The organism is Microcoleus sp. S13C4, from assembly GCF_036700865.1.
Taxonomy (GTDB): domain Bacteria; phylum Cyanobacteriota; class Cyanobacteriia; order Cyanobacteriales; family Microcoleaceae; genus Microcoleus.
Genome location: NZ_JAUBPS010000028.1, coordinates 1 through 57671, shown reverse-complemented (window position 1 = coordinate 57671; position 57671 = coordinate 1). Strand labels below are relative to the sequence as shown.

Annotated in this window: 50 protein-coding genes and 3 pseudogenes (1 of these 53 running past the window's edge); 25 read left to right on the top strand and 28 right to left on the bottom strand. The window is 45.1% G+C overall.

Features of this window, described 5'->3' with window-relative positions:
• Positions 1-527, bottom strand: partial view of an nSTAND3 domain-containing NTPase gene (locus QT996_RS14160; RefSeq protein ID WP_333047235.1) — the 5' portion only. The gene continues 3229 nt to the left of window position 1, outside the view; 527 of the gene's 3756 nt are visible here — the first part of the coding sequence; it begins with the start codon at positions 525-527; its stop codon lies beyond the left edge, outside the window.
• Positions 528-682: 155 nt separating this feature from the next.
• Here QT996_RS14160 and QT996_RS14155 point away from each other — a divergent pair, with 155 nt between their 5' ends.
• The 3 genes from QT996_RS14155 to QT996_RS14145 all read left to right on the top strand — a co-directional run bounded on the left by QT996_RS14155 (position 683) and on the right by QT996_RS14145 (position 2995).
• Positions 683-826, top strand: a complete 144-nt coding sequence (locus QT996_RS14155) for a hypothetical protein (protein ID WP_333047233.1) — start codon at positions 683-685, stop codon at positions 824-826.
• A 364-nt stretch (positions 827-1190) separates the two neighbouring features.
• Positions 1191-2069: a glycine--tRNA ligase subunit alpha gene (gene glyQ, locus QT996_RS14150; protein WP_190660228.1), complete on the top strand. Its 879-nt coding sequence runs from the start codon at positions 1191-1193 to the stop codon at positions 2067-2069.
• A gap of 158 nt (positions 2070-2227) precedes the next feature.
• Positions 2228-2995: an ATP-binding cassette domain-containing protein gene (locus tag QT996_RS14145; RefSeq protein ID WP_333047231.1), complete on the top strand. Its 768-nt coding sequence runs from the start codon at positions 2228-2230 to the stop codon at positions 2993-2995.
• Between the two features lie 105 nt (positions 2996-3100).
• Here QT996_RS14145 and QT996_RS14140 read toward each other — a convergent pair whose 3' ends face one another.
• From QT996_RS14140 to QT996_RS14130, 3 genes are all read right to left on the bottom strand, one after another.
• Complete coding sequence (locus QT996_RS14140) at positions 3101-4678, bottom strand: MDR family MFS transporter (protein ID WP_333047229.1); 1578 nt, start codon at positions 4676-4678, stop codon at positions 3101-3103.
• 172 nt (positions 4679-4850) lie between these two features.
• Entirely contained in the window at positions 4851-6122 is a 1272-nt protein-coding gene (locus QT996_RS14135; protein ID WP_333047227.1) for an MFS transporter, read from the bottom strand.
• Between the two features lie 440 nt (positions 6123-6562).
• Positions 6563-7075 carry a DUF2808 domain-containing protein gene (locus QT996_RS14130; RefSeq protein WP_333047225.1) on the bottom strand — a complete coding sequence of 171 codons (513 nt, stop codon included), beginning with the start codon at positions 7073-7075 and terminating at the stop codon, positions 6563-6565.
• 444 nt (positions 7076-7519) lie between these two features.
• Here QT996_RS14130 and QT996_RS14125 point away from each other — a divergent pair, with 444 nt between their 5' ends.
• The 3 genes from QT996_RS14125 to QT996_RS14115 all read left to right on the top strand — a co-directional run bounded on the left by QT996_RS14125 (position 7520) and on the right by QT996_RS14115 (position 10559).
• Complete coding sequence (locus QT996_RS14125) at positions 7520-8671, top strand: Re/Si-specific NAD(P)(+) transhydrogenase subunit alpha (protein ID WP_333047224.1); 1152 nt, start codon at positions 7520-7522, stop codon at positions 8669-8671.
• A 188-nt stretch (positions 8672-8859) separates the two neighbouring features.
• Positions 8860-9153, top strand: a complete 294-nt coding sequence (locus QT996_RS14120; protein WP_006633295.1) for an NAD(P) transhydrogenase subunit alpha — start codon at positions 8860-8862, stop codon at positions 9151-9153.
• On the top strand, positions 9150-10559 hold the full coding sequence (locus tag QT996_RS14115) for an NAD(P)(+) transhydrogenase (Re/Si-specific) subunit beta (RefSeq protein ID WP_333047222.1): 1410 nt from the start codon (positions 9150-9152) through the stop codon (positions 10557-10559). Before QT996_RS14120 ends, QT996_RS14115 begins: the two co-directional genes overlap by 4 nt.
• An 81-nt stretch (positions 10560-10640) precedes the next feature.
• On the opposite strand, the gene QT996_RS14110 is transcribed toward QT996_RS14115, so the two are convergent.
• Together QT996_RS14110 and QT996_RS14105 are read right to left on the bottom strand one after the other, a co-directional pair.
• Complete coding sequence (locus tag QT996_RS14110) at positions 10641-10871, bottom strand: type II toxin-antitoxin system HicA family toxin (protein WP_333047220.1); 231 nt, start codon at positions 10869-10871, stop codon at positions 10641-10643.
• On the bottom strand, positions 10861-11088 hold the full coding sequence (locus tag QT996_RS14105; protein WP_333047219.1) for a type II toxin-antitoxin system HicB family antitoxin: 228 nt from the start codon (positions 11086-11088) through the stop codon (positions 10861-10863). The genes QT996_RS14110 and QT996_RS14105 overlap by 11 nt, the downstream gene beginning before the upstream one ends.
• Before the next feature lie 261 nt (positions 11089-11349).
• Here QT996_RS14105 and QT996_RS14100 point away from each other — a divergent pair, with 261 nt between their 5' ends.
• From QT996_RS14100 to QT996_RS14060, 9 genes and pseudogenes are all read left to right on the top strand, one after another.
• Positions 11350-12045, top strand: coding sequence for a hypothetical protein (locus QT996_RS14100; protein WP_333047217.1), 696 nt, complete (start codon positions 11350-11352; stop codon positions 12043-12045).
• 913 nt (positions 12046-12958) lie between these two features.
• Positions 12959-13285: pseudogene (locus QT996_RS14095) on the top strand (DUF433 domain-containing protein).
• 147 nt (positions 13286-13432) lie between these two features.
• A complete protein-coding gene (locus QT996_RS14090) occupies positions 13433-13759 on the top strand; it encodes a DUF433 domain-containing protein (protein WP_333047216.1) in 327 nt (108 codons plus the stop codon).
• A 3-nt stretch (positions 13760-13762) separates the two neighbouring features.
• Entirely contained in the window at positions 13763-14104 is a 342-nt protein-coding gene (locus QT996_RS14085) for a DUF5615 family PIN-like protein (RefSeq protein ID WP_333047215.1), read from the top strand.
• Positions 14105-14206: 102 nt separating this feature from the next.
• On the top strand, positions 14207-16831 hold the full coding sequence (locus QT996_RS14080) for a protein-arginine deiminase family protein (protein WP_333047214.1): 2625 nt from the start codon (positions 14207-14209) through the stop codon (positions 16829-16831).
• 199 nt (positions 16832-17030) lie between these two features.
• Positions 17031-17954: a hypothetical protein gene (locus QT996_RS14075; protein WP_333047213.1), complete on the top strand. Its 924-nt coding sequence runs from the start codon at positions 17031-17033 to the stop codon at positions 17952-17954.
• 85 nt (positions 17955-18039) lie between these two features.
• The gene (gene pruA, locus QT996_RS14070) at positions 18040-21015 is read left to right on the top strand and encodes an L-glutamate gamma-semialdehyde dehydrogenase (RefSeq protein ID WP_333047212.1); all 2976 of its coding nucleotides are present in this window, start codon (positions 18040-18042) and stop codon (positions 21013-21015) included.
• 130 nt (positions 21016-21145) lie between these two features.
• Positions 21146-22819, top strand: a complete 1674-nt coding sequence (locus tag QT996_RS14065; RefSeq protein WP_333047211.1) for a glycosyltransferase family 39 protein — start codon at positions 21146-21148, stop codon at positions 22817-22819.
• Positions 22820-22996: 177 nt separating this feature from the next.
• A complete protein-coding gene (locus tag QT996_RS14060) occupies positions 22997-23476 on the top strand; it encodes a hypothetical protein (RefSeq protein WP_333047210.1) in 480 nt (159 codons plus the stop codon).
• 160 nt (positions 23477-23636) lie between these two features.
• Here QT996_RS14060 and QT996_RS14055 read toward each other — a convergent pair whose 3' ends face one another.
• Positions 23637-25688 (bottom strand): S8 family serine peptidase, encoded by a 2052-nt coding sequence (locus tag QT996_RS14055; protein WP_333047209.1) that lies wholly within the window; start codon positions 25686-25688, stop codon positions 23637-23639.
• Positions 25689-25942: 254 nt separating this feature from the next.
• Here QT996_RS14055 and QT996_RS14050 point away from each other — a divergent pair, with 254 nt between their 5' ends.
• Both QT996_RS14050 and QT996_RS14045 read left to right on the top strand, forming a co-directional pair.
• Complete coding sequence (locus QT996_RS14050; protein WP_333047208.1) at positions 25943-26992, top strand: UPF0104 family protein; 1050 nt, start codon at positions 25943-25945, stop codon at positions 26990-26992.
• Positions 26993-27453: 461 nt separating this feature from the next.
• Positions 27454-32283, top strand: coding sequence for a DUF4347 domain-containing protein (locus QT996_RS14045; RefSeq protein WP_333047206.1), 4830 nt, complete (start codon positions 27454-27456; stop codon positions 32281-32283).
• Between the two features lie 159 nt (positions 32284-32442).
• Here QT996_RS14045 and QT996_RS14040 read toward each other — a convergent pair whose 3' ends face one another.
• On the bottom strand, positions 32443-33192 hold the full coding sequence (locus tag QT996_RS14040; protein WP_333047204.1) for an amino acid ABC transporter ATP-binding protein: 750 nt from the start codon (positions 33190-33192) through the stop codon (positions 32443-32445).
• Positions 33158-34615 (bottom strand): ABC transporter substrate-binding protein/permease, encoded by a 1458-nt coding sequence (locus QT996_RS14035; protein WP_333047203.1) that lies wholly within the window; start codon positions 34613-34615, stop codon positions 33158-33160. Before QT996_RS14035 ends, QT996_RS14040 begins: the two co-directional genes overlap by 35 nt.
• A 330-nt stretch (positions 34616-34945) precedes the next feature.
• Between QT996_RS14035 and QT996_RS14030 the strand changes: the two genes are divergently transcribed.
• Positions 34946-35587 (top strand): TIGR03985 family CRISPR-associated protein, encoded by a 642-nt coding sequence (locus tag QT996_RS14030; RefSeq protein ID WP_333047201.1) that lies wholly within the window; start codon positions 34946-34948, stop codon positions 35585-35587.
• Between the two features lie 215 nt (positions 35588-35802).
• On the opposite strand, the gene QT996_RS14025 is transcribed toward QT996_RS14030, so the two are convergent.
• Positions 35803-36723 (bottom strand): cation diffusion facilitator family transporter, encoded by a 921-nt coding sequence (locus QT996_RS14025; protein ID WP_333047200.1) that lies wholly within the window; start codon positions 36721-36723, stop codon positions 35803-35805.
• Between the two features lie 241 nt (positions 36724-36964).
• Between QT996_RS14025 and QT996_RS14020 the strand changes: the two genes are divergently transcribed.
• Positions 36965-37312 carry a hypothetical protein gene (locus QT996_RS14020; protein WP_015174783.1) on the top strand — a complete coding sequence of 116 codons (348 nt, stop codon included), beginning with the start codon at positions 36965-36967 and terminating at the stop codon, positions 37310-37312.
• A gap of 117 nt (positions 37313-37429) precedes the next feature.
• Here QT996_RS14020 and QT996_RS14015 read toward each other — a convergent pair whose 3' ends face one another.
• From QT996_RS14015 to QT996_RS14000, 4 genes and pseudogenes are all read right to left on the bottom strand, one after another.
• Positions 37430-38287, bottom strand: a complete 858-nt coding sequence (locus tag QT996_RS14015; protein ID WP_333047199.1) for a rhodanese-like domain-containing protein — start codon at positions 38285-38287, stop codon at positions 37430-37432.
• Between the two features lie 3 nt (positions 38288-38290).
• Positions 38291-38779, bottom strand: a complete 489-nt coding sequence (locus QT996_RS14010; RefSeq protein WP_333047196.1) for a type IV pilin-like G/H family protein — start codon at positions 38777-38779, stop codon at positions 38291-38293.
• Positions 38780-38816: 37 nt separating this feature from the next.
• The gene (gene mtnA, locus QT996_RS14005) at positions 38817-39878 is read right to left on the bottom strand and encodes an S-methyl-5-thioribose-1-phosphate isomerase (protein WP_333047195.1); all 1062 of its coding nucleotides are present in this window, start codon (positions 39876-39878) and stop codon (positions 38817-38819) included.
• A 327-nt stretch (positions 39879-40205) separates the two neighbouring features.
• Positions 40206-41327, bottom strand: a pseudogene (locus tag QT996_RS14000) (IS630 family transposase).
• A 9-nt stretch (positions 41328-41336) separates the two neighbouring features.
• On the opposite strand from QT996_RS14000, the gene QT996_RS13995 reads away from it, so the two are divergent.
• Positions 41337-41879 (top strand): hypothetical protein, encoded by a 543-nt coding sequence (locus QT996_RS13995; protein ID WP_333047194.1) that lies wholly within the window; start codon positions 41337-41339, stop codon positions 41877-41879.
• 754 nt (positions 41880-42633) lie between these two features.
• Here the strand turns inward: QT996_RS13995 and QT996_RS13990 are convergent.
• From QT996_RS13990 to petB, 9 genes are all read right to left on the bottom strand, one after another.
• Positions 42634-43791: a matrixin family metalloprotease gene (locus tag QT996_RS13990; RefSeq protein ID WP_333047193.1), complete on the bottom strand. Its 1158-nt coding sequence runs from the start codon at positions 43789-43791 to the stop codon at positions 42634-42636.
• A gap of 612 nt (positions 43792-44403) precedes the next feature.
• Entirely contained in the window at positions 44404-44949 is a 546-nt protein-coding gene (locus QT996_RS13985) for a hypothetical protein (protein WP_333047192.1), read from the bottom strand.
• A 257-nt stretch (positions 44950-45206) separates the two neighbouring features.
• Positions 45207-46568, bottom strand: a complete 1362-nt coding sequence (locus QT996_RS13980) for a cytochrome 450 (RefSeq protein ID WP_333047190.1) — start codon at positions 46566-46568, stop codon at positions 45207-45209.
• Between the two features lie 325 nt (positions 46569-46893).
• On the bottom strand, positions 46894-47148 hold the full coding sequence (locus QT996_RS13975; protein ID WP_333047189.1) for a hypothetical protein: 255 nt from the start codon (positions 47146-47148) through the stop codon (positions 46894-46896).
• Positions 47149-47469, bottom strand: coding sequence for a type I restriction-modification system subunit M N-terminal domain-containing protein (locus QT996_RS13970; RefSeq protein ID WP_333047186.1), 321 nt, complete (start codon positions 47467-47469; stop codon positions 47149-47151).
• 56 nt (positions 47470-47525) lie between these two features.
• A complete protein-coding gene (locus QT996_RS13965; RefSeq protein ID WP_333047184.1) occupies positions 47526-48866 on the bottom strand; it encodes a PIN domain-containing protein in 1341 nt (446 codons plus the stop codon).
• Between the two features lie 23 nt (positions 48867-48889).
• The gene (locus QT996_RS13960; protein WP_333047182.1) at positions 48890-49021 is read right to left on the bottom strand and encodes a hypothetical protein; all 132 of its coding nucleotides are present in this window, start codon (positions 49019-49021) and stop codon (positions 48890-48892) included.
• Positions 49022-49174: 153 nt separating this feature from the next.
• Positions 49175-49657, bottom strand: a complete 483-nt coding sequence (gene petD / locus QT996_RS13955) for a cytochrome b6-f complex subunit IV (protein WP_333047181.1) — start codon at positions 49655-49657, stop codon at positions 49175-49177.
• Between the two features lie 183 nt (positions 49658-49840).
• Positions 49841-50509, bottom strand: a complete 669-nt coding sequence (petB, locus tag QT996_RS13950; RefSeq protein WP_015174799.1) for a cytochrome b6 — start codon at positions 50507-50509, stop codon at positions 49841-49843.
• A gap of 588 nt (positions 50510-51097) precedes the next feature.
• On the opposite strand from petB, the gene ctpA reads away from it, so the two are divergent.
• A complete protein-coding gene (gene ctpA, locus QT996_RS13945; protein WP_333047259.1) occupies positions 51098-52336 on the top strand; it encodes a carboxyl-terminal processing protease CtpA in 1239 nt (412 codons plus the stop codon).
• Positions 52337-52562: 226 nt separating this feature from the next.
• Here ctpA and QT996_RS13940 read toward each other — a convergent pair whose 3' ends face one another.
• Positions 52563-52982: a slr1601 family putative cell division protein gene (locus QT996_RS13940; protein ID WP_333047179.1), complete on the bottom strand. Its 420-nt coding sequence runs from the start codon at positions 52980-52982 to the stop codon at positions 52563-52565.
• A 284-nt stretch (positions 52983-53266) separates the two neighbouring features.
• Positions 53267-53362, bottom strand: coding sequence for a photosystem I reaction center subunit XII (psaM, locus tag QT996_RS13935; protein ID WP_190660159.1), 96 nt, complete (start codon positions 53360-53362; stop codon positions 53267-53269).
• Between the two features lie 472 nt (positions 53363-53834).
• Here psaM and QT996_RS13930 point away from each other — a divergent pair, with 472 nt between their 5' ends.
• Together QT996_RS13930 and QT996_RS13925 are read left to right on the top strand one after the other, a co-directional pair.
• The gene (locus tag QT996_RS13930; protein WP_333047178.1) at positions 53835-54605 is read left to right on the top strand and encodes a TerC family protein; all 771 of its coding nucleotides are present in this window, start codon (positions 53835-53837) and stop codon (positions 54603-54605) included.
• Between the two features lie 145 nt (positions 54606-54750).
• Positions 54751-54828 (top strand): annotated as a pseudogene (locus tag QT996_RS13925) (Uma2 family endonuclease); the annotation flags it as partial.
• A 266-nt stretch (positions 54829-55094) separates the two neighbouring features.
• Here QT996_RS13925 and QT996_RS13920 read toward each other — a convergent pair.
• Positions 55095-55829 (bottom strand): DCL family protein, encoded by a 735-nt coding sequence (locus QT996_RS13920; protein ID WP_333047176.1) that lies wholly within the window; start codon positions 55827-55829, stop codon positions 55095-55097.
• Positions 55830-55975: 146 nt separating this feature from the next.
• Between QT996_RS13920 and QT996_RS13915 the strand changes: the two genes are divergently transcribed.
• Together QT996_RS13915 and QT996_RS13910 are read left to right on the top strand one after the other, a co-directional pair.
• Positions 55976-56395 carry a XisH family protein gene (locus tag QT996_RS13915; protein WP_333047174.1) on the top strand — a complete coding sequence of 140 codons (420 nt, stop codon included), beginning with the start codon at positions 55976-55978 and terminating at the stop codon, positions 56393-56395.
• Complete coding sequence (locus QT996_RS13910; protein ID WP_333047173.1) at positions 56380-56715, top strand: element excision factor XisI family protein; 336 nt, start codon at positions 56380-56382, stop codon at positions 56713-56715. The genes QT996_RS13915 and QT996_RS13910 overlap by 16 nt, the downstream gene beginning before the upstream one ends.
• A gap of 191 nt (positions 56716-56906) precedes the next feature.
• Here the strand turns inward: QT996_RS13910 and QT996_RS13905 are convergent, their stop codons facing one another.
• Both QT996_RS13905 and QT996_RS13900 read right to left on the bottom strand, forming a co-directional pair.
• Positions 56907-57275 carry a transposase gene (locus tag QT996_RS13905; RefSeq protein ID WP_333047172.1) on the bottom strand — a complete coding sequence of 123 codons (369 nt, stop codon included), beginning with the start codon at positions 57273-57275 and terminating at the stop codon, positions 56907-56909.
• Positions 57275-57646: a transposase gene (locus QT996_RS13900; RefSeq protein WP_333047170.1), complete on the bottom strand. Its 372-nt coding sequence runs from the start codon at positions 57644-57646 to the stop codon at positions 57275-57277. Before QT996_RS13900 ends, QT996_RS13905 begins: the two co-directional genes overlap by 1 nt.
• Positions 57647-57671: the final 25 nt, after the last annotated feature.

Genomic DNA, 57671 nt, shown 5'->3' with positions numbered 1-57671 from the left:
GCATTTTTGTCGTATGCAGTAACAAAGTCATCAGGAGTAAGAATCTGCCTCGTGTCTACCTCAATGCCAAGAAAATCTCGTGCAATGCCTGGATATTTTTGATAGAGATCGTAAGAGAGTGTATCGATGCCGAAGATATTGAGGTTAACCCCAAGTTTCTGACACTGTTCCCTGAGTAAATCTAGCTCAGATGTTTTAAGGGTAGACGTATAGCAGATAACAACTTCGTCAATTTTTTCAACGGCTATACCTGTCTTTTCTTCATCAAAACACTTGTCGAGATCCTTCTTGAGCTTCTCATAAATTCCGCTTTGCTGTGTTGTGTATTCGGCAAAGACGTATTTACCATTTGGTAGTGGCATCAGCGTGTCAGGAGTTCCCTTTCGGACTTTATCTGCTCCAATCACAGACCCTAGCGAGTTGATCTGCTCATAACCTTTCTTGTGGAGGTAAGCGTCAGCTAGTTTCTGAAAAGCCCCACCGTCTAGTTCTGTTAACTTAGTTTGAATTTGGTTAATTTTCGACATATGAGAAGAATGGTAATTATCATTAATGTTCAGGATGACTTAAGCGCTATCTTCGATCGGATTGCCAACGGTAAGGAAACTGAGCGACACTCAAACTATCTATCAATCGCCCATTTGTTAAAATCGAACTAATTCCTATCCTCACATCGCCGCTAATGCAAATTATACTAGAAATCCCCGAGATCCTCGGCGAACAACTGCACGCATTGGGCGATCGCCTCCCAGAAGCCCTCGATCGGGCACTCCAGCAACTCACCCCCCCAGAGGCGCCAAATCGTCGAACTATTCGATCGCCATAAATCCAGCACTCTCTCCCAATCGCAAGCAGTCGAACTTGATCGATACTTGCTGCTAGAACCTTGGGTGCGCTTAGCCAAAGCTGATGCTTACAAACACTTACAGACAGCAGCATGAGTTATGTATCAGCCACTTTGCGTAGGTTAGTGACTCAACGCGCCCGATCGCAATGCGAGTATTTATCTAGAAAACATTGCTATTATCGATCGCAATAACTTGATCGATACAATATACCTGAAAAAATAACTTAAATATCCAGCGATACGTTCAGCATCTCTTATCTAACTTCGGCAGGGTTTATTTGAATAAACCGTGCCTTGAGTATGCTTAAATAAGCTTAGACACTTGCTAACCATATTTAAACCAGTGAATTTTCAATCAGTCATTGCCACCTTAAACAAATTCTGGAGCGATCGAGGCTGCCTGATCGCCCAATCCTACGACACAGAAAAAGGTGCAGGAACCATGAATCCCCACACCTTTCTCAGAGCAATCGGCCCCGAACCTTGGTCAGTCGCCTACATCGAACCCTGTCGCCGCCCCACCGACGGACGCTACGGTGAAAATCCCAACCGCTTCCAACATTACTATCAATATCAAGTTTTAATTAAACCCTCTCCTCCCAACATCCAAGACATCTATTTAGACTCCCTCAGAGCATTAGGAATTAGCCCCGAAGACCACGACATTCGTTTCGTAGAAGACAACTGGGAATCGCCCACCCTCGGAGCTTGGGGCGTGGGCTGGGAAGTCTGGCTCGACGGCATGGAAATCACCCAATTTACCTACTTTCAACAGTGCGGTAGCATTGACTGTCGCCCGGTATCCATTGAAATTACCTACGGACTAGAACGCCTAGCAATGTATCTCCAAGAAGTCGATGCGATGACCAAAATTCAGTGGAAAGATGGCATCACTTACGGCGACGTTCACTTGCAAGGAGAAATAGAACAGTGTACTTATAACTTTGAAGCTTCCAATCCCGAATTGCTGTTTACTCTATTTGGATTGTACGAACAAGAAGCCGAACAATTGACAAAAAAAGGATTGGTTTTGCCGAGTCTTGATTATGTGTTAAAATGTTCTCACACTTTCAATTTACTCGATGCTAGAGGTGTGATTTCGGTAACGGAAAGAACCCGCTACATTACCAAAATTCGCAATTTGGCGCGGAGAGTTGCTCAGCTTTATTTGGAACAGCGCGAAAAGCTGGGTTTTCCTTTAGAAAAAGCTGTAAAAGTTTGAGTTGGAGTTGGATTGTGGGGCGGGCATCTTGCCTGCCTTCAGAACGGGCAAGATGCCCGTTCCACAAAGAGTGAGTTGGATTGTGGGGCGGGCATCTTGTCTGCCTCAAGAACGGGCAAGATGCCCGTTCCACGAAGGTCATGTTTTTAATTAATTAAATGCCTAATTATTCGGAAAATAATACAGAAACAAATCCTCAACTGCGAATTGACGGTGTAAGCTTGAAAACACCGATCGCCTCAAGTTATTTGTTGGAAAATATATCGTTTCAGGTACACAAGGGATCTCGCGTGGCAATTGTGGGCCCTTCAGGTGCGGGGAAAACAACGCTGTTGCGGTTGCTAAATCGGCTCAGCAGTCCCACCAGCGGCTCGATTTATCTGGAAAATACAGAATATAGCCAAATACCTGCGATCGAACTCCGCAAACAAATCACCCTCATCCTGCAAGAATCCAAGCTTTTGGGAATGTCGGTGCGAGAAGCATTGGCTTATCCTTTGAAGCTGCGGGGGGTGGCTGCATCAAACATTGCAGAGAGAATTAGCGGGGCGATCGAACAACTGCACATACCCCAAGAATGGCTCGATCGCACCGAATTGCAGCTTTCCACAGGCCAAAAACAGCTCGTGGCGATCGCCCGCGGCATCATCCTACAACCAAAAATCTTGCTTTTAGACGAGCCCACATCCGCCCTAGACGCAGGAAAAGCCGCCCACCTTTTGCAAGTATTGACACAGCTAACAAACGGGCAAACCACAATTGTAATGGTCAACCACCAATTAGAATTATCCGAGCAATTTAGCACGCGAATTCTGCATTTACAGCGCGGAAAACTCATCGAAGACTCGCCCTCTCATCAAATAAATTGGGCGCAACTACGGCAAAATTTAATCCAAGCAGAAGCAGAAGCCCAACAAGAATGGTAAATAAGCTAAAAAACATTTAATTGGCATTTTGAAAACTCTTAAAATTCTTGTGGGCTGGGCATCCTGCCCGCCCCAAAGATGCAGCGCACTCCGCGCCCTACAGAATCAATGAGCTCCCCCACCACCCGCACCCGCTTTCACCTTTTTAAAACCCAAAACAGCAATCCCACTTAACAGCAAAGCAATTCCCACAAAATAAAAACAATCATTAAAAGCCATTACATAAGCTTCACGGCGGACAATATTATCAATTACCTTAATTGCCTGGTCTTTCGCCACGCTTAAATCTGCACCACGACTCACAAAATAATCAGTCATTTGATTAATTCGCTCCTGCGTTGCCGGATTGTACAAAGAAACAGATTCCCCCAATCGATTCGAGTGAAATTGCTCGCGTTGCGTGACCAAAGTTCCTAACGCCGCAATCCCCATCGAACCTCCCATATTTCGCATCATATTAAACAAACCCGAAGCCGAACCAGCCTCGTGTTTCTCCATACCAGCCGTGGCAATAGTTGACAGCGGCACCATAATTAAAGGCTGTCCCAATGCCCTTACTAATTGCGACCAACGTAACTGATCGATACCCGTCTCGTGAGTCATGCTGGCATTCATAAAACAACTCACCGCAAACAAACTCACACCGATACCAATCATCAGCCGCATATCGATTCGCTGCATCAATTTCGGTACCATCGGCACGATGAATAACTGCGGCACCCCACCCCACATAATCACCTCGCCAATTTGCATGGCATTGTACTGCTGAATTTGACCTAAATACAGCGGCAAAATAAACACTGAACCGTATAATCCTACTCCCAAGGATACATTGACAATCGTAGCTAAACCGAAATTGCGGCGAGTCAGCAATCGCAAGTTAATAAAGGGTCGTTTGCGAGTTAGTTCAATCCAGAAAAAAGCGCCGATAAAAATTGCGGCAACTATGCTTAAACGCACAATAAAATCCGAACTCAACCAATCCTTGCGGCTTCCTTCTTCTAAGACAACTTGCAGGGAACCTAAGCCGATCGCCATAGAGACAATTCCCCACCAGTCGCCCCCTTTTAGCAGTGACAATTGCATCGGCTTAGGGTCAACTGCATACCACACAGCAGCTAGCAGCAGCAGCCCTGGAACCAAATTGAGATAAAAGACATATTGCCAGCCGTAATTCTCAGTCAGCCACCCTCCCAATGTCGGCCCGATGGATGGTGCAAAAGTAGCTGTCATTGCAAACATCGCCATGCCAACTGGCTGCTTTTTTGGCGGCAAATTCGTCAGCAAAAATGTAAAAGACATCGGAATTAAAATTCCGCCTGACAACCCCTGCAAAGCCCGAAATACAATCATTGAATTCAAATTCCACGCCAAAGCGCAGCACATGGAAAAGAAGATAAAGAAACTGGCATTTACCAAGAGGTAGCGACGGAATGAAAACACTTGTGACAGCCAACCACTAATCGGAATTACTACAATTTCTGCGACTAGATAGGCGGTGGAAATCCAAGAACCTTCTTCTAAAGTTGCACCTAAAGATGCTTGAATATCTTTGAGAGAAGCGTTGGTGATTTGGATGTCCAAAACCGCCATGAAAGCGCCGATAATTGTTCCCATGACGCCGATCCAGGTTTTTAAGGGAACGCGATCGCTCTGCTGTGGAATTGCACTGCTATTTGCCATTGGTTGAACCTCTGGTTGCGTAATTAATTGTGATTTTTTAACCGCAGAGGGCGCAGAGAAAGAGAAGAGAAGAGAGAAGTTTACAAATTGTGGAGGATTGCTATAGATACAGTCATATCTTAGCTTTGGGAATCTTGTTTAATGTTGGCATTTGTGCTTTTACGCTAAATCTTTAGTGCGAAATTAAACCCATTTTTTGATAAAGTGGTCGGACTAAGTTTTTTAAAGCGGGCAACTGTTTGGTAAAAACGATGGAGCCTAAAATACACATTATACCTCCAATGATGACTGTATTGGGAGCGCCGATATAATTTGCCAACCCGCCGGCAACTAAATTCCCAAACGGTGTCACTCCAAAAAATGCCATCGTGTATATGCTCATCACTCTGCCGCGTTTGTCGTCTTCCACAATTGTTTGCAAAAATGTGTTTCCTCCTGCAAATTGCAAAATGAAACCAAACCCCACAAACAACATCATGATTAATGACAGCCATAAGATCCGGGACAAACCAAAACCTATCAGCCCGAATCCCATAATTGCGGGTGAAATCGCAATCCATTTGCCGAGGCCAACTACACTTTTGCGCGAAATCAAATAAATCGCTCCCCCAAAGGCTCCGAGTCCCGAAGCAGCCATCAAAAAGCCGAGGGTTTGTGCGTCGCCTTGCAGAATTTTGGTGGCAAAAATTGGAACTAATACTGTGTGCGACATTCCTGCGAAGCTGACTAATGCTAATAGCAATAAAATTGCTCGAATCGGGGGAAACCCGAAGGCATAAACGAATCCTTCTTTTAATCTTTGTAAGGGTTTGGTATTAGTTGTGGCAATTTTACGGGCTTTGATTTGCATGGCTAATAAGCCTGCAATTACGGCGATGTAGCTGAGTCCGTCAATGAGAAAGCAATAACTTGGGCCGACTGTAGCTATCAGCAAACCTGCAATTGCTGGGCCGATTAATCTGGCGCCGTTGAACATGGAAGCGTTGAGGGCGATCGCATTTGCTAAATCTTCTTTCTTTTCTACAAGTTCCGGCACAAAAGCTTGCCGTGCGGGCGCGTCAAAGGCATTAATTGCGCCTTGGCAGAAACTCAGTACCACGATCTGCCAAATGTTAACAACTCCTGTTAGCGCTAAAAATGCTAGCGCTAAGGATTGAACCATTGCTAATATTTGAGTGGCAACTATGACTCGGTGGCGGTTCCAGCGATCGATTAAAACTCCTGCAAAAGGCAGTAAAATTAATGTGGGGATTTGACTTGTAAATCCCACCACGCCGAGCATCCAAGGTGAATCGCTCAAATTGTAGACAAGCCAAACAGTAGCGACTTGCGTCATCCAATTGCCAATCAGCGAGATGCCTTGTCCTGCAAAAAACAGGCGATAATTTCTCGATCGCAGCGCTGGCGGAATTTGTATTGTTTTGATTTTTGCTAGTAGATTCATGCTGCAAGTACGGCTAGAGCAATCCTATTTGATTGATAAACATTTTTTAGGGGTAGCGCCCTTAAGCCTACCCCTCATTAGCGAAGGGCAACCATCGGGGGACTGCCCCTAGACTTATTATTACGAATCATTGAGAATTGCGATATGAGCCGAAGGTTCTATTTTACAACTCCCGAAAACCCGGATGTGAGTAGTGTTAAATTTTTCCACCCAGGAAAAAAATCGCCACAGTTAAATTTTTCTGTCGCGATCGCTTGACTAACAAGAAATTCCTTCCCCTCACATCTTGCACCATTCTCGCTTAACAGGCTTTCGGGCCTGTTCCACAAAGAGTAGATTTTCTTGTGGGGAGTAGGGGTGGGGCATCCTGCCTGCCCTGAAAGGATTATTGAGAATGGTGCAATATCTCAGTTCCCCGAACTCAAACCCGAACCCTTCCCTCAATCAATGCTCAACAGCCAAGTACCGAGGTAACGCAGCAAGGGAACGTCTCCGGGGGTGCGGATGCGGACGTTGAAATGGTACATTCCACCGGGAGAGGGGTTTCTGACGTTGGAGAGTACAACCTCAACATTGTTGCCGGCGGCAATTGGTTCTTTGGGATAAATTTCTATGAATCGATTTTCTTTGTCCCAGATTACTTCTTGCAATTCTATTGTTTTGTCCTTGACGCGCACTTTAATGTCTTTTTGGTCAAATTCGCCTTTGTAGTAGTCTGGATAGGATATGTTCAGTTGGGCGATCGCCAAACTTACTTTTTTGGAAGGAATTCGCAGCCGATATCTATCGCCACTCATCCCCGCTTTGCCGTAATCCAAGCGATAGCTTAATTGGTTGGCGCGATCGGGGCCGCCGAAAATCGTGAATCCTGGCATGGACTCGGCTAAACTGATGGCGGGTAATCCAGCCACCAAGCAACCTGTAACCGCTAGTGCTGAAAATAATCGTCTCATAACAACTCCTCTAATTAAACTCTTGGTGAACCTTAAATATTGCTCGCCCGAAATTTGCGATCGTGCCTACAATATATCGAATGTCTCAGCAATTTGATGAGGGCGATCGACCGCCGGCTGAGGTCACTTTTTTTTGCGTAATTTTTGCGTAATACTGATAACTGACATTCAAACTACAGAATTAGGCGACATAAAATTATATCATAATCGGTGGCAAACTTAACCATTTAGCGAATTTGAATGTATAAGATAAGTTAAAGATACGGGTCGAATTTGGGCGATCGGCTTTAGTATCAACGAGAGAAGTTTAGGGGAACGGCTGCTTCAATGTAAAGCAAGGCATCGGGCGATTAAAAATCGCACTTCAAGAAACTTGCGGAGGCAGGTTTTGTCTGTGTAGGCGCGGTTTCAACCGTCCTGGGAAGGCTTAAATAAGGAGAGTGTATGAAATTAGCGATCGCAAAAGAAATAGCAGCAGGAGAACGCCGGGTGGCTTTAGTACCCGACGCTGTGGCGAAATTGGTAAAACAAGGCGTCGAAGTTTGGGTTGAGGCCGGTGCCGGCGCAAAATCCTTTTTCTCGGATCTTGCTTACGAAGAAGCGGGAGCTCAGGTTGTCGCCGATACCGCTAGGCTGTGGGGCGAAGCCGATGTCGTCGTGAAAATCGGGGCGCTGCAAGAATCAGAAGTTCATCAACTCCGGGAAGGAGGCGTTTTCATCGGATTTTTGAATCCTCTGGGAGATCCAGCTTTAGTGCAGCGTTTAGCCGATCGCAAAGTAACGGCATTCAGCATGGAAATGATCCCGCGCACCAGCCGCGCTCAAAGCATGGATGCGCTGTCATCTCAGGGTAACGTCGCCGGTTACAAAGCGGTACTGATCGCAGCAGCCGCTTTGCCGAAATATTTTCCGATGCTGACAACGGCGGCGGGTACAATTCGCCCCGCGAAAATATTGGTAATGGGTGTAGGCGTTGCTGGCTTGCAGGCGATCGCCACTGCGCGCCGTTTGGGTGCGGTAGTCGAAGCCTTCGACATCCGCCCGGAAACAAAAGAACAAGTGCAAAGTTTGGGCGCTAAATTCCTTGATGTCGAACTCAAGGAAGAAACCGTCGCCGCCGGTGGCTATGCTAAAGAGCTATCAGAAGCGGCTAAAGAATACACCCGCCAAGTGCTCACCCAACACGTCAGCGCTTCCGATGCAGTGATTACAACCGCTCAAGTTCCTGGCAGAAAAGCACCTATTTTAGTTACTAGAGAAATGGTTTCTCAAATGAAGCCCGGATCGGTAATTGTTGACCTCGCGGGCGAACAAGGCGGCAATTGCGAATGCACGGAAGCGGGGAAAGATGTTGAATGGAACGGCGTTAATGTCATCGGCCCGATTAATGTGCCCTCGTCGATGCCGGTACACGCTAGCGAAACTTACTCGAAGAATATCTCGGCTTTAGTTCAGTTGATGGTGAAAGATAAGGAACTCAATTTGAATTTTGAAGACGATATCATCGCTGGTGCTTGTGTGGCTCGCGATGGTGAGATTAGCAACCAGCGAGTTCGCGATGCTTTGACGGCTGAGGCTTCAGCAGTCAATAGTTAGGAGTCATTATAGGGAACCTAAATCATAATGTCTATCGTTACAATGCTCTGCATTGTAATGTACTCCAGGAAGCTATGCCTCCAGTCTATACCGGAGGCATAGCCTCCCATGAATGCGTTCCCAGCCTCCTGGGTGGGAACGAGTCAAATGACTAATGACTAATAACCAATTACCAATTACCACTTGTTATGGCAGAAGGATTGATTGCAGGTTTAGTGGTGTTTACTCTAGCGTCGTTTGTGGGATTTGAAGTAATTAATAAAGTCCCGCCGACGCTGCACACACCTTTGATGTCGGGATCGAATGCGATTTCTGGAATTGCCGTTTTAGGTGCAATTCTGATTTCTGGCCAAGGCAATGTGACTGTTACTTCGATTTTGGGGACGATCGCGATCGCCCTGGCCACAATTAACGTTGTCGGCGGTTTCTTAGTAACCGATCGAATGCTGCAAATGTTCAAGAAAAAAGAGGTTAAAGCGTGAGCGATTTTCTGCCCAGTGGCATTCAGCTAGGTTATTTAGTTGCCGCATCTTTGTTTATTATCGGTTTGAAACAGTTGGGTTCCCCTGCAACCGCCCGTCAAGGGAATGTGTTAGCTGCGATCGGGATGTTAATTGCGATCGTCGGTACGTTGCTGGAAAAGCAAGTAGTCAGCTACGAATTGATTGCTGTCGGAATTATCGTCGGTTCCATTTTGGGAACGATTATGGCGAATACCGTGGCGATGACGGATATGCCGCAGATGGTGGGTTTGCTTAACGGTTTCGGGGGCGCGGCTTCTGCACTCGTTGCTGTGGGAGAATTCTGGCGCTATCTCAGCATCCCGGAATCGCCTGCGCCTGATGCGACAATCACGATCCTTTTGGGTGTGCTCATTGGCGGAATTACTTTCACTGGTAGCCTTGTGGCGTTTGCGAAACTGCAAGAATTGCTACCTGGTGCGCCCATGACGTTTCCGCTACAACAGCCGTTTAATGCCATGCTGGCGATCGCACTTTTAGCCGGCAGCGGTTATATGCTGACGAATCCCGAAAATGTGCCGGTATTCCTGGCTTTGGTGGCGATTTCCAATATTCTGGGAATCATGTTTGTGCTGCCGATTGGGGGCGGCGATATGCCCGTGGTGGTTTCGCTGCTTAACTCTTATTCGGGGATTGCGGCGAGTGTGGCTGGGTTCATTTTGATGAACAATATGCTGATTATCGCTGGTGCATTGGTGGGCGCGTCGGGGATTATTTTGACGCAAATCATGTGCAAGGCGATGAATCGATCCTTGGGTAGTGTGCTGTTTAGCGCCTTTGGTAGCGGTGGCGGTAGTGCTGGGGCTGCTGCTGGGGCTGCTGGTGTTACTGACAAAACTGTTCGCAGCATCAATCTCGAAGAAAGTGCGATGATGTTGGGTTATGCGCGATCGGTTGTAATTATTCCCGGTTACGGAATGGCTGTAGCGCAAGCACAGCACGCCGTGCGCGAGTTAGCCGACGGTTTGGAAAAAATGGGTGTTGACGTGAAATACGCGATTCACCCGGTGGCTGGGCGGATGCCTGGACACATGAATGTGCTGTTGGCGGAAGCAAACGTGCCTTATCCGCAGTTGTACGATATGGACGACATCAATCCGCAGTTTGAAGAAACGGATGTGGCGTTGGTGATTGGTGCGAATGATGTGGTGAATCCGGCGGCGCGTCACGATACGGCGAGCCCGATTTACGGGATGCCGATTTTGGAGGTTGATAAGGCCAAGCATACGATCGTGATTAAGCGCGGGATGAGTGCTGGTTTTTCCGGTGTAGATAATGAGTTGTTCTACAAGGATAAGACGATGATGTTGTTTGGTAGCGCTAAGGATGTGGTTGCCAAATTGGTTTCTGAGGTGAAACAGTTGTAGGATTTTTTAAGACTCAATAAAAACCCGGTTTTTTGGAGAAACCGGGTTTTTGTTTTGGGTTTTTATAGATGCTAATCTAGGCTACTCGTTCATTTCAAAAAGATATCGAGGTAATCCTGACTGCCGAATAATAGACTGCAAAGTGCCAATTTTGATTTCTGAATAATTGGGTACAGGAACCGTTACAGTTGTATTGGGTAGTCGCTGCTGCATGATAATATGACTGCCGCGCTGCCGCACTTGAACAAAGTCATATTGTTCTAAAATCTGACAAACTTGAGCCGCTGATAGAACCCGCAGTTTACCCAACACTCACCTCTACACGAGTCACAAAAAATTCACTATGCAGTCGATTCTTGACTTCAGAAGGATCTGCTGTTTCAAAAAATAGTTCCAGCGCTTCGATCAGATTTTGTCGCGCTTCTTCTATATTGTCACCTTGGCTGGCAATATCAAGTTCTGGGCAAAGGGATATATAGCCGTCGCCTTGTCGTTCAATAATTGCTGTAAACTGTTGTGTTGACTTCATAATTTGAAGTGGCGGACTGCCAAGCTCAAACAATTATACTTTTACTTGAGATTATATCACATCTTTCGCTGTTCGGTGGAGACGGGCGATCGCCCTATACAATACTAGCTTGGTTTAAATAGTCACGGGCGATCGGTGCTAGTCAAATATACCTGCGATCGGAGATTTTTTAAATATAATGAAATCCTAAAGAATTAATAGAACTGCAAAAATTGTACTAACCTTAGAGCTAAAGTCAATTAAATTAAAAAATTTTCAACTATGTCAGATAAACCTTTTAATATCCGCCAACTAAATGGCCTAGATTATGACGAAGCAGAACCACTCCTGGAAGATTATCAGGAAACGCTAATCGAGCTATTTGTCAATTCTCCCGAAGGAGAAGAATACTGTAAAACTTATCCAGACGTTGGATTTTGGATCTCGCAGTTCATTTATTACGGTTTCGGCTATGAAGGTTTTACGCTGCCTCGCATGAAAGTGGAAGATGTGGCAACTGTAGTGGAAGAGTTGTTTCCCAGGAAAGTGAGTTTGCTTTCGCCGGAAGAAGGTGAAAATGCTATCCCGGAATTATTGGCGTTCTGGCAATTTTTGAAGCGAGAATTTAAACTGCGAAATGCCACTTCAATTATCAAATACCTGCGGGATATCGAGCAGGAATTTAAGGAAATTATGGAAGATTCCTCTAAATTTGGGTTTGCCAAATCCTTTGTAACGCTCGGTCATCAAGCAGGGTTTGATATGAGTACGGGGGAAGGTATAACACAATTTCAGGAGATATATAATGCTAGCATTGCTCCTATAATGGCAGCTAAAAACTCCGATACATCGGGATTTTCCAGCAAACCGATAAGTGGTAGTGCTGTCAATGGCTCTAAAGCAAGTAAAGAAAAACAAAAAAAAGCAAAAAATACGGCGGCTGAATCGAGAAAACGCAACCGCACTAAGAAAAAATGAGGTTTAGCAAGTATCTATCCTCACTTCACTCTTCTTCTGATTCTTCTCAGCATCTTGTTAGCTTCTTCCCTCCCGCGAAACTTCCAAACTAATAAATAACACATCAAACAAAACCCGAAAATTCCTAACACGATCACACTTTCTTCCGGTGAGTGGGTAGTTCTATCGAACTTCCCACTCTTCGGACTTGCTTGGATGTTGTTAGTTCGAGCGACCGTGCGATCGCCCGCTTGTAAGTTAAAATTGTGTTGTTTAATCGCATTACTATTTTTAAATTTTCGATCTATTTCTTGAAATGACTTCGCCTGTTCGCAGCTTGTTAAGGATAATCCCATAAGGATAAAAATTAGGAAATAACAGGGCTATTTCACGATTTTTACTTCCATTTATGGAGAAAGCGACTAAATGAATATAAGACTGACTCGTGGGAAGGCAGAAACCGGGTTTTTTGCGAAAATACTTCGTATACAGCCACAAATTCCCTGAAAAACCCGGTTTCTTTGGTCTGAGTGCGCGGTCAGAAACCGGTTTTTTTGCGAAATACTTCGTACACAGCGACCGATTCTCTAAAAAACGCGGTTTCTTTGGTCTGAGTGCGTAATTCCTGCGAATAATTTCTACAATAGCGGTGTATGATTTTTTCGATCGCACATTAATACGATCGTACCATTTTTTTCAAGTCGCAGCTAGGGGTAAGGAATCAGTATTGCCGAGGTGTGGTAACAAAACGGGCTATCGCGCTGATTCAAGCGCTATAATCTAGCTAATAGATTGCATTCAAATTCTGTTGGTTAATTGCAGATATTTGTCAGGATACGGCACTGCCGTATCCCTACCCGAATTGTTTCTAGGGACAGGGAACTGGGGTGTACTCTAACCTGGATGTTATCTAATCTTAATTAGATAGCAAACAATGACACTTAAAAAATTAGAAAAACAACTCCTTGCCTTAACTCTTGGGGAAAAAACTTAGGCAATACAGCTATTAGTCCAAAGTTTAAGCAATCCTTGGCAAGGAATAGAAAAAACTCAGGGCGTGTGCGGTGGCGATGCTAGAATTGCCAAGAGTCGCATACCTATTTGGTCGCTGGTAAATTATCGCATTCTGGGTGCAAATGATGTGCGGATTTTGCAAGAGTTTCCTCAGTTGAGTGCAGCAAATTTAGCAAATGCTTGGGCTTATGCTGAGGCACACCCAGAAAAAATTGAAGCAGCGATCGCGAGAAATGAGGAAGCCTAAAAAATGGCAGAATTTTGCTATAGCAAGTCTATTTGAGTCATGAATGTAGAACCACCTGCAACGCTTGTAATCATTGAATCGATTGTTTACAAATCAAATGGTTTTGCTATATAATCTAACTAATATCAAATCCGAGCGATCGCACTTATGACTATACAAGAATTAGAAACTCAAGTCTTAACCTTAAATCTCGCTGATAAAGCTAAACTAATCAGCATCCTAACTCAAAATTTAACCAACGGTTCTTTAGGCATTAAAAAGGCTCCCGGTGTCTGTGGAGGGGATGCCTGTGTCGGCAATACTCGCATACAAGTTTGGGTACTGGTGGGTTATCGCCGTCTCGGATGCAGCGATGCGGAACTTTTTAAGTGCTATCCCCATTTGACTGCGGCTGATTTAGTCAATGCTTGGGCTTATGCTGATGCTTACCCAGAAGAAATTGAACAAGCAATCAAAGAAAATGAGGAAGCCTAAAACATGGCGCGACTTTATGCAGACGAACAGTATCCGTTGCCAGTAGTTGAGTTTCTTCGACCTTTAGGTCACGATGTATTAACAGTTCAAGAAGCCGGAAACGCAGGGTTAGGGATTCCTGATGAGGATGTATTGGCTTTTGCTGTGAGTAATGAGCGAGCAGTTTTGACTCTCAATCGAGGGGATTTTATTCGGCTGCATCGCTCACAACCCAACCATGCTGGTATTATCATTTGTACTCAAGATAGCAACTGGGAAAGACAGGCGGCCCGAATTAATGAGGCTATTTCTGTGATCGATACTTTGAACGGTAAATTGATTCGAGTTAACCGTCCTTCGACATGAAAAAAAGCCGAGCGCCCCAAACCCGTCCTAAAATCTTACAATTAAATCCCCCATTGCTCCCAAGATTAGGTAAAATTATTGGCGTGTCTGAGGATAAACTATATGCGCTGGGTTCGATATATTGCGATCGCGATCGTCAATGCTTTCGGTGTCGTCATCGGTATTATTTGGGTTGCAGTCCCCGCAACAGTGGCTCAACCTTCCCTAAACTACCAACTCGCAATCACTCCGCGACAGTCAGAGGGCGAAACTCCGCAATCCCTCCCCGAACTCTACAAATTGCGCGATCGCCTCAAAGTACAATTAGATAACCTTGCCAAAACTCCCGACAGCGCCCCGTTTTCCCTAGAACTTTGGAAATCAGCAATCCACCGCCAGCAATCCCAAACTCTGACGCAGCAACTCCAAAACGTTCAAAGTCAGATTCAAATAGAAGAAAGAGCCAAATATAATTGGGACGATGCTGCTAAATTTGCCGCCCAAGCAGTCTTAATTGGACGCACTTCTAATCCTTCTTCTACTACTTGGGAACAGTCGCAACGCTTGTGGCAAATTGCTATCAATACCCTACGACTCATTCCTCACGGTTCTTTTTTGGCTGAGGGGGCGATCGACAAAACCATCGAATACCAAGGAAACCTCAGTGTCGCTACCTATGAAATGCAAGTTGCACGTTCTGTTGAGAAAGTTAGAGCCGAGGAAGAAGAGATAAGAGAGAGAGCAAGAAAAGAGCAAGAGAAAAAAGAATTTGCTCGTCGAGAAATAGAGAGAAAAGAGCAAGAGAAAAAAGACCGGGCTAGAAAAGAACTTGAAAGGCAAGAATTCCAAAGGCAAGAATTAGCCAGAAAAGAACTAGAAAAAAAAGAACTTGAGAAGCAAGAATTAGCTAGACAAGAACTTGAGAAGCAAGAATTAGCTAGACAAGAACTTGAGAAGCAAGAATTAGCTAGACAAGAATTAGCTAGACAAGAACTTGAGAAGCAAGAATTAGCTAGACAAGAATTAGCCAGACAAGAACTTGAGAAGCAAGAACTACAAAGGCAAGAATTAGCTAAACAAGAACTAGAAAGGCAAGAACTAGAGAGAAATCAGCAAGCAACTTCTCAACCAACTCCTGAATCAACTGCAACACCAACTCCCGCCCCCGTTACGCCTGCTGCGTCGCCGCCTAACTTTTTCTTTGCGGGAGATACCAACAGAGATGGCCAAATTAACGAGCAAGACGAAGAGGGAAAAGAACAATGGTCTTTGTCCAAGGGCGCGCTAATTTTATTTAACGATCGCAATAACGATCGCGGCAAGATACCGACTTGGAAACAAACCAAAGTTAGCGCTCCCCGCCGTGCAGCAATGCTTTCTCAAGTTAACTTAACACTGTCTGAAAACTTCAAAACCTCTCAGTTATTTCTCACGGCTGACAGCATTGCTAGCCCTCACATCAGCGTTTTTCAGAAGACGGGCGACGGCTGGCAACCTGTAGATATATCCGGTGCTAAACCTCTAGTTTTTAGCACGGATATTGTTTTAGGTGTCGAAGCCAAACAATTTGCCGATCGCAATTGGAACGGCACTGTTAATCTCAAAGCAACTGCCCAAAACAACGGCCAAGAAATTGCCTCCACAACAATCAAAATGGGCGTTAGTCCTTGGATGATACCGCCAAATACAGCACCAGTAACCGAAGTTCAGGTCAGCGACAGAGGCTCGGTAAACAGCGAATTTATCTCGCAACTAAAACAAGCAGTAGAGCCCACGGGCGCTAGAGTAAAAATTATCCAGGGCGATCGCACTTGGATGCAAGATACCCAGAAAAACGGATACGTTCAACTCCCCGAAGAATCGGAGATACGCCAGTTTAATGTAGCCCTAAAAAGCAATAGTGATCTAGAGAAAAACCCGCCTATTAAATCAACTCAAAACCGGGATTGGAAAGTAGTAAAAATTGGCAATCCTCGTTCTTTAGACCCTGTAAGTCAGTGGTCTGACGGATACGGCAATTTGCAGGTGACACCGCCGATTCCCGGACACCCAATGGGTCGAGTTTATTACGGGAATTCGGGAAATGCTAGTTTTAATCCAGAGGTACTTGATTTTATTCAAGCTCAGAGAATTCAAGGGCCGCCAGTGGATATTGATACTTCTTGGCTTTTGACTCGCCAAGTCGATGAAATTATCAATTTTATTCCCACTCAAACTCCCGGACAATATGTAATGGCGATCGCCAGTCCCGAAGCCGGAGTTAAGCTGTTGGAAGAATTGGAGGGAAGAGGTTACGGCGATGTGACGATCAATCGTGGTTTGAGCACTCAAACAACTGTCAGCGCCGCCTTGCAAAACCGTGCTTTAATTCAACACAATCTCTATTTGCAAAATCAGAAACTTAATCCGATTATAGAGAAGTTGAAAAGAGAGTTTTCACTCGGAGACGACCAAATTATTCAAGTTCCGGTGATGTTTGGCTACAGCGGTTATGCTTGGTGGCCGAATATGGTCAATTCGGTGCCAGTTAACGGCAAGTTGTTAGTTTCAAATCCGCGCGGGCCAATGATTGAGGGTGTAGATTACACTCAGGAAAGATTGCGCCAACTGCTGCTTCCTGCTGGGGTCAGCGTTAGTTTTCTGGATGACAGGTATTATCAAGAATTGAAAGGGAACGTGCAGTCGGCGACGAATACTGTGAGGAAGCCAGAAGACCGACCTTTTTGGCAGTCTTTGCCTAATAATTGATCCCAGTAGTAATTTGCGATCGCAATTTGTACTCAATATTTACGGAAAATTGGTAAATTGCGATCGCCCCAGCAGAGAGATTTCTCGATCGACACGGACGGCATTTTGTCAATAGCCGTGCCGTATTGGTGCAGTGCAGGCGATCGCACCAGTAACGTAAAATGTCTAAAAGCGGTCTTTGTAAAATAAATTTAGCCCCATGAGCGACGAACAGGAAAAAAAACAAATTTTGACTCAGCAACCGGAAACAATTTCGCCTACCAGCGATGAGTTCGATCGCAGTGAAATTGCCAGTGTTGATTCAACTTCCGCATCAGCAGAAACTCCCGCAGAAATTGCCGCGCCCGAAGATATTTCAGCGCCAATCGACGCAGCCGAAATAATTCCAGTTGCCGCCGATAGCACGCCGGAAACAACTCAAATTACAAGTTATCCGCCTCCAACAATTCCAACTGCCCACCCCGATCCCAAACCACCTCGGTCGTGGCAAATATTAGCAGTTTTTCTCAGCGGAATGTTAGTCGGTTCCGTCCTTAGTGTCGGCAGTTTGCTAGCGTGGAGAATGTATCAGGAAAGAGCGAACCTTCAAATCAGACTACCCGCGGACGTACCCCTCCCCGAAAGCCCTCCGCCTGTCGTAACAGCGCCCGCCAACCGTCGCCCCGGACTTCCCCCAGCACCTGGAACTCGACTGCCCGCCACAATCTATCCGTCGCCCCGTCCCACTCAAATACCCTCTCTCTCTGGCGTTCCCCAACTTGCTTCGCCGTCACCCTCGCCGTTGCCTTCTCCTTCTCCTTCTCCTTCTCCGGCTGCGGTTGAAACCCCTGTAACCGAGCGAGTTTACTTTAAAGGTGGTGCTACGGGAACTACTCTGAGCAATAGTTTGCGAGCCAACATATCCAGGCGCTACTTACTGGAGTGCAATAGTGGCCAAAGCATGACAATAAATGTTCAAGAAGGTCAAGTTAGCGCCGCAATTATTGCTCCTAACGGTGAAAATTTAGGTACTGCTGACAGCAAAGGTCAGTGGCAAGGTCAACTAGCCAGTAGCGGCGATTATACTATTGAAATTTCAGGCGATCGCCAAGCAAACTACCAAGTGAAAATTGAAGTTAAATAGCAACTATAATTGTATCAGGGGGTAGTTACACAATACATAAACCCGCCCTGGTTCCCAAGTACAAATTACCCATTACTAATTACCAATGGTTGCACAAATATCTCCAAGTATCTACGAAGCAAAAACCCAAGAAATTGCCAAAGAAATCCTGAAGGCAACTCAAGACAAAAAGCGATCTTTTTTCGGTCAACTCCAAGACCAAATGCGCTGGGACGACAAACTCATGGATTGGGCGATGGCTAGCCCCGGACTGCGGGTGCAGTTGTTTCGATTTATTGATTGTTTGCCGGCCCTCCGCAGCAGGCCGGAAATTGCCCGCCACCTGCAAGAATACCTGACGGCTGAAGAAGTAGAATTGCCGGAAGCTTTGAAAAAATTGCTCAATTTTACTAACGCTGATTCGATTCCTGGACAATTGGCTGCGACGACGGTTGCGCCTGCGGTGGAAACTTTGGCGCACAAGTATATTTCTGGGGAAAATATCAAGCAGGTAGTTAAAACTTTAGAGCGACTTCGCAAAGATAAAATGGGTTTTACAGTTGACCTTTTGGGGGAAGCTGTCATTACTGAAACTGAGGCGCAAATTTATCTTAACCGCTATTTAGAATTGATGGAGGAACTCGCTAATGCAGCAAAAAATTGGTCGCAGGTAGATGCAATTGACAAAGCTGATGATGAAACTTTGCCGCGAGTTCAAGTATCCGTAAAATTAACAGCTTTTTATTCTCAGTTTGATCCCTTGGATGCTAAAGGTAGCGAGGAGAAAGTAAGCGATAGAATTCGCATTTTACTGCGCCGCGCTAAGGAGTTGGGTGCGGCTGTTCATTTCGATATGGAACAGTATGCTTACAAAAGTTTAACTCTGACCATTCTCAAAGACTTATTGTTAGAGGAAGAGTTTCGCAGTCGCACGGATATCGGAATTACATTGCAAGCATATTTGCGCGACAGTGCCCAAGATTTGCAAAACCTGATTTCGTGGGCAAAAAAACGCGGAAATCCGGTAACTGTGCGTCTGGTAAAAGGCGCTTACTGGGATCAGGAAACTATCAAAGCGATGCAGAAAGATTGGCCACAGCCGGTCTACAATGACAAAGTTGCTACCGATGCCAATTTCGAGCAGATGACGCAGTTGCTGCTAGAAAATCACGAATATTTGTATGCAGCTATTGGCAGTCATAATGTGCGATCGCAAGCGAGGGCGATCGCCATTGCCGAGACTCTCAATATACCGCGCCGCCGCTTTGAAATGCAAGTGCTGTATGGCATGGGCGACAAATTGGCTAAGCTTTTGGTCGATCGGGGTTATCGCGTCCGAGTCTACTGTCCCTACGGCGACTTATTGCCGGGAATGGCTTATTTGATCCGCCGTTTGCTGGAAAATACCGCCAACAGTTCTTTCATCCGGCAAAGTTCCGAAGAAATGCCGATCGAACAATTGTTAGCCGCGCCCGTTGCTAACGGAAATGACCAGCTAGTTTACAGCAAAGTATTTCCCAACGTTGCGGATACCGACTACGCCAATACCAAATTGCGGCAACAAGCAGAAACAGCCATCAAATCAGTGCGCGCCAACTTAGGTAAAACCTATTTACCGCTAATCAATGGCGAGTACCAAAATACGGAAGCAACCGTTAACTCTCTCAACCCTTCCAATCCCACAGAAGTAGTCGGCACCATCGGATTGCTTTCCGAAGAACAAGCCAAACAAGCCCTTGAAGCAGCAAAAGCAGCCTCCACCAGTTGGCGAAAAACCCCCGTCCGCCAGCGCGCCGGCGTCCTCCGCAAAGCAGCAGAATTGATGGAACAGCGGCGGCACGAACTGTCAGCTTGGATGGTGTTTGAAGTCGGCAAACCCGTCAGAGAATGCGATGCCGAAGTCTCCGAAGCTATAGATTTTTGCCGCTACTACGCCGACGAAATGGAACGCTTAGAACAAGGTAAAAATTACGATATTCCCGGAGAAACTAACCGCTACACCTATCAGCCGCGCGGCATTTCTTTAATCATTTCACCTTGGAATTTCCCCCTGGCAATTCCCGTTGGCATGACAGTTGCATCGCTGGTGGCAGGTAATTGTACTTTACTCAAACCTGCGGAAGTTTCCTCTGTAATTGCAGCAAAAATCACAGAAATTTTGCTAGAAGCTGGTATTCCCAAAGGCGTATTTCAATACGTGCCTTGCAAAGGTTCAACCGTCGGCGCTTACATGGTGAAACATCCTGACGTTCACATGATTACTTTCACCGGTTCTCAGGAAGTTGGCTGTCAAATTTATGCCGATGCTGCGATTTTGCAGCCTGGACAAAAACACCTGAAACGAGTAATTGCTGAAATGGGCGGCAAAAATGCAATTATTGTCGATGAAAGTGCGGATTTAGACCAAGCAGTTGCAGGCGTAGTTTATTCGGCATTTGGATACAGCGGCCAAAAATGTTCCGCTTGTTCGCGAGTAATTGTGGTCGAATCAGTGTACGATAATTTTGTGGCAAGATTGGTAGAAGCGACGCGATCGCTCAATGTCGGCCCAGCAGAAAATCCCGGCACTCAAGTTGGCCCTGTGATCGATGCAAATGCCCATTCGCGCATCCGCGAATACATCGAAACAGGCCGCGCCGAAGCTAAAATAGCTTTAGAAATGCCGGCACCGGAAACCGGTTATTTTGTCGGCCCAGTCATTGTTACGGAAGTATCGCCCACAGCAACTATCGCCCAAGAAGAAATTTTCGGCCCAGTTTTGTCCGTGATTCGGGCAAAGAATTTCAGCGAAGCGATTGCGATTGCTAACGGCACGAATTTTGCTTTAACCGGCGGATTGTATTCTCGCACACCTTCGCATATCGATCGAGCCACATCCGATTTTGAAGTCGGAAACCTGTACATCAATCGCGGAATCACAGGCGCTGTGGTATCGCGGCAACCCTTCGGAGGATTCAAACTTTCGGGAGTTGGTTCTAAAGCTGGCGGCCCGGATTATTTGCTGCAATTCCTCGAACCCCGCACCATAACCGAAAATATTCAGCGGCAGGGTTTTGCGCCGATTGAAGGAGTAGATGATTAATCATTCCTTTGTTCGTAGTGAGCACTGAAGTCCTCTTTTTCTCTCTGGCTGTTCAGTTAGTAGGGTGCGCCTAGCGCACCTTACGGGTGGGGTAACAGAAAAAAATTATGCTAGATCAGCTAGTTATAAAATGGAATCTACTAAAGATCGCGATCGACTAAATTCTCACAACCCTTCAGTTGACAAGTGGCTGCGATTTTTAATTATCGCCGTATTAGTCATAGGCATTTTATTTCGATTCGCCAATCTCGATCGCAAATTTTACTGGATCGACGAAACATATACTTCTTTGAGAGTTTCTGGCTACACCGAAGCCGAAATAATCAAACAAATTTCGTACCAGAAAATAACCTCGCCCTCGGATATACAAAAATTTCAGCAGATAAATTCCCAAAAAACTTTAAGGGATACCCTGAATTCTTTAGCAACAGAAGACCCCCAACACCCGCCACTGTATTACGTACTAGCGCGATATTGGGCGCAATGGTTCGGCAGTTCCGTTGCAGCAATGAGAAGTTTGCCCGCCGTGATTAGCTTGCTAGTATTTCCCGCAATTTATTGGCTGGCTTGGGAGTTATTTGAATCTTCAGCAGTAGCGTGGATGGCGATCGCAATTTTCGCAATTTCTCCCTACCACATCTTGTTTGCCCAAGAAGCGAGACAGTACAGTTTGTGGACAGTAACTACTATTTTATCCAGTGCAGCGTTGTTGCGAGCAATGCGCCCTGACGAAAATCAAAAACCTCTCGCCCTCGCTCTTTCTTGGGCGCTTTATGCAGGCACAGCAACACTGGGATTGTACACCCACTTGTTATTTGTCTGTGTCGCTGCCGCCCACGCCATCTACGTCACAGTTATTGCCAACTGGCGCGATGTTAAAACATTTATTGCCTATTATATAGCAGCTTTAATCGCCTTTATCGGCTTCATGCCTTCCCTCGTCAATACTGTAGAAAGCTTTAAACAAATTAGAAGCACAACAGCATGGGCAGAACAGACAAATTTCTTAAGATTAGTCAGCAGGTGGGTGGGTTCCGTCAGCATAGCATTTTTTGATATTGGGGTTGATGGAACTGCCAACGCCACACAACTAGCCTTGCTAGTTCCTGTGGGCATAATCCTGCTAGCTTTAGTCTGCTATGCCCTTTATTTTCTGTGCAGACATACACCAAAGCGAGTGTGGTTGCTTGTATTGTTATTAATTGCAACAACTGCTTTGTTTTTAGCAGTACCTGATATAATGAAAGGTGGAAGGCGATCGGCAAATCCGCGATATTTAGTTCCTTGTTATGTGGGAATTCAGCTAGCAGTGGCTTACCTGCTGTCTGCGAAAATTAGTAACAATTTGGATAACTTCAAACAGCAAAAACTGTGGAAAATAGTTATAGTTGCAGTGTTTTTCGCAGGTATTATATCCGGTGGAGTTAGTTCTCAAGCAGACAGTTGGTGGAATAAAGGCAGCGGTTGGTTGCCACCCGAATTGGAAGTAGCTGGGACTGTAAATCAAGCCAGTAATCCCCTGATAATTAGCGATGCCAGTATCGTATATATCATGTTTTTAAATTATCATCTAGAACCAAAAGTCAAACTGCTAATAAGACCCGGCTGTTACACTTCTTGCTACAAAAATCGAAATTTGGCACTTAAAAAACCGCTAGCCTCTCAAATTCCCGAGGGTTTCAGCGACTTGTTTTTATACAGACCGTCAAAGGGTTTGCGATCGGCAATTCAGCAACAAAACTATCAAATAGAGCCGGCTGACGCTAATGTTGAGCTTAATCTGTGGAAAATTACTAAAAAATAATCTAAAACATTAAGGCAAAAAACACGGGTTTCCTGCCCAAAAATAACTGTCTTATTCACTGCGACATACTGGCCATAAACGGCATTTTGGGAAGTATGTCGCAAGTAGAGTTCGATAGGTTTGCTTTTCGTGGTAAGCTAAAAGTAAAGAATCAAAAAATAACATCAAAAATCTCAAATGACAGTCACTGAAACCTCCAACATTCGTAAACTGCTGTGTGATCCAGACTTAGGGCTGATTCCTCACCTAGAAAAGTGCCTGAAAGATTTGCACTCATCTGCGATCGCCAGTGGAGAGAAATTCAAGGTAGAACCTTACGATATAGAACTCAAAAGCTGCCACACCCAGAAGCATCCCAACGACCAAAAACCCCTCGTCACCCAGTCAGTGTTAATAAAAGTTCCCCTGACGGGGAAAGTTCAAGATAAGATGCACCTATATCTGATCGCAACTGAGTTGCAGAACCAAATCGACTTCAAAATTATCGACTGGAGTGCCTTAGAACGCCGTCAATACGACATTCAGGGCATCCCCTTAAAGCAGCCGATCACCAAAATAGACGGCGAGATGAATTACGAGTTAGTATTCGATCGACCAAACTACTGCTGCATCACCCTATGTCGCCAATTTGACTTAACTTACGCCGCCAATTTTTAATACCAATTCTGAAAAGTAGTGATACAGATTGATTGTACGGAAGCGTCTGTAGGGACATGGCATTGCCGTGTCCGGTGCGGGGAGTAAGACACGGCATTGCTGTGTCCCTACAGTGAATAATTGATATAAGATTGAGGATTGTAGATTGATCGCACTTGCATCAAATTCCAACCCCTCGATTGGCAGTTTCTGCAAGGATCCTCTTAATATCAGCAGGAGTCAGACTCGGATTTGCTTGTAACATTAAAGCTATCACGCCGGATACTTGTGGCACTGCCATTGAAGTACCCGCAAAATATCGATAGGGAATCCCCGGTTGAGAAAGCGGCACAGTTGAATAAACATCACCCGCATCAGCCATGCCACCGTCGCCGCCGGGAGCAACAAAATAATTAATTGCCTCCGCACCCGCCCGGTTAGAATAATCCGCAAACAAGCCATTTCTGGTAACACCACCGACAGCAATTCCTACCTCATTGGCAAACCGAGCCGGATAATCAGCTTGTGGGCGAGCATCATTTCCCGCCGCCGAAATCACGATCGCCCCTTGAGCTTCAGCGGCTCGAATCGCATCCAATTCTTGATCGTTTAACTGGAGGCCGCCCAAACTCACATTAATTATTTTCGCTCCCTTTGCCACCGCATAATTAATCGCATTAATTTCATCTCTAATTTTGCCGACTCCCGCTTCATCGAGTATTTTCAAAGGCATAATCTTCGCAGTTGGAGCTGTGCCAGTAATCCCAACCCCATCTTTTTTCGCAGCAACTAAACCCGAAATATGAGTGCCGTGATTGTTATCATCCATCGGGTCATTATCGTTGTTGACAAAATCCCATCCCCTGAAATCATCAACAAAGCCATTGCCATCGTCATCAACCCCGTTGCTAGCTTTATTGCGACCGATCGCATCAACACCAGTTTCCCCCGCATTGCTCCAAATATTCCCCGTCAAATCCGGGTGATTGTAGTCAACTCCGCTGTCAATAACTGCCACCACAATTCCGTCTCCAGTCAAGCCCTGGGCCCAAACTTCTGGAGCTTTAATTAAATCTCTGCCCCACTCGTCGCCGCCCAAGTCGGGAACATCAGGAAAAGTTGCAGTACCTTGAGCTTTAGCAACTGCTGCCGCTGCATTCACCAAACCGAACCCAAAACGAGAGTCAAAACCCTGCAAGTTGCTCGCATTGTTATCAGAAACAGTTGCCGGGGTTGCAGACAGATTGAGGGAGAAATTTGTACTGCCTTGGTATTGATAAATTCGGATAAAGTAAGTTCCTGCAGCTAAACCGTTGATGTCGATCGCTTCCGGCGATAAATCCGGTTGTTGAGAAGAAGCAATAATATCCGTGAAGTCAATAGAATTGTCGCCGTTAATATCTTTAATTAGAGCAACGTCAACATCCGCCGTCAAACCGCTGACAGTTAATTTAAAGTCGCTAATTGCAGGCAAAGTAAAGCGGTAAAGGCCGTCTGGCCGAGCGTTGCTAACCGAGTCTGCGATCGTTTGAGTGCCGCCCAAAACGCCTAAATCGCGAGCTTGATCCAGTTGGTTGCCCAATACGGTAGTTGCAGAGATGAATGTATCGGCGAGGTCTTGTGGAGATGCGTTGGCTACCAAGCCTAAAATAGCATTGGATTGGCGAATTTTAATTAATGTATTGGAAATACCGGGGGCGATCGATATTTCTTCGAGAATCAAGTCAGCTTCGGTAAGATTGTCAGTCAGTCCGATCGAATCCACAAAACTGTTAAAGTCAGTAATAACGTCTGCAGTAGCCGGATCGGAGACTGCGGAGTCGCTGCGGAGGACAAAGGTATCTGGGCCCAAACCCCCTGTCAGCGTATCTTTGCCGCCATCGCCCACTAAAACGTCGCTGCCGTCGCCGCCGTTGAGGGCGTCTCCTCCCTTGCCTCCCTGCAAGGTATCGCTGCCGGCATCGCCAAACAGGATGTCGCTGCTGACACCGCCGTTAAGCACATCGTTGTCTGCACCCCCTAACAGGGTATCGGAATTGCTGCCGCCGAGAATGCGATCGTTACCATTATCACCGCTGATGCGATCGGCATCCGAGGAACCGACAATAAAATCGTTGCCGCCGAGGGCAAAAAGTCCGTTAGGATAAGGAGTCAAAAAGCCCTGAGTCAAGGCGAAACTATTGGGGCTATCATCTAACAGATAGGAAAGACCGTCAGGGCTCGGGCCGGGCATAGAAATGTACTCCTAGCGAGGTATATCGATCTAAATTTTAGATTTTAAATTTAAGTTTGTGGTTAAACACGCCCTAAATAGTCTGTAAGGCGGGCATTACGCATAGTCTTTAGAGGTCTGCATAGGTTAGGTTAAACAGATTTATTCCGTTATATCATGCCGTGTAAATCAACCACAATTCCGCCTTGGCCAATCTAAAATATAAAATCTCAAACAGTATAACTTAATCCCAAATTCAAAATCGGGATCAGAAAATGGGAAAACAACACTTGCATCGAATTCAGAATTTTTTAAATCTAGCGAAATCGCATTTAAAGCCTTATTTGCGCTATTTGATTTTGGGCGGGACGTTTTTATTTATTGCCAAAGCTTTTTTAACTCACTGGCGAGAAGTCGCGAATATCCAAATTCGAGCCGAAAGTTTTCCGTTGCTGGCGATCGCCCTTGGCGTCACTTTATTGTCTCTAATTTTTGTCGGCTGGGTGTGGATGTTGATTTTGCGGGAATTCCGCCAACCTGTAACTGCCGCCTGGGCGATTCAAGTTTTTCTTAAAACTAATATTGCCAAGTATTTGCCGGGGAATATTTGGCATTTTTGGGGTCGAATATTGGAAGCCAAAAATGCCGGCATTTTCCCCAAAGCTGCTACTCTCAGCGTATTGCTGGAACCCCTGCTGATGGCTTCTGCGGGCGTTTTGATTGGGTTGATTTGTTTTGACAAATTCAATTGGTTTTTGCGGATTGTCGGTTGTGCTGCTATTTTAACGGCGATTCATCCCCGCATTTTAAATCCGATCGTTCTCTTTGTAGAGCGGTTGAAGTTATCAAAGAACAATGGGGAAAATTCAAAGGCTGAGGAGGCTGCGGGCGAGGCACTGAGTTTTCGTGTAGACTCTACTTCCAATGTAACTAAAAAAACAGTGGGTGTCAAGTCCCGCCGCCATATTAATTTGCCCATTAAACGCTATCCTTTAGTGCCGTTAATCGGACAAATGTGTTTTATCGGATTGCGGGGCTGCGGATTTTTGCTAACTGTAATGGTTTTAACTCCGGTGAACTTTAGCAATATTCCCAACTTGTTTGGTGCTTTTTGTTTTGCGTTTGTTGTCGGTTTAGTCGTACCGGGTGCACCGGGGGGAATGGGAGTATTTGAAGCAACGGCGATCGCCCTGCTGTCCGATCGCTTTTCTACGGGTATAATTCTGAGTGCCGTGGCTTTGTATCGGATAATTAGCATTCTGGCGGATGTTTCGGGTGCTGCTTTGGCAAAGCTCGATCGCCAGCGCGATCGGCGCAGTAAGTGATATCATGTTCGGTCGAGCGACCTCGATTTTTGTAGGGTATCCCCTCACCAACAATACCTGCCAATAATTGACAAGCTCAAAAACCCGCCCCGACCGGGATATTATGGTTAATCGATTGGACATGATATGAGTGGGAAAATATATAATGCCAGCGGACTTGCCGCGATTAGCCGAGTCGAAAATATGTATTTTTATTAAGATTTTTTGCTTACGTACGTATGCTGGTATAGTTGAGCTTAGACAGAATTTTTTTAAATGATCTGTTTTAGTTCATCAAGAACAAAGCCACAAAGAATAGAGTCTGAATCAATAAATTTAAGACTGGCAAGCAAACCGAGTTGCTCTCATAAAAATTACAATCTTAGGTATTTGTACCTCAAAGAAACGTTTTTTTTGAGTTCGGGTGTGGTCGTCCTGGATTTATGAAAAATTGTTAACTTTAGGATATAGGGTACACAGCCATGATGCCAGTTTTATCAGCAGGTGCGAGCAAAGTTCCGAATCAAATGAACGCGGGCAAAGGGAGTTTTGGGGAAAAGAGCGATCGGCCGCATAACCCCTGTACAATAGTATTTATCGATACGGCAGTAGCAGACTATCAAACACTCCTAGATGGAGTGAAATCGGGAGTAGAAGCAATAGTTATCGACTCGCACAGAGATGGAGTCGAACAAATTAGCGAAGTGTTAGCGAATCGCACTAATATTGACAGCATTCATCTAGTTTCCCACGGCGAACCGGGAAGCTTGCAAATCGGGAAAATCCGACTGTCTGTGGATAACCTAGAAGCTTATAGCCAGCAATTGCAGCAATGGCGACGCGCTTTAACAATTGATGCAGACATCCTGATTTACGGCTGCAACGTAGCAGCAGCATCCCCCGCTTGTCAGAAAGTCCGCCAGGGAATTTATTCCCTGTCTCAAAGCGAAAGTCGGTTGAAACCGACTAAAAACAATTTCATTAAACAGTCCTCTTTAGAGAACTTTTGCTATGAGACGGGGGTTGAAACCCCCGGCGGAATCGAGGGCGAACTCGCCTTAGAATACTTTGGTGAAACGAGAAGTGAAACCTCCAGCGGACTCGATGAACAAGCCGTAGATGGTGAGCACTTCCTCTACCGCATTGCATCCCTCACTGGTGCAAATATCGCCGCATCCAAGCATCTCACGGGGAGTGCAAAATTAGGTGGGAATTGGGAACTAGAAGAAAAAATCGGCAATATCAAATCGCCCCTAGCATTCGAGTCAGACGCAATGGAAAATTATGCGTCGGTTTTGGCTATCTATAGTGTTACTGATACTTTAGAGGGCGCTACGGGTTCTCTGCGAAATGCGATCCAACAAGCCAATTCCAATCCCGGATTAGACACAATTAACTTTAACATTCCCGGCACTGGCCCTTATACCATTACCCTTAATCAAGCCTTACCTGTCATCACCAGCCCAGTTATTATCAATGGCAAATCTCAACCTGGATATGCTGGCAAACCCCTTATCGAACTCAAGGGTAATTTAGTACAACAACCAGCCTCATCTGCCAATTTTCCTTATATTAATGGTTTAGATTTAGGCAAAAGCCCTTTTGGTGGCGCAGAAGATTCCAGTGGCAGTACCATTCAAGGATTGGTTATTAACGGATTTGGCAAGGGCGGAAATTCCACTTTAGGTCACGGCATTGGGGTACAGACTAACAACAACACCATCCAAGATAACTACATTGGTACTGATATTAGCGGTACGACTGCTGTAGGCAACACTTTGGCTGGGATCAGAATCCAAAGTGACACTCAAAACAATCCTCCTATTGTCACCCCCATAACAGGTAATATTATCTCGCGCAACGTCATTTCTGGTAACGGTGATTTAGGAATAGGGGGCATCTTTATTCCAGGGCCAGCCAGCAATACCAAAATTACTGGCAACTACATCGGTACAGATTCAACGGGTACAATAAACTTAGGCAATGGTGGCGATGGTATTTTTATCCTTCGCCAAAATACGAATAATACTATCATCGGTGGCATTGCACCCGGAGAAGGCAATATCATTGCTAACAATAAAGGCAGCGGTATTGAGGTTGTTGGTAATACCGGCGGCCACACTATCCAAGGTAATAGAATTTTTAATAACAGACGATTAGGCATTGACTTAATCGGTACTACTGGTCTCACTTCCAACGATTTGGGGGATGCGGATAAAGGCAGCAACAACCTGCAAAATTACCCGGTTCTGACCTCACTTAGCGGCAATACAGTCAGCGGCATTCTCAACAGCACTCCTAACGCCAACTTCCGCATCGAATTCTTTGCTAATAGCAGTTATGACCCCGCAGGTACAGGTCAAGGTGAAACTTTCCTGGGTTTCCAAGACGTTACTACAGATAGCGCTGGCAATGCTAATATCAACTTCCCCTACACTCCAGTAGCAGGCAAACCTGTTCTCGCTGCTACTGCTACTAATAAAACTACAGGCGATACCTCAGAATTTTCCCGTCGTAATCAATCTCCTATTAATTCAATACCGGGAAGAACAACCACCACCACAACTAACCCGAATAATATTACCATCAATAGCGGAGACGTTGTATATAACGTTTTAGCGACACCCTATCCGTCTGCTATTGACGTTTCAGGTGTAACAGGAAAAGTAGACAGCGTTACCATCACTCTCAACAATGTTCAAACTTCTAACTCAGTCAATGGTGGACCGCAGAACATCAACCTCTTGCTAGTTGGGCCGGAGGGACAAAATGTGGTGTTAATGTCTCACGTTCCATATGAACTACTCAACAACGTCACACTGAAGTTGGATGATAATGCAGCCTCTTTTCTTTATAATTTTTCTAATTCTACAGTACCAACTATCACTTCAGGCAACTACAAACCGAGTAACTATTCAGCAAATGGTTTTCGCGATATTTATCCCTTCACTCTACCGGGACCGACACCGACAGGAGCACCAGAAGGGCCTTACGGTTCGACTCTTTCTGTTTTTAATAAAACTAACCCCAACGGCACTTGGAAATTGTATGCAGTTGATGCCAACCAATATAATGCTAAAGCTTCCAATGCGACTACTCCAGGAAATATTGCTAGCTGGAGTGTCAACATTACTACTGATATCGGCAAAGAAACGACGAATCAAAATACTCCTCGCATCTTCTCTGCTAGCAACAGCAATAGTATCTCTGTATCCGATTCAGATAGCGAGTTGGTGGAAGTTAATCTCAGCGTTACCAGCGGCACTCTTACACTCAAGTCGCTGACGGGAGTTACCGGATCGGGGAATGGCAGCAACAGCCTAATTTATACGGGAAAACAGGCTGATATTAATGCTGCTTTAGATGGTTTAACTTATACGCCGAATCAGAACTTTAGTGGCACCGATACGCTGACTTTGACGACAAACGATCGCGGATCGGCAGAATTAGGCGGTGCTCAAACCGATAGCGATCGTGTGGATATTACCGTCAATCCAACAACTCCGACTCCAACAACTCCGACTCCAACAACTCCGACTCCAACAACTCCGACTCCAACAACTCCGACTCCAACCACTCCGACTCCGACAACTCCGACGCCAACAACTCCAACTCCAACAACTCCGACTCCGACAACTCCGACTCCAACCACTCCGACTCCGACAACTCCGACTCCGACAACTCCGACTCCAACAACTCCGACTCCGACAACTCCGACTCCAACAACTCCGACTCCGACAACTCCGACGCCAACCACTCCAACTCCAACCACTCCGACTCCGACAACTCCGACGCCAACCACTCCAACTCCAACCACTCCGACTCCGACAACTCCGACTCCGACAACTCCGACTCCAACCACTCCGACTCCAACCACTCCGACTCCAACCACTCCGACTCCAACCACTCCGACTCCAACAACTCCGACTCCAACCACTCCGACTCCGACAACTCCGACTCCAACCACTCCGACACCTGCGGAAACTTCTACTCCGACGCCGACTGCTGCTGAAAATCCGACGCCGACGCCAACTCCGACTCCTGCGGAAACTCCGACGCCGACTCCACCGACGCCAACTCCGACTCCTGCGGAAACTCCGACGCCGACTCCGCCGACGCCAACTCCGACTCCTGTGGCAACTCCGACGCCGACTCCACCGACGCCAACTCCGACTCCTGCGGAAACTCCGACGCCGACTCCACCGACGCCTGCGGAAACTTCTACTCCGACGCCGACTGCTGCTGAAAATCCGACGCCAACACCAACGCCAACGCCTGCGGAAACTCCGACCCCAACACCGACGCCAACTCCAACACCTGGGGAAACTCCGAACCCAACACCGACGCCAACGCCAACACCGACGCCTGCGGAAACTCCGACGCCAACACCGACGCCAACACCATCAGTACCTGTTGTTACAACAGGTACTGATGGTGATTGCATTTGCAATACTATTGAGTATCCAACAGTCGATCGCCCAAACCAAGCTGACAAGATTATCAACGGCAATGGTAGCGGTGAAATTCAGTTTGGCACACCGGAAAATGATGCTTTTTACGGCAGTCCAAATCCGAATATTTTCGATGCGGATTTAGGCGATGACAACCTCTACGGCGGTGAAGCAGACGACATCCTTTACGGCAACCGAGGCAATGATTTCATTGAGGGCAACCACGGAGATGATATTCTTTTTGGCGGCAAGAATAATGACATCATCCTTGGCGGTGAAGGCGAAGATATCATCTTCGGAAATCGCGGCAATGATTCAATAAATGGTAAAGAAGACGACGACTTAATTTTTGGCGATGAAGGTGCTGATTTTATCGACGGCGGCAAAGGCAGCGATATCGCATTTGGAGGCAAGGGAAATGATATAATCTTCGGCAGCGAAGGGGAGGATTCTCTCTACGGCAATTTGGGTGATGATACCCTCTGCGGAGGTGCTGGCAATGATTGTCTGACTGGAGGTGCGGGCAATGATTTGCTAGACGGGTGCGATGGAAATGATACTTTCTTTGGTGGCCAAGGTAATGATACTTTGATTGGCGGTTTGGGGGAAGATTGTCTAATTGGAGGTGCTGGGAGCGATCGCTTTTTACTGTCTGCCAATTCTGGTATCGATATTATTGCCGATTTTGAAGCGGGAAAAGATTTGCTGATGCTAGCTAAGGGCTTGACATTCGAGCAATTAACTCTTACTGAAAATAGCGGTGCAACATTCATTCAGTTTGTGCAAACAGGAGAAATTATTGCTGCTTTAAACGGAGTTTCTGCTAGCAGAATAAGCGCCAGCGATTTCAATTTAATTTAAACAGGCTGACCACTGATGCACGTCGGCAACAAACGGTGTCCCGGAAGTATACTTTTTGTGCCGATCGAGCATCTCCTACCTGACGCACCCTACCGCAACTTTCTCTTTCTCCTCTAACTCTGTGCCCTCTGCGGTTAAAAACTTTAATTCTTATATGAATTAAAGCATTTTTTCCAGAAATTGCTTGGCGCGATCGCACTTCGGGTTGCTAAAAAACTCCTGCGGCGGCACATCTTCCGCCACCTTTCCCCCATCCAAAAACAAAATCCGGTGGGCGACTTCCCGCGCAAAACCCATTTCGTGAGTTACAATTGCCATTGTAATTCTTGTTTTCGTCAAAGCTTTCATCACATCTAACACTTCTTTAACCATTTCTGGATCGAGTGCAGAAGTCGGTTCGTCCATCAACAAAATTTCCGGTTCCATAGCCAAACAGCGGGCGATCGCCACCCGCTGTTTTTGTCCCCCCGAAAGCTTAGAAGGATAAACCTCTGCCTTATCTGACAAACCCACTTTTTCCAGCAATTCTAACCCCTTCAGACGCGCCTCATCCTTAGCCACCTGCTTCACCTTTACAGGGGCATACATCACATTTTGCAGCACAGTCATGTGGGGGAACAAGTGGAAATGCTGAAAAACCATCCCCACTTTATGGCGAATTTTCAGAATATCTACCTTCGGCAAAGTAATATCCACTCCGTCAATGTATATGTGTCCCGAAGTCGGAATTTCCAGTAAATTCAAACACCGCAAAAAAGTAGACTTGCCGCACCCCGAAGGGCCGATAATGGCAATCACTTCTCCTTTATGAATCTCAGTAGTTATCTCGCGCAAAACCTTCAGATTGCCAAAAGATTTATACAGGCGATCGACCTTAACTGCTACTTTGGAGTCTACGTTCGAGTACATTGGCCCCCCAAGTTAAACTAAGCACCATCAAATAATAAATTGCGCCGACAAATATCAAAGGTTCAAAGTAAATATACTTTTCTGCTCCCACAATTGTAGCGCGGCGTAGCAAGTCTTCTACGCCAATTACTGAAACTAAAGCTGAATCCTTCAGCAAAGCAATACTTTCATTCACCAATGCAGGCAAAATATTTTTCAACGCTTGCGGCAAGATAATATCGCCCATCATCAGTTTGTAGGGAACGCCAAGGGATTCGGCGGCTTCTTTTTGACCTTTATCTACGGCTTGAATTCCGGCGCGGATTGTTTCGGAAATATAAGCCCCAGAATTGAGGAAAAAAGTAATGACGCCAGCTTGCAGCGCCGATATATTATAGCCCGTAAGCTGCGGCGTTGCAAAATAAACTAAAGTCAACTGCAAAATTAGCGGCGTTCCTCGAAAAATTGAGGTGTAAGCAGTGCCAAACCAGAACAGCGGTTTAATGCTAGAAATTTTAAACAGAGACAGGACGATTCCCCAGATAAATCCCAGAAACGCCGACAGCAAGGTAAAAGTTAGCGTTACCCCAAGCCCGGACAAAATATAAGGTAAACTCGGCACGATTTTGCCAAAATCTAACCCGAACTTGGGCGCTACCGCAGGCTGATTTGCTTGAGCAGGTTCTTGCGAAATTAGTCGAGAAAACCATTTAGTAGCTAGTTCCTTAATTTGACCGCTGGCTTTCATTTGCTGGAGGACTCGGTTGAATTCTGGAACTAATCTCGAACCTTTGGGAAAGGCGATCGCCGAACCGCTTTCTTCAGTATTCGGAATTGTGTTAAATTCCAAGTCCGGGTTCGCTGCTGCATAACCCGTAGCGACAGTATCCTCGATCACTCCCGCCGCAAGACGGTTCGATTTAATTTCTTGAATAATGTCAGGAATCCTATTCAGAGGCGCCAGTTGCACACCGGGCATTTTTTTCACAGCTTCCTGCTGAATGCTTCCGAGTTGAACGCCTACTTTTTTCCCGGCTAAATCTTCAGCTTTGGTCAAATTGCTGCCTTTATTGGCGACAATTGTATTTTGAGCTTCGTAGTAAAGGTCAGAAAAATCAACATTTTTTTTCCTTTCTGCGGTGGGAGTCATTCCAGCCATCACAAAATCGGCTCTGCCCGCCTGCAAAGCGGGAATTAATCCGTTAAAATCCATGCCAATTACTGTCAGTTCGTAGCCTAATTTTTTAGTAATATATTTGGCAATATCGATATCAAAACCGATGATTTCGTTGCCGCTAACAGCCGTATCTTTAAATTCATAGGGCGGGTAGTCTGGGGAAGTCGCCAGTGTTAATGTCTTGTTGGCTTGGGCGTAGCTGGCGATCGCAATTAAACAAAAGGCGATCGCCGCCGTCAGCATTGATTTTAATTTTAAACGTTTCATATCGAACATTGTCCTAAAAAATCCCCTCGCCCACAAAATATACCACAAATCGGAATCAAGTCACCATTGTAAAGGAAGATATACTCCTAAACGCACGGGTTTCCAGAAACCGGGTTTGATGGACGAACAAACTGCATAATTAGCCTTTAATAATAGTAACAAATCGGTTATAAAGGTATTAATGCGTCGAGGTTTTAAGATAAATAATTGTGCCAGTAACTTATATTTAAAAACACTCTACAAGGCACATTTTTAACATTTTAAAAAGTAAAAATTGTCTGATAAATACCCACCCAGGTTGTACGGTTGTCCTAGTTGCATATCGCTCCTTTGCCATTAATTTATCGCAGCGATCATCAAAATCAGATTAAAGAGGGCGTGGTTTATCCTGTTTGTATTTACTTTATGGATCGAGCTAAATATTTGTGTGCCTACGGCAGCACCCCCAAAGGTGAAATTAATTGGTACAAATATGAGCTCGATCGCATTATTTCAAAACGTCTAGAATCCTTGGATTGGCCAAATTATCGGGTTCCGCAATTACTCCAGCAAAAATATCACGAAAATAACCTGCCAACTCCCAAAACAGTTAACGATATGTTAAAGGAAGCTTGGGGGGGGGATTTTTATAAAGAAACAGCGCTGATGGTATTGCGGTTCGATCGCACATTCGCTCAATCCTACGTTCAAGGAATCAGCATTGACTCTACTTGTACCGCCATAGAGTACCATCGCGCCGCCACATTAATCAAACAATATACTCCCAACCCAGAACATCGATCGGCACTTTTACAAATCCTCCAGTCTCGCCCAACCGACGATGCTTACTACCAAGTCTATTACCGAGTGACAGACTACTACCCGCTGAGGTGGTTGCGAGCTCTGGGTTCAGAAGTCGAGATTCTGCTACCTTGGGACTTACGACAGAAAATGGCCGTAGAAATCCAAAAAACTCGGAACTTGTACCAATAGTTTTTTGCTCGATAATTATCAAACCTATTGTGGAAAACTTGCCGATTTCTGTGGAAAACCCCCCTTTTCCTGTGGAAAACAGCAACTAAATTAAGTGCGATCGCATTAACTCCATTGATAGCATTTAAAAAATTGGAGGAATTGCAGTAAGTAAAAATACTTTCCCGATTCTTCAATTAATCCGTGTATCCGTGTCAAAATCACTGGTGGTGCCTTCATTTTTCAGAATCGTAGCTAATTTGGTCGGAATGGTAAGCCGGCGGCTCAACGTGAATTAAGATGCGTACAGGGCTGAAACGTTCTTCCAAACCGGCTTCTACTTCTTCTGTAATCTGGTGAGCTGTTTCTACATCGACAGCATCCACAATCATGTGCATCTCAATAAATACTTGACGCCCTACAACGCCACGGGAGGCGATCGAGTGACAGTTGACAACCCCCGGTACATCGATCGCGATCGCGTGAATTATCTCCGGTGCGATCGCCATTTCATCCACCAACCAAGGCAGATTTTCTGTTAAAACCTTCCAACCGCTGCTAAATACCAAAACAGCCACAGGAAACGACAAAAACACATCCAGGGATTGTAATTGAGGTATATTCCAAACCTGCCCTTGCCAAACACCAATCAACCCAGCAATTACCATAATTGTCACCCAAACATCGCTCATCGTGTGTTGAGCATCCGCCACTAAAATCGCGCTACCAAGGCGTTTCCCAACCCTGCGCTCGTAAAAAGTGACAAAAATATTGATGCCCAGTACAATCAGCAATATCCACAGTTCATTTGGCGATATTTTGACAACTGCGCCACCTTTGAGCAACCTTTGAACAGCGCCGCTGAGAATTTCAAAACAGGCAATTCCCAGAAAAACAGCTATTCCCAGAGCTCCGAGAGCGTCAAATTTCTGATGTCCGTAGGGATGATCGCGATCGGGCTGCGGATTGGCATAATGATTAGTTACCAATCCTAAAATATTATTAGCGCTGTCCGTGACGCTGTGCAAAGCATCTGCTAGCAAACTCAGGGAACCTGTGAGCCATCCCACCACTGCTTTAATTGCCATCACCAGCAAATTTAGCAATAAAGTAATGATTAAGACCTTGCGGATTTCGGAACGGTTATCGGCTACCATAGAATCTCCTCGATCTGCCGTCAAGTTTTCTGGTTTCTAGTTTAAAGCTTATCAAGTCATAAAAGGTTAAAAGTATTGCTGAATCTAGCTTCCGACTAGATTTATATTCATTAATTTAGCGTCGCTTCTTGAGACAATTTTTAATTAATAGCAGTTTCGCAGTCCAATTGAGCTGGAATGTACTTCTTTTGGGTTACTATATTTTTTATCATTAACAATAGTATGTTAAATTTCATTGCCCATGTCTCTTTCTCCGCTGACACTGAATTTAGTCGAAGGTTCTGTCTCCTTTAGCTTTTCCCCGCAAGCTGCGCGGGATTTGCAAAGCGAAATTGCAGCTTTGATGGAAAGCTTGAAAGCTGTAGCAGCCAAAACCGCTGGCGCTAAAGCTTCTCCCCAAAAACCGATGGAATATCGGTATGCAGGAGATGTATTTTTGGAAGTTTTCTGCAATCCGAATATCTGGCCAACTCCTTTTGCTGCGAAAGTGCTGATTACGGTTAGGGACGATCGCGTGCGCGTGACCACCGAAGCCGAACTCAGCCGCCTGCGCGACGATCTCGCTCAGTATATCGAACAAGTCGGTTGATAATCTCAACTTCGATCGTTTGTAGTTAATAGGTTGAATCTGAATTCAGATACCATTCTCAAGAACAGGCTTTCCGGCCTGTTCCACAAACATTAAAGTTTCTTGTGGGGTGGGCTTCTAGCCCGCCCGTGAAAGGATTACTGACAAAGGATAGCTATCTGCTGGCGACGCCGACCATTCCCACATGGAACCTGCATAATTCCTAGCATTAAATCCCGCATTTGTCAACGCACAAGTCAACCATGCAGAGCGAATTCCCCCACTACAATAACTCACAATTTGAGTTGACTGCAAAACTCCTTTCTGCTGCAAAATAGCGACAATTTCCCCACGAGATAGCAGTTGTCCCTGTTTGTCCATTAACTGTTTGTAATAAAGGTGAATCGCACGGGGAATGTGGCCACCTCGCTTTTCTCCGTAAGGCGTTTTACCTGCATATTCTCGCCGCTCTCTGGCGTCGATAATGACTAAATTATCATTGCCTAAAATAGCTTTTAAATCATCCTGTTTAATTTCCCAATTCGAGCAGGGAGATATTACAAAATCTCCTGTTTGCGGTGGATTGTTTGGACTTTCTACTTTAGAAATCCCAGCTTTGATTAAAGCCCGATATCCTCCATCTACAAAAACAGCTTTTTCGTGTCCCAAAGTCCGCAACATCCAAACAATCCTTCCGTCTTCGCCCCACCCTTTAACCGGATCAGCAACCACTAGCGCAGGTTTGTCTTGACAAATACCAATTGCTTGGAGTTTTAGAGTTAAAACTGTGTTATTTTCTAGAATTTGTCCCTTGTGGGGAAAGTCGGAACGCGAAAATTCCTGCCAAGTTACGGGAATAGCTGTTGGGAGACGACAAAACCACTTTAAAATAGGTGTGCGAGCATCTAGTAAAGTAGCTTCTTGTTCCAGCCATTTCTTAGCTAAATCTGCATTTACTATCCAGTTATTTGCTAAATTCCCCAGAAAATTAGACATAATTTATTGAGCAACTTTTGCTGTATTAGCACTGCAGGCTAAAACCCCTTTAGTATTAGTTGGATTAGCTGGTTTAGTCTTGCCAGGAGCAACATTTAGACACAAGATTGTTTGGGTCTTGTTTCCCACCAAAAAGACTCCCCCCACAAAACTTTTGAGATTAGCTTGCTTCGATACTCCGTAGTTAAATACAGCAGCTTTACTGACCATACCGATCGAGTAGCTGTAATTGGCTGAGTTAGGTTTAATTTGGCGCCCCATATAAACCAATAGATTGGAAACAGAACTTGTAAAGCCTGCTTTTTCTGCATAGTAAACTTGCTGAGCTTTATTCATAGAAACCACAAATTTTTGGGCTTCTGATTCCTTAGCTTTAAGCATTTGTGAAACTTGAGCTTCCGAGACTGTACTGACAAAAACTGGCAGAATTAGAGCTGCGAGAGCAACTTTGAGCTGCCAGTTGCGGCTGCTAGAAATCCTGCTTAATTTCACAGACAACAGGTGGAATGAGCAGTTGAGGAACATATAATTAAACCAATTGTTTTGCTTGAAACTGTTTCAACGCCCAAGGAGCAACCGTGCCGTGTTCTGTAATGATTCCTGAGATTAATTCCGCCGGAGTTACGTCAAAAGCGGGATTGTAAAATTCAACTCCCACAGGACAAATTCGCGTACTTCCAACTTGATACATTTCAACTGGATCGCGTTCTTCAATGGGGATTTTGCTGCCGTCGGAAAGTTCAAAATCAATTGTTGACAGAGGCGCAGCGACAAAGAAGGGAACGTTGTGAGCTTTGGCAACAATTGCTAAACTGTAAGTGCCAATTTTATTGGCGGCGTCGCCGTTAGCAGCGATTCTGTCTGCACCGACAACTACCGCGTGAATCATGCCTAGTTTCATGCAGTGAGCGGCCATATTGTCGGCAATTAATGTGACGGGAATTCCTTCTTGCACGCATTCCCAAGTGGTCAGTTTTGCACCTTGGAGACGGGGCCGAGTTTCGTCTGCAAAAACTCTTCCGAGTCTTCCTTCTCGCCAAGCAGAACGAAATACACCTAAGGCAGTACCGTAGCCTGCTGTTGCCAACGCACCAGCATTACAGTGAGTTAGTAAGTTCAATTTTTCGGGTGTAGCTGGCAGAACTTCTAAACCTTTGTCGCCGATATCTTTACAAGTTTGCAAATCTTCTGCTTGAATGGTTTTGGCCATTTCTAACAAAGTTTTTTGCACTTGTTCGACGGAACCGCTAGTTCTCTCCGCAGTTTTGAGCATTCGCGATATTGCCCAAAACAAATTAACCGCAGTGGGACGGGTGGAACGCAATAACTCGCCAACTTGTTCTAATTTAGTAAAAAACTCGGTGCGATCGCCCGTTTCGATTTCTCGCGCCCCCAAATACATCCCGTAAGCTGCTGCTACCCCGATCGCCGGAGCACCTCGGACTATCATAGTTTTAATCGCCTCAGCCATATCTTCGCAGCGACTAATTTCGACTACACCGTATTCTTTCGGCAGTCGGTTTTGGTCAATTAGCAGAACTCGGTCTTCTATCCAAGTGATGGGCGAAACAGGGGAGTTTTGAGCGGTCATCTATTTCAATTATGTGAGGGACAAGTTTCTATAATGCCATGAAGGCGACTATTCCTCTATGTTATGAGGGACACGCTGAATTTGCCAAAATCCCAGCCCTGCGGTTTTAGCTTCGAGACTGGAGATTTTAGATTGAAGAATGGCTGGATATTTACCACTCTCTGGGTTTGGAACTTATACAGAGTTGGATTCTTTTTCACAAAAGTGTACTTAGTAAAAAACCGAACATTAAGTTGTGTAAATTATACTTGCGTTTTTTGAAAAATTTCCGTAATCGGGAACAAGCTAGCTTTACCTGGGGTCTGCTTTTTTTAAGTTGATAAGCTGCTACGCAGCTAAATCAGATAAAATAGCATTGCCTTTATTTTTAACTTTTTTATCCCATTTAATAACCATTTCTCCTTCATTTAATAATCTATGTAGCAATTCTGACAATTCTTCTACTGACTTAAATAGTAGATGTGCTATATATTCTTTCGCTGAATGCCAGACCAATTCAATCAAATTATAATCGGGGCTGTAAGCTGGCAAAAATTCTAAAATAATATGTAGCATTTCCGCTGATATTTTGCTCAGAATATCTTTCTTTTTGTGAAAAGTAGCATTGTCTAGAATAATTACAATCTTAATTCCAGATTCGGCAAAATTTTCCCCTTGATTACCCTGTTCTATCCATTCTTTAACTATCGCATTATTTAAGGCTTTAATTTGCTCATAAAACGTATTCGACTCTCCTCTTTCTATCACAAAAATTAACCTTCTTTTGTCATGATATCTCAACCCACCCATGAGATTTACTCTGCCTCTTCTCCTTTGACCTGTAATTTTTTTTCTCTGACCTTTTTTACCCCAAGTTTTTCTTCTTGTCACTCGTAAACGGAATCCGATCTCATCCCAAAACCATACCTCTAAAAGCTCGGGTGTTTGTTTACTTATTCTTAAATACTCTGATAGCTTCTGTTTAAATACTTCTCTTTCAAGTGGGTTTTATTTGTCTTCTAAACTAGACTTAGCCCAAAGGTAAACGTATTTATTTTTATGTAGTATCGGGGATATTTTGGAACTACTCAGTTTAATTCCTGTGACTTTTTCTAAATATGTTCCTAGTCAGGCTGCCGTCCATATCCCAAATTCATATCCATATTCTTCCGGAGATTTTTCGATTGTATTTATCAATATTTGTTCATACTCGGGAGTGACTTTACGAAAATTTCCTGGACTTCTTTTATCTAAAAAACTATCCAAATTATCATGGTCGCCAGGAACTGACCAATAAGCTAATGTTGTGTAAGCAATCTCCATAAATTCACTAATTTGTCGATAAGTTTTTCCATCCTTTATTAGTAATAAAATTAGAACTTTTTCCCTGACGTAATTATCCTCAGACTCTTTTAGTATTTTAATGACTCTCTGTTTTTGATTTGAAGATAGATGGTTTTTGGCTGGCATATATTATAAATGAACACTTATTTGTTATTTATATTATACAATCTAGCTGCGTATCAGCTTATCTGTGGCGGCGAGGGGGAAGATACAGTGTACGGGGATATTGGTAGCCCCCTCCCCATTGGCTCTACTGGCGGAAAAGACCAAATATGTGGCGGTTTGGGCAACGATTTGCTGTTTGGCAATGAAGGTCAGGATACTGTCAATGGGGAGGTCGGGAACGATACTCTTTACGGCGGTAAGGATGAAGATAGTTTGCTTGGCAGTGCTGGGGACGATTTCTTGTTTGGAGATCAAGGGAATGATACTCTGATTGGAGGTACCGGGAACGATCGATTTATGTTGGGTATTGACCTCGGCAGCGAGACTATTTTAGACTTTCAATACGGTATCGATTCGATCGGCTTAATGGGTGGTCTGGATTTCTCCCAACTAAGCATTGTGGCCGAGAATAGTTCTACCCTCCTCCGAGTTACTGGTTCCGGGCAACTTTTGGCAACTCTCAGCAATGTGCCTGCAAGCGTGATTACTGCCACAGATTTTGCTCTCCTCTAGTGCGATCGAGCTAATTAATTAGCTGAGAATATTATAGGGACGATGGATTAAGAGACGGTTGGCAAATAAAAAAAGGGTGAAACCAAACATTTTACAGCAGATTCCACGTTGTTTGTGAAGTACACCCCTGATCCCTGAATCCCCGTAGGGAAAAGGCATTGCCTTTTCCCTACTACTTTATGAACCTGGAATAGGCTGTATAATCAGGGCAAATAAACTCTGATGAGCCAGAAGTAATATCAAGTCCGAGCAATTGCCCATCCCCAACGATGCTTTTGCCGCAAGGGTGGGAGGCATTTTTATTAAGGGTAATTGACCGGACATAATATAATACAGCAATTTCCAGGTTTATGGAGTACGGTTGCAAGGGTTTGTCAACCATTTTGGTAAGTGCTTGGGATTAAGGTGTACTTTATTTGCCTGGAATCTGCTGTATCATTTTCGGTTACACAGCGCCGTGTCCTACCTGGGGAGCATCTCGCTTTTGCAACCAAGCTAGAAATTGGAGTTTTGAGGCAGGAGACAGGAGGCTCTGTGCCCCCCTAAGTCACCACAACCTGCTGTACCTCGTTTCAGAACCCAATCAGCCCAAACCCGCTTTCCTCGCGCACAACCTGCTGCTTGATGAGCAAATTACCCGCTTTCTATTGGGAGAAAAAAGACCAAATAGAAAATAGCTTGCCCCATATACCCTACGGGTGGCCATGCACTACTTTGAGAAATCGCTTGTCTCTCTAAAATTTGGTGGCCGCCCTTACCAAAGCATCACTGAGGCTTCGCCACCAGCCAAGTTAGAGTATAAGCGAATTCTCAGCACATACCGCCGACCTTTATAAAGCCGAACATTGATTTGTGCATTCAAGTCTGTGCCACTGTCGTCGTCACCAGCAACATATTTGAGATCACCACTCTGATCCTCGAAAAGAACCATGACTGTATCTGTTTCTCCGAAGGTTCCAATTGTATAGCTTCGAGTAGCCGAGGGATTGATCGCAAAGTTTTTCTGTTCAGCAGATGCGAGGGATAGAATCTCCGAACGGAAGGGTTTAAGTTCTGTATAACTCGAGTCATCAAGCGGGGGATAGAATAATCGTACCTGCAACACATCCTGCTCAGAAAGTCCGCCAGCCGGCTTTAATCCGTTCTGGTACTCCACAGGTTTCTCAATTAGTCCCGCTGCAAAAGCGTAGTGCATGATTGAGTTGGGGTCCCACTTTGACCCCTCCACTTCTCCTACTGCAAGCTTTTGGAGCACATTATAAAAAGTTGTATCTCGGTCCCACTCGTTAGGAGCAGCACCGAAATATTTATAAACGGCTTCTTCGTCCCATACGATACCTGCAAACGGGTTTTGGTGCTCGTGAGGGAAACCTAAGGCGTGACCTATCTCGTGAACAGGGACATCTACCCCACGGGGATCAGCGCGAAGATCCCAGCCGAAGTTCATGGTTCGCTCGCCTTGCTTAGGAATATCTATCGCATCGCGGCCAATATATGACCAGGCTCCATCCCCTTGCACAAAGCCGATTCGTATCTCTGCTTCGCTGATGTTCCGAACTTCCTCAAACTTGATACCAATCCCTACCTTCTTCCATACCTCAAACCCCTGCCGCACAATCTCCTTCTGTTCATTCCCGCCTGAATTGGGACCACTCTCAAAAAAGTAATAACGTAATTTTGTACCGTTAACCCACTTCTTCCCGATTAACCGTATTAGACGAGCACGGTCCGGCGACACGCTCGGATCGAAAGTGCGTGGAGGAACCTTTGGCAAAGCACAAAAATGTTGTGCTTCTTTACCTGATTCTGCGCCATCGAAGCCAACTTTGATTCCGAGCTTAGCTTCAAGTTGTTCGATGCGTTTTAGTAATTGCTCAACTTGATAAGAGTCGATTTGTGAAATTTTAGTCATGACAAATTCCTCCAAAGTGAATATCTAGGGACTTAAAGTCCCTAGAAACAGCTATTTTGAGAATGTTTATTTTCATCTACCTGAATCAAGTGGGAACACAGTAGATTCAGGAAAGAGAAACTGCAACAATGTCAGCAATGACCTAGATAAATGCGAGCGGTCGAGCTTGTGTAAACTGAATTAAATCCTTGTGAAACCCAGATTTTTTGTTATAATGATGAGTCTGGACGGATAAATTTCCTACTCTCAACATCCCATGAGGAGATGGCGATCGCACTGTACAGGGAACTCGTGATCTCCCATTCTAGTTTCCCGCTTTACACTGTAAAGGATCAATAGTCCGGACAGTTAGACAGGAGTCTGAAACCCTTGATTTTCCGTTCCGCTCTCGATGGCGCAATCGCCCTGAAACCCTTATTTTACGGTTGGCAATCAAACACTATCCAAAGTATTGATCTCAATAATGGACAATAGGCGGCAACAGCTTACTGCATAGCCTTTATAGGCTATCATATCAAACTTGACCTAGTGGGGGTCGTAGGTTCAAACCCCCCCGCTTTGATCGACAAAACCCGCTTAATTAAGCGGGTTTTGTCGTTTTTGTAAATATTTTCACTCTTTGGCAATGATTAAACAATCACTGTCAACTTTAGACAGCATATCTGGAAACGCTGACGTGTAGTTGCCATTTTTGTCTACAATCCTGCGGAGTATATATCCCCTCTCAGCAGGTCTGCCGAAAAACGAGTTTGTGCGATGCCAGATATCTCCATTCGGAGTGTTCGGATCTCGCTCGATCAAAAAATCTACAAGCCACTGTGGCACAGACCATCCAAACACTATCGGCGTTATGTGCCCGTGCTGCAAAGTTGCATCAGAGAATCGGAACAAGTAAGTGAGCCGAGAAAATTTGACTAAATAAAGTAACATCCGTCCCGCCATAGATGAATGAAATGTCCAGATCACAGGGTCAAAAACGCGCAGCAATAACGTCCGTTCGTCAGCATTCCAGTCTGAACTGTACATCGTCAAACAATGGTCGGGTAAAACATTCCCGTCCATAAAAAATATACCTTGCAGGACTTCGGGTAACTCGGCTGGATGTTCTACTTTCATCCAATTCGCAATGTCTTTTAGTTGCTTTTGTTCGATTAACATGGGATTATTTATCCTCAAAATAGTTGTGATTTACGGTTCAACTTAAATACCTCATTTATTTCTTAGTCTCTGGCTCGAACTTCGTTTGTGTGGCGTGCGGTTTCAACTCACATCGGGCAGGATTGCCAATAAGTGTTTCAAGGGCGGGGTACCCCACAAGAAATCAAGTTTCTTGTGGAAGAGGTAGGAAAGCCTGTTAAGCGAGAATGGTGTAATATCTCAGTTTCAGCCACTGTCCGATCGAGCTTTTGGATTAATTACCCCTGCAAATTCGGCTCCGACGAGCGGCGCACTTTGCCTACCGTACTCACGACATCCACCAGCATATTGAGTGCGATGTCTTTACCGGGGCAAATCCGTCCCGCACTCCGATCGCCCACCGAATTAAAACCCATATGAAAAGGGCACAGATTCTCGCGCTTAGGGTTGAATTCGTATACCGTAGAGCCCCAGAAACTCCCGTCTAGGTGCCCCAGGCTGAGCGGTATCAGTACCTTGGTTCCGGCAGGGAAAGTGCGCTCTTTGCCCGCTACCGTTGCGGTGAAAGGCTCTGTCGCGACTCGGTGGGTGGCGCTGACGGGGGCCCAGAGGCGGGCGCATTCCAGGAGGAACAGCTTGATCGACTCGCGATCGTCCAAATCGAGCTGATCCCAAAAATCAGTAGGATTAATTTCGGCCGTCTGCTGTCCTTTATAGGCGGGGAGAGGGCGGTATCCCATTGCCGTGTTGCCTAGGTGCAGGGGGCCTTGCAGTCCCGCTATGCCCATAATCGATGTCATCAGCTTCGCCAATTCCCGCTTAGTCATGCCGTTGTTTTCCGAGCTCTCCTCGAAGTCGGCTAAAGCTGGGGAATTTTCATAGATAGTCGCTGCACGCTCGATTAGAGTTGACAAATCCCCGTGTCCAAACAGGTTCAGGCTTTGCAGCAGGTTGCCGATGACGGCGAAGTAGTGCAGCGGGCTTTGGCGGGTGTAATGCAATTCGGTGAGGAGTTCGATCGACTCTGAATCGTCTGGATTAATCCCAAAGATGACGTAGTGTAGATATCGGACTAAAAATCCCATCCAACCCCGCTTGACATCGGTAAAAAACGCTTCCCCCGCACCGTGCGACATCTCGGCATAATCTGCTGCTAGCCGATCAAGCAACCGTCTGCTGATTTCGTCTCCCTGGCGATCCGTTGTCGCACTGTTGAAGAGATACTTCTGCATACAGCTTCGGAATGCTGCGTGGTTGCTGCTACCGTCAGTTTCGCGATCGGACAAAGACAGTAGGAAAAGGTTCCTACCGCCGACATCTTGGTTGGGCGCGCGATCTGCATCGAGTACAGAAGTACCCAGCCGCCATCCGCGCGCCTGGGGCGATGTGAGTGCTTTTTCCAGCGTGTCAAACTCTCCCATCACGACTTGCCCCGCGCAGCAAAAATTGGCTCCAAAAGCCAGCCGTTTTATCGGCAAATACGTGGGTTCGTTGGCAATCAAACCCTCAATCAGGGCGATCGGCGGTAGCATCGTTTTGCTGAGACTTTCTTCCGGGTTTTGCAAAGCCCAAACCTGAAACTCGTTCAGTGCCGGGTTCATCAGCGATGAGAAAATAGTATCTAAATTTAGGTTCATCATAATTCCTCCGAGAATCCTTCGCCATAACGCGCTTCGCATTTAGCAGCAAGAGGGTATTGAGCAGTAATTGAGCGGGTATTGAATCCCACTTAATTGCCAAAATCAGTAAGTATAACTATAGCCGTTTTTTTTTGTGAATGCAGTGGCAATATAGAGAGAGTTTTACTAAATATGTCTGCGCTCAAGTCTAGCCTTTTTCCGGAGAGTGAGTGGAATTTATAACGATTCCTGGTAAGTATATCTACTTTTTACATTTAAAGTATTAGCCCCAATCTCTGAGAGTCGCACATAAACCGTATTTATGTGCGACTACTTGCTATTAAATTTAGCCAAAATTGGCGACATTAATTAGACTGGACGACACCCCATTGAGAGCGGCTAAAATTTCTCCGGTTGCTGACAAACGGATGAAAGTTGTACTGTTTTCTTGAGTAATTAATAGTTGGGAGAAAGTAAGATTGTTGCCTAGAGAAAGCAAATCTTTAGTGTCTTCTTTTTTGCGTTCGCGCCCTGTCGCACTTTGAATATTCCGCAAATAAGCGAACAAACCAGGGCTTTTTGTCCCGTCACGCAGCGTCACCTAATTATTGTTAATGAATTTCAGCAAGTCATCGTCGCTCATCCCTTCATCAGCAGCCCAATCACGCCAGCGGTAGGGAGATTCAATCAGCGGTTTGTACTTATCAACTCTTCCCTCTAAAAAGGCTTCTTCTTCTCTGATATTTTCCGCATCATCTAATAGCTTGAGGAAAAGAATCCAAGTGAATTGGGGTAAACGGTCTAATTCCCCATTCATTCCCTTATCTTTCCGCATGATGTCACGCGCCGACTTTATCATGCTGCCGAGGCGTTGAGCGGTGGTGACGGATTTATGGGTTTGAGATGTAGTGCGTTTTGGCATTTTGATAGAAAATTAAAGTAATCAAACTTAGAAATAGAACTCTTAGAAAATATCTACTAGACTGAGTACAAAAGATTTTGTAATTGATTTACTGCTTTTTCTAAATTTTCTTGACCTCCAAACAGTGTTAATATTTGACTTGCATCACCATACTCAGCAAATTCAGGATATTTTCCAATTGAATCGACAATATGACGAAACACAATAATTCCTTTTTCAGAATATTTATTTAAAAAAATTACTAATATTTCTTTTTCTTTCTCATTATATTTTTCCAAAAAATTAGCATTGTTATTAAGTACCCATTCACTTCGCTCCTTTTCCGTAAAATTTGGACTTTTCATAAAATCAATGGATTCTCTAAACGTATGTTGAATTTGATGGCTATCTTTCATTGTAGAAAGATAGACAGCACCGCGTCGACCTAATTCTCCGTTTGATTCATCCCAACGTATTCTTTGAAAATCAATGTCAATATCAGAAATAACCTGGTTATCAATTTTGTAAAAGCAATCTCCTTTGACTTTTAATACAGCATTACTCCTTTCATCGATCCCAGTATTTTCTACATCATAACACTGGTAACAAAGCTCAAAAGTTAACGCCAATTCTTCTTGATTTTCTGTAAAGAAGGGCGAAACAGACGATAGGTCTACTGCTAGACAACCGACTTCAAACCCAACTTCCATAGCTAAATCCCTTTTTACTAATTTAGAATTTATTATATAACTATCAATTTTTACAATTAGACTGTTTAAATCAAGAGGTGGTACATCTTCTTGAATAACTTTGAGGCATGATGCCATATCTGGATAAATACAAACAATTCCTCCTCGTTTCTTACAGTCAGATAGTAAGTTCTTTGCAATGCTATTTATTTTAGGTTTTCTATCTTTATAAAAAGCCTCATCTTTGGTGACAAAATGCACTAGGTATGAACTCAGTAATTCTAAAATTGCCTCCCAAATAACAGAATCTTTAAACTGTTGATTGTTATTATTTGGTGGTGATTTTTCGTTAATTCTTTTTAACGCTGATTGAGCGTGTTCCCATGTAAAATCAACTCTATGAAATAACGAGTCTAGTTCTGTGATTCTTGCCTGAACAGCCGATTTTATTTCAGCTTCATCGGGGACTTTGTAGGGAGAGTGAGACCTCATAATTACTGAAATGCTTTTAAAATTTTTCTTGATTTCTTCAGTCGCTTTTACTCCTTTCGCAATTGTATTTCTAGTAATTTCCTCTTCAAGAACTGAAGGCAAGCCTATTTTACCATTTATTATTTTTAGAATATAAATTAACGCCGAACCTATAGCAGTTCTCAGCAAAAGATTAGAGTCTTGCAACCATATATTTGCATCAATTACCACACAAATTGGTTTTTGTTCTGCGGACATTATTACAACTCCTTTCACTTTTGCTAAGCCGAATACAATAAACTCTGCAACTGCTCGACTGCCTGCTTCAATTTATCTGCCCCGCCAAATAAGCCAGCAATTTCCCGCACGTTACCATACTTCTTAACCGCTTTCACCTTCAGAGCTGCTGGCATTACCAACTGCTGCGGTCCACCTTGAGCATAAATCCCAAATCCCAAATCAAAAATCAAAAATCAAAAATCAAATGACGCCCGCTAAAGTTTCCCACCAGTACAAAAGCACTTTACAGGAAACCCGCAGGCGTCAAAATCAAGCAAACTTAAATCTTAGAAAAGACCCAGCGTGAAAGATTTGTCGATCGGGAAAATAGCACCAATACCCAACCACAGAGTTACCGCAGTTCCCAACAGGAAAACAGTAGTAGCAACAGGGCGGCGGAACGGATTTTGGAACTTGTTAACATTCTCGATGAACGGAATCAAAATCAAGCCAACGGGAACACCGGCCATGCAAGCAATACCCAACAATTTGTTAGGCAAAACACGCAGGAGTTGGAACACAGGCCACAAATACCATTCCGGCAGAATTTCCAGCGGAGTAGCAAAAGGATTAGCCGGTTCTCCAACCAAAGCCGGGTCTAGTACGGCCAAACCCACGCACAGAGAAATCGTTCCCATGATTACTATAGGGAAAACGTAGAGCAAGTCATTAGGCCAAGCTGGTTCGCCGTAATAGTTATGACCCATGCCCTTAGCGAGCTTAGCGCGGAGCGCGGGATCGCTCAAATCAGGTTTTTTGAGAATAGACATAGTAACAGTGTTCTCCTTTTAGTTTTACCCGGGCCTGCCCTTCCGCTGTATTCGTTAGTTTGAATCAGCGGCGCGATCGCAGGAAGTATTAGCCGTAAATAAATATCATGAGTGATGAATTCTGAATTTTCAACTCAAAATTCAGCGGGGGGGCAAAAAAATACCGCCCCCACAACTCAAAACTTACAAGGGGCCAGAGATACCTTGCTTGCGAATCATCAAGAAGTGAGCCAGCATGAAGACTACAATCAGCCAAGGCAACACAAAAGTGTGCAAGCTGTAGTAGCGAGTCAAAGTACCTTGACCAACGCTGACACCGCCGCGCAGCAGTTCAACCATCAAAGAGCCGACAAACGGGATAGCTTCGGGGACGCCGGAAACGATTTTAACTGCCCAGTAACCGATTTGATCCCAAGGCAGCGAATAGCCGGTCACGCCGAAAGAAACAGTGATGACTGCCAAGATTACTCCTGTCACCCAGGTTAATTCGCGGGGCTTTTTGAAGCCGCCTGTCAGATAAACCCGGAAGATGTGCAAAATCATCATCAGCACCATCATGCTCGCAGACCAGCGGTGGATGGAGCGGATCAGCCAGCCGAAGTTGACTTCAGTCATCAGGTATTGCACTGAAGAAAAAGCTTCTGCTACCGTGGGACGGTAATAGAAAGTCATGGCGAAGCCGGTGGCAAACTGGATCAGAAAGCAAACTAAAGTAATTCCGCCCAAGCAGTAGAAAATATTGACGTGCGGGGGTACATACTTTGTAGTGATGTCATCGGCGAGCGCCTGAATTTCCAGGCGTTCCTCAAACCACTGGTAGGTTTTTGAGTCGGTGATTTGTTTAGAAAACATGGAGCCAGAATTCCTAAAAGAATATTGCTGTGGTTGAGGTTCAGGGCAGCAGCCACAAGGTTTTTTGTCGCCCCGCGCCGAGCAGCTTGCTTTTACTAGCAAATGCCTGAGGCTATTTTTTAAATTTGGAGCTGACGAAAGGAACTCTATTGTGCGATCGCCTGCAAGCCCTGGGAAACTAAGCGGTGGCTTGTCCCTACTCGCTGGCGTTGCCCGATCGAATTCCAGACTGTGATAAAAAATGTAACATAATTGCTGTGCAAATTTCACGCGAGCGATGCTTTTGCCGAGTCTCAAATACCATTTTCTGCAAGCTCTACATTCGCCCCAAGCTGGCATACAGCCAAGAGCCGAGCCTAGGACCAAAGTCCGAGCCTGCCACCTGGTCGCTGGGACGTAATTTTTAATATTTATGATAAAACTTCACTTATTTTGCGATTAAATGTTACATTTAACTAATTTTTTGTTCGCGGCGGAGGTTTGACGAATGCCGAATGCCTTGGGGAGAGTTAAATGCACAAAAGCTTAAAAGCTTACAAACTTAAAATACAGGAGATGCAATACTTGCCTATCTTTTACAGAAAAATCATGCACAGACGAGTTTTCCAGATTGCTATTTTACTTTTCCTCCAAGTCGCCCTAGTTCTCGGCCCGTGGGCCGGGCCTGCGGCGGCGCTGACTCCTGAACAGCAGCTATTGAGCGAAGCTTGGCGAATTGTCAATCGCTCTTATGTGGACGACAGCTTCAACTCTCAAAACTGGTGGTCGATTCGCCAAAAAGCTGTCAAGCAACCGCTCAACGACAGACAGCAGACTTACACGGCGATTCAGGGGATGCTGGCGAATCTCGACGACCCGTTCACTCGGCTGCTGAAACCCGAACAGTACCGCAGCTTGCAGGTCAACACTTCGGGAGAATTGACGGGTGTGGGGCTGCAAATTGCGATCGACCCCCAGACAAATACCCTGACAGTGCTGGCCCCTTTGGCCGGCTCACCGGCAGATAAAGCTGGCATCCAACCCCTCGATCGCATCCTGAAAATTGATGGGACTCCTACCTCAGAATTGAGCCTAGACGAAGCAGCAACTCGAATGCGCGGCCGCATCGGCACTGCCGTTACCTTGACCTTGGGGCGCGAGGGAAGGGACGTTGCTGAGGAAATTGAGCTAGTGCGCGATCGCATTGCTCTGAATCCGGTTTACGCCGAATTGCAGTCGGGGTCGGAGAATTTGCCGCTGGGCTACATTCGCTTGAGTCAATTCAGTGCTAACGCCACTGAGGAAGTCGCTCACGCGATCGACCGCTTGGAAAAACAAGGAGCCGCCGCCTACATTCTCGACCTGCGGAACAATCCGGGGGGACTGTTGCAAGCAGGGATTGAAATTGCCCGCCTGTGGCTCGATTCCGGGACGATCGTCTACACGGTGAACAGACAAGGCATCCTCGGCAGTTTTGAAGCCTCTGGAAAAGCCCTAACTAACGATCCACTGATTGTTTTGGTGAACAAGGGAACTGCCAGTGCTAGCGAAATTTTGGCGGGTGCGCTGCAAGATAATGGCAGAGCTCAACTGGTAGGAGAAAAGACTTTTGGCAAAGGACTGATTCAGTCGCTGTTTGATTTGTCTGACGGTTCTGGGTTGGCTGTGACTGTTGCTAAGTACGAGACACCTAACCATAAAGATATTAACAAGCTGGGGATTTCGCCCGATCGCGTAGTGCCTTTGGAACCCATTGCGCGCGATCAAATCGGCACCGAAGCAGACTTGCAATATCAAGCTGCACTGCAACTACTGAAAGAAAAAACCGTGCTGGCAAAGTCAGTATAAGCCTGAGTTTGAAGTTTTGAGCTGGCAGCCGGGCCTCAATACACATATCTAAGTCTGTCTCTGCGTTTCGTTCGCAAGGACAGACAAGAATCATCCTAAAAACTTTTTAACTCAAAAGTGATATCACGTCCGACAGATTTATCTGTCATTCTTCGCTGTGCGAAGCAAGGACATAAAAGAATGATGCACCTCGGACGTGATATCAAAACCCAAAACAGCCGTTCTCTTAAGGTTCGGGGGTTGATTCCTCGGCTTCGGGTACATCGGCTTCTTGCAAAATCACCTGACGCTGCTGCGGGTCAGCTTGGTTGCTTTGCTCTTGCATCACAGTTTTAGCCAGACTAGGGTCAAAGTAGCGGTTAAAGTCCGATCGCGACTGATTTACTCGCCCTTGGGTAAGATTGACTTCAGCTTGGATTTCGTGCAATTTTTCTTGCACCGCCCGGTAGTGAGGCCAAAGCTGAAGCAAAGCAGAAGTGGCACAGACTGAAAGTACCATGTTGACTGCCAACTTGACGCCTGTTTCGGCCGCGAGGGTTTGGTGAGGGTAGGAACGCTGGCGGCTGCTACTGCTGCGACGAGGAGTAACCCGAGGGGATTTTTTTACAGGACGCAGTGGGGTAACGGAGGGTTGAATCGCTTGCATAATTTTTTTCAAATACCTGAGACTGACGTTTTAGAGTTCAACAGAGCAAATTCTGAGCTTAACGCACACTCGCCGCTGTTTGTCAGGGTGCTGACAGCCAAAATTTTTGAGGCAAAGGTGACGCCTGAAGACGGAATTTTCCCATAAAAATGCCTGCCCTTGCAGTGTCGTCTTGCTGAACACAAACAATCTACTCCACTGGGGCAGCAATTGTCTGTATCTGGAAAGCGAGAGATTTAACTGGTCAGGCAGGCGTTTTGCGGTTTGCAACTGGTGTCTGGAAACTATTTGTACAGTTCAGTTGACAGCCGGAAAGCCATAATTCCGGGAATCAAAGCAATTACGAGCGCTACGTAGACTTGGGTATCTGTTAAAGACATATTCGCAAAACTCCTTTTCGCGGGTACGATCTTTCACCAATTTGAGACAAATTGGCACTTTTGGGAATCATTTGTTACAACTTGCAACACAAATGCTGCCTCCGGGAAGGAATGGCGCAGTGGCGCAGTGGCGCAGTGGCGCTGTTTTTGAGTGTCGGAGGGGGAGAATTTTGGTGGTGCATAATTACGGGATGATTCTGATTGTTTTGTGGGATGGGCGCAGGAGGCCGAAGGCTTGTATTTTCACAGCAGGCGGGACGCCTAACCCACAAGAAGCCTCCTCAAATTGTGCAACGCCCGAATTTTTCCTTGTTTTCTGGGACTGCTTCCTTCGGACGTTGTTCGGACGATCGCCTCCCACAGAATTACCGCATTAGGTTAAGATTTAAGTGAAGGTGACACTAATGTTAGACAGAGCGGGTAATTTGCGCTGCGCTCGACCCTTGCCAATCTTAGGTGCACAAAATAGTTAATGCTAGATCAATTTCTCGACGCTTCACCCAATTTTGGAGTTGACGGCTTTTTATTATTGTTGGTTTTGGTGGCTTTGGAAGCTGTACTTTCGGCTGACAACGCGATCGCCCTGGCGTCTATTTCTAAAGGTTTGGAAGATGCCAAGCAACAACAAAAGGCTCTCAACGTTGGTTTGATAATTGCTTTTGTACTGCGGATCGCCCTAATTTTAACAGCTACTTGGGTGATCCAATACTGGCAGTTTGAGCTGCTTGGTGCTCTCTACCTGCTGTGGCTTGTTTTCCAACATTTTACTTCAGAGACAGACTCCGAAGGAGAACATCACGGGCCCAGATTTGCGACTGTGTGGCAAGCAATTCCCATGATTGCTTTTACGGATTTAGCGTTTTCCTTGGATAGCGTTACTACGGCCATCGCCGTTTCTGACAACACTTTTATCGTCGTAGCCGGCGCTACAATTGGAATTATTGCCCTGCGATTCATGGCCGGATTGTTCATCCGCTGGCTGGATGAATTCGTTCACCTAGAAAGTGCTGGTTACATCACAGTTGGGTTCGTGGGAATGCGGTTGTTGGTGAAAGTAATTAATCCGGATTTAGTTCCTCCGCAATGGCTGCTAGTTTCCAGTATCGTCTTGATGTTTGTGTGGGGATTTTCTAAGCGCACTCCCGAGCCAGTCGAGATGGCAAAATCTCTCGAAATTGCTCTGAATCAGGCGGATTCAGAAGTTGCAGTGCCAGAATCGCAAGGACAGAAGTCCGAAATTTAACATACTTTCATCTGAATAAAAGTAGCTTAAATCTGTCAAACCAACAAGATTGAAGGCTGGTTAAAATGTGCAAAAGCCTTTCATCCCGGTGACTTTAGTCCGGGGATGAAAGGCTTTTATTTGGTAATATTGTTTCCTTCACTAGCCGCTCGAACTTATGGGAGTACAATTGGGCCTATGGTTCGGCAGTTATCAAAATCAGACTCAGCAATGGTTGCGCTGGTGAGATAGCGAGGGGAATTCGTTGCTGACGGGGTTGGCGGCATATTGGCGATCGCAGCAGGCGATCGATCAGGATCTGATTTAATCCTTGGTGGTTGCTGTATTTTTTGAGGCTTTAGGGAAATAAGGCGGGCGACGGGAAGGAGTTGCAGGCGATCGGGTTTCACCTATCGGTAAAAAATGTAACCTTCCTGTTGAGTTGCTACCAGAAAACTTCGCGATGCACCAGAAATCTGAGTCAATCCACTCCAACAGAGATGTGATACGTCAGTCACCTACAAGTTCCATAGGAATCAATACAGGATTACGAATCTTCAGAATTCTCTCAGAGCCGCCAAGACTAAGATTTTGTTCGGCTTTAATAACCCTAAGCTGCGCCATTTTATGATGATATCGTCGAAACTTATCCTTTAACTGTCGATCAATCATAGTTGTTTGAAACTGGGCATCCTGGGACATCAACAACATTTCCGGTTTTATTTCAATATCATTAGCGCCAATAAAAGTGTTCACAATAACCTGAAATGTCAATGGTTTTTTATGGTCAAGATGGCTCTCATAAATAGCTACCTTATCACCAGTAATATCGCATTCAACTTTTCCATCCTGATCGGCACACTTTTCAAAGTATCTTTTTTTAGTTACCTGCAGATCATCTTCAACAGTGGCACGGCAGGCTTCTAAAAATTCTTGATAAAGAGACTTTCCTTTAGCAGAAACCGCTGTTCGATAAGAAAAATCCGTTCGAGAGCCATCTGTTCTTTCTATCCAAAAGCAACTTGTCGGCATATCTGTTCTATCTTTGTACAAACGTTTTATACCACATCCAGTCTTTTTATCTGCTTCAGGATGGCGCTCCAGAAGAGCCAGTAACATATCGCGATCATCACCTGCTATGCTTTGACCATTTCGATAGCGCTCCAACATATTTCTGAAGTGTTCAATAGCATCTTTCTGGAATTTGAACTCTATTCCATTGAGAACAATTGGTTGCCTGGCCATTTAAACTCCCTACCAGTTTTATATGACGTATAATTTAAATTGTATCGCAGATGTGGTAGCATAGATAATAATAAGCGATAGCTGCAAGACATAGGAGTTCAAAAAGTCCCTGCTTATCTTTCCTAACCTCAATTCTCGAATGTCGAATGTCTAGACGCGATAATTTACACTTCTCCGTACGTCGTACCCTCGAAAAAGACGGGTGGACAATTACGGACGATCCTTTAGTCTTAGTGTTAGAACAGACTCTTTTGAAAGCCGACTTAGGAGCAGAAAAGTTTTTCACGGCGGAAAAAAAAGGGCAGAAAATCGCTGTTGAAATCAAAGACTTCGATTCAGCCTCAGTCATCAGCGAACTGGAAAAAACGATGGGACAGCTTCAGCTTTACCAATGGGCATTGGAAGGCCAAGAACCGGAGCGTCAGTTGTTTTTAGCTGTGAGCCAAGCCATCTACATTAAACACTTTCAAAAACCGATTTTTCAGTTAGCCGTCCAGCGAAATAAAATTAACTTATTAGTTTACGAACCAAATCAAGAGGTGATTCTCCAATGGATAACTCACTAAGCTATGCAGACATCCTCAAAAAAACCCTGCAAGAAGCAACTCGCGCCCAACCGCGTTTACAGGCGATCCAGCTTTACCCCGTCTGTGATGTCGATTCGGGTCACTTTCTGATTCTGGCTACAGGCTGGGATAAACAGCGCTGGATGGACACGATTCTGTTTCATGCTCGTTTAGTCGATAATCAAGTTGTAATTGAAGAGGATAACTTCGAGGAAGGTCTAAGCCAAGCGCTGATTGCAGCGGGTATAAAAGCAGAGCATATCGTGACTAGCCCCTTCCCTGACAACAGCGATAGACAGAAAACCTATAATACAGTATAGAAGCCATTTGACATCTAAGAAGAGCGTGCAAGCCTTCTAATCATCAGCCTAATAAAACAAAGGTTGAGCTTGGCAGTCGCCGCTGTCAAACTTCTCTCAAAGTTCTTCACCAAAATTTTACATCTTTCCATCCAAGCATTTGACCGTTCAATGACCCACCTTGCCTTAACTGGGACAAATCCTGATTTCCCTTAAGCTTTTTTTTCAGCTTTTGATGGCTTTTCTGAAAGTTCAAACTTGATTTTTGTCATAATTTCTGGATATTTTTTTTCTAACTCTTTTGTAAGATGTTCGGGATGATAGCCATTGTCTAGTAAGAGTATAATTTTCGGAATATTTAGAGGTTTGGACTTAAAATAATCGATATTTAAAGTCAACATTTCAATCAAACCAGCATCATCTGATACACTAGCTTTAGTTCCGTGGGTAAAGAAGGGAAACCCAAGTGTATCAACGGCTAGGTGTCTTTTAATACCATTTTTAGATTTGTAGAAACAAAAGCCTTTTGACTCAAGACTAGCATTACAAGTATTTTTTACGGCTTGTAAGTCTATCATCATCAATGTAGTCCATTTGGCTTTTTTTTTACCTGCTCACGCACTTGCTCATGTAATACCATCATCAGCTCTTCTATTACTCCCTGTGAGCGCCACTGCTTGTAATGCCAATATACAGTAGAATAGGGCGGCAAGTCCTTCGCTAAGTCTTGCCAATTGCAGCCATTTTTTAGTTGGTAGAAGATGCCATCTAAGATTTCTCTTTTTGTCCAGTTACATGGTCTAGTTCGGTTCTTTTTGGGCAATATCTCATGTAGTATTGGTTCAATTGTTTCCCATTCTGAATCCGTTAGACTGCTATAATAAGGCATAGCTGCTACTGGATAAGCTGTTGTGCCTTTAAATAGGGTATAATAAAAAATGAGTTTAGTCAATCTCTACAAAAATGCCAGCTAAAAA

Excerpts from the sequence above, each read along its gene's own strand:
- QT996_RS14155 (WP_333047233.1), top strand. The coding sequence starts at position 683 with ATGCAAATTATACTAGAAATCCCCGAGATCCTCGGCGAACAACTGCAC.
- QT996_RS14145 (WP_333047231.1), top strand. The coding sequence starts at position 2,228 with ATGCCTAATTATTCGGAAAATAATACAGAAACAAATCCTCAACTGCGA.
- QT996_RS14140 (WP_333047229.1), bottom strand. The coding sequence starts at position 4,678 with ATGGCAAATAGCAGTGCAATTCCACAGCAGAGCGATCGCGTTCCCTTA.
- QT996_RS14135 (WP_333047227.1), bottom strand. The coding sequence starts at position 6,122 with ATGAATCTACTAGCAAAAATCAAAACAATACAAATTCCGCCAGCGCTG.
- QT996_RS14130 (WP_333047225.1), bottom strand. The coding sequence starts at position 7,075 with ATGAGACGATTATTTTCAGCACTAGCGGTTACAGGTTGCTTGGTGGCT.
- QT996_RS14125 (WP_333047224.1), top strand. The coding sequence starts at position 7,520 with ATGAAATTAGCGATCGCAAAAGAAATAGCAGCAGGAGAACGCCGGGTG.
- QT996_RS14120 (WP_006633295.1), top strand. The coding sequence starts at position 8,860 with ATGGCAGAAGGATTGATTGCAGGTTTAGTGGTGTTTACTCTAGCGTCG.
- QT996_RS14105 (WP_333047219.1), bottom strand. The coding sequence starts at position 11,088 with ATGAAGTCAACACAACAGTTTACAGCAATTATTGAACGACAAGGCGAC.
- QT996_RS14100 (WP_333047217.1), top strand. The coding sequence starts at position 11,350 with ATGTCAGATAAACCTTTTAATATCCGCCAACTAAATGGCCTAGATTAT.
- QT996_RS14090 (WP_333047216.1), top strand. The coding sequence starts at position 13,433 with ATGACTATACAAGAATTAGAAACTCAAGTCTTAACCTTAAATCTCGCT.
- QT996_RS14085 (WP_333047215.1), top strand. The coding sequence starts at position 13,763 with ATGGCGCGACTTTATGCAGACGAACAGTATCCGTTGCCAGTAGTTGAG.
- QT996_RS14080 (WP_333047214.1), top strand. The coding sequence starts at position 14,207 with ATGCGCTGGGTTCGATATATTGCGATCGCGATCGTCAATGCTTTCGGT.
- QT996_RS14075 (WP_333047213.1), top strand. The coding sequence starts at position 17,031 with ATGAGCGACGAACAGGAAAAAAAACAAATTTTGACTCAGCAACCGGAA.
- pruA (WP_333047212.1), top strand. The coding sequence starts at position 18,040 with ATGGTTGCACAAATATCTCCAAGTATCTACGAAGCAAAAACCCAAGAA.
- QT996_RS14065 (WP_333047211.1), top strand. The coding sequence starts at position 21,146 with ATGGAATCTACTAAAGATCGCGATCGACTAAATTCTCACAACCCTTCA.
- QT996_RS14060 (WP_333047210.1), top strand. The coding sequence starts at position 22,997 with ATGACAGTCACTGAAACCTCCAACATTCGTAAACTGCTGTGTGATCCA.
- QT996_RS14055 (WP_333047209.1), bottom strand. The coding sequence starts at position 25,688 with ATGCCCGGCCCGAGCCCTGACGGTCTTTCCTATCTGTTAGATGATAGC.
- QT996_RS14050 (WP_333047208.1), top strand. The coding sequence starts at position 25,943 with ATGGGAAAACAACACTTGCATCGAATTCAGAATTTTTTAAATCTAGCG.
- QT996_RS14045 (WP_333047206.1), top strand. The coding sequence starts at position 27,454 with ATGATGCCAGTTTTATCAGCAGGTGCGAGCAAAGTTCCGAATCAAATG.
- QT996_RS14040 (WP_333047204.1), bottom strand. The coding sequence starts at position 33,192 with ATGTACTCGAACGTAGACTCCAAAGTAGCAGTTAAGGTCGATCGCCTG.
- QT996_RS14035 (WP_333047203.1), bottom strand. The coding sequence starts at position 34,615 with ATGAAACGTTTAAAATTAAAATCAATGCTGACGGCGGCGATCGCCTTT.
- QT996_RS14025 (WP_333047200.1), bottom strand. The coding sequence starts at position 36,723 with ATGGTAGCCGATAACCGTTCCGAAATCCGCAAGGTCTTAATCATTACT.
- QT996_RS14020 (WP_015174783.1), top strand. The coding sequence starts at position 36,965 with ATGTCTCTTTCTCCGCTGACACTGAATTTAGTCGAAGGTTCTGTCTCC.
- QT996_RS14015 (WP_333047199.1), bottom strand. The coding sequence starts at position 38,287 with ATGTCTAATTTTCTGGGGAATTTAGCAAATAACTGGATAGTAAATGCA.
- mtnA (WP_333047195.1), bottom strand. The coding sequence starts at position 39,878 with ATGACCGCTCAAAACTCCCCTGTTTCGCCCATCACTTGGATAGAAGAC.
- QT996_RS13995 (WP_333047194.1), top strand. The coding sequence starts at position 41,337 with ATGAACACTTATTTGTTATTTATATTATACAATCTAGCTGCGTATCAG.
- QT996_RS13990 (WP_333047193.1), bottom strand. The coding sequence starts at position 43,791 with ATGACTAAAATTTCACAAATCGACTCTTATCAAGTTGAGCAATTACTA.
- QT996_RS13985 (WP_333047192.1), bottom strand. The coding sequence starts at position 44,949 with ATGTTAATCGAACAAAAGCAACTAAAAGACATTGCGAATTGGATGAAA.
- QT996_RS13980 (WP_333047190.1), bottom strand. The coding sequence starts at position 46,568 with ATGATGAACCTAAATTTAGATACTATTTTCTCATCGCTGATGAACCCG.
- QT996_RS13970 (WP_333047186.1), bottom strand. The coding sequence starts at position 47,469 with ATGCCAAAACGCACTACATCTCAAACCCATAAATCCGTCACCACCGCT.
- QT996_RS13965 (WP_333047184.1), bottom strand. The coding sequence starts at position 48,866 with ATGTCCGCAGAACAAAAACCAATTTGTGTGGTAATTGATGCAAATATA.
- QT996_RS13960 (WP_333047182.1), bottom strand. The coding sequence starts at position 49,021 with ATGCCAGCAGCTCTGAAGGTGAAAGCGGTTAAGAAGTATGGTAACGTG.
- petD (WP_333047181.1), bottom strand. The coding sequence starts at position 49,657 with ATGTCTATTCTCAAAAAACCTGATTTGAGCGATCCCGCGCTCCGCGCT.
- petB (WP_015174799.1), bottom strand. The coding sequence starts at position 50,509 with ATGTTTTCTAAACAAATCACCGACTCAAAAACCTACCAGTGGTTTGAG.
- ctpA (WP_333047259.1), top strand. The coding sequence starts at position 51,098 with ATGCACAGACGAGTTTTCCAGATTGCTATTTTACTTTTCCTCCAAGTC.
- QT996_RS13940 (WP_333047179.1), bottom strand. The coding sequence starts at position 52,982 with ATGCAAGCGATTCAACCCTCCGTTACCCCACTGCGTCCTGTAAAAAAA.
- psaM (WP_190660159.1), bottom strand. The coding sequence starts at position 53,362 with ATGTCTTTAACAGATACCCAAGTCTACGTAGCGCTCGTAATTGCTTTG.
- QT996_RS13930 (WP_333047178.1), top strand. The coding sequence starts at position 53,835 with ATGCTAGATCAATTTCTCGACGCTTCACCCAATTTTGGAGTTGACGGC.
- QT996_RS13920 (WP_333047176.1), bottom strand. The coding sequence starts at position 55,829 with ATGGCCAGGCAACCAATTGTTCTCAATGGAATAGAGTTCAAATTCCAG.
- QT996_RS13915 (WP_333047174.1), top strand. The coding sequence starts at position 55,976 with ATGTCTAGACGCGATAATTTACACTTCTCCGTACGTCGTACCCTCGAA.
- QT996_RS13910 (WP_333047173.1), top strand. The coding sequence starts at position 56,380 with ATGGATAACTCACTAAGCTATGCAGACATCCTCAAAAAAACCCTGCAA.
- QT996_RS13905 (WP_333047172.1), bottom strand. The coding sequence starts at position 57,275 with ATGATGATAGACTTACAAGCCGTAAAAAATACTTGTAATGCTAGTCTT.